The 54,149-nt window shown below is 72.4% G+C and carries 58 protein-coding genes and 1 other RNA gene (1 of these 59 cut by a window edge); 25 read left to right on the top strand and 34 right to left on the bottom strand.

The genetic code is table 11. The features are described from left to right. Positions 1–1,489: the 3' portion of a calcium-binding protein gene (locus tag LH62_RS07205; RefSeq protein WP_043360237.1), read on the top strand. Its footprint begins 581 nt before the window's first position; the window shows 1,489 of its 2,070 coding nt (coding positions 582–2,070); its start codon lies beyond the left edge, outside the window; its stop codon occupies positions 1,487–1,489. Positions 1,490–1,498: 9 nt separating this feature from the next. Here LH62_RS07205 and recR read toward each other — a convergent pair whose 3' ends face one another. The 4 genes from recR to ffs all read right to left on the bottom strand — a co-directional run bounded on the left by recR (position 1,499) and on the right by ffs (position 4,469). Continuing rightward, the gene (gene recR / locus LH62_RS07200) at positions 1,499–2,107 is read right to left on the bottom strand and encodes a recombination mediator RecR (RefSeq protein ID WP_043360236.1); all 609 of its coding nucleotides are present in this window, start codon (positions 2,105–2,107) and stop codon (positions 1,499–1,501) included. A 3-nt stretch (positions 2,108–2,110) separates the two neighbouring features. Further along, complete coding sequence (locus LH62_RS07195) at positions 2,111–2,446, bottom strand: YbaB/EbfC family nucleoid-associated protein (protein WP_043360235.1); 336 nt, start codon at positions 2,444–2,446, stop codon at positions 2,111–2,113. 9 nt (positions 2,447–2,455) lie between these two features. Further along, positions 2,456–4,327 carry a DNA polymerase III subunit gamma/tau gene (locus tag LH62_RS07190; RefSeq protein ID WP_052213847.1) on the bottom strand — a complete coding sequence of 624 codons (1,872 nt, stop codon included), beginning with the start codon at positions 4,325–4,327 and terminating at the stop codon, positions 2,456–2,458. Positions 4,328–4,376: 49 nt separating this feature from the next. After that, positions 4,377–4,469: signal recognition particle sRNA small type (gene ffs, locus LH62_RS29120), an RNA gene on the bottom strand. 100 nt (positions 4,470–4,569) lie between these two features. Here ffs and nudC point away from each other — a divergent pair. The 4 genes from nudC (at position 4,570) to LH62_RS07170 (ending at position 6,891) form a co-directional block, all read left to right on the top strand. Next, the gene (gene nudC, locus LH62_RS07185; protein ID WP_043360234.1) at positions 4,570–5,502 is read left to right on the top strand and encodes an NAD(+) diphosphatase; all 933 of its coding nucleotides are present in this window, start codon (positions 4,570–4,572) and stop codon (positions 5,500–5,502) included. Next, on the top strand, positions 5,499–5,804 hold the full coding sequence (locus LH62_RS07180; RefSeq protein ID WP_043360233.1) for a hypothetical protein: 306 nt from the start codon (positions 5,499–5,501) through the stop codon (positions 5,802–5,804). The genes nudC and LH62_RS07180 overlap by 4 nt, the downstream gene beginning before the upstream one ends. A 57-nt stretch (positions 5,805–5,861) precedes the next feature. Further along, on the top strand, positions 5,862–6,521 hold the full coding sequence (locus LH62_RS07175) for a hypothetical protein (RefSeq protein WP_052213845.1): 660 nt from the start codon (positions 5,862–5,864) through the stop codon (positions 6,519–6,521). 79 nt (positions 6,522–6,600) lie between these two features. Next, complete coding sequence (locus LH62_RS07170; RefSeq protein WP_236552498.1) at positions 6,601–6,891, top strand: hypothetical protein; 291 nt, start codon at positions 6,601–6,603, stop codon at positions 6,889–6,891. 186 nt (positions 6,892–7,077) lie between these two features. Here LH62_RS07170 and LH62_RS07165 read toward each other — a convergent pair whose 3' ends face one another. From LH62_RS07165 to LH62_RS07150, 4 genes are all read right to left on the bottom strand, one after another. Further along, the gene (locus tag LH62_RS07165) at positions 7,078–7,371 is read right to left on the bottom strand and encodes a hypothetical protein (RefSeq protein WP_144404411.1); all 294 of its coding nucleotides are present in this window, start codon (positions 7,369–7,371) and stop codon (positions 7,078–7,080) included. 395 nt (positions 7,372–7,766) lie between these two features. Beyond that, complete coding sequence (locus LH62_RS07160; protein WP_043360228.1) at positions 7,767–8,267, bottom strand: universal stress protein; 501 nt, start codon at positions 8,265–8,267, stop codon at positions 7,767–7,769. Further along, a complete protein-coding gene (locus LH62_RS07155) occupies positions 8,267–9,007 on the bottom strand; it encodes a TIGR02186 family protein (protein ID WP_052213843.1) in 741 nt (246 codons plus the stop codon). The genes LH62_RS07160 and LH62_RS07155 overlap by 1 nt, the downstream gene beginning before the upstream one ends. Next, positions 9,004–9,912, bottom strand: a complete 909-nt coding sequence (locus tag LH62_RS07150; protein ID WP_043360226.1) for a sulfite exporter TauE/SafE family protein — start codon at positions 9,910–9,912, stop codon at positions 9,004–9,006. Before LH62_RS07150 ends, LH62_RS07155 begins: the two co-directional genes overlap by 4 nt. 142 nt (positions 9,913–10,054) lie before the next feature. Between LH62_RS07150 and LH62_RS07145 the strand changes: the two genes are divergently transcribed. Continuing rightward, positions 10,055–10,987, top strand: coding sequence for a hypothetical protein (locus LH62_RS07145; protein WP_236552497.1), 933 nt, complete (start codon positions 10,055–10,057; stop codon positions 10,985–10,987). Between the two features lie 67 nt (positions 10,988–11,054). Here the strand turns inward: LH62_RS07145 and LH62_RS07140 are convergent, their stop codons facing one another. Continuing rightward, entirely contained in the window at positions 11,055–11,585 is a 531-nt protein-coding gene (locus LH62_RS07140) for a GNAT family N-acetyltransferase (RefSeq protein WP_043360224.1), read from the bottom strand. 103 nt (positions 11,586–11,688) lie between these two features. On the opposite strand from LH62_RS07140, the gene LH62_RS07135 reads away from it, so the two are divergent. Next, complete coding sequence (locus LH62_RS07135) at positions 11,689–12,852, top strand: MFS transporter (protein ID WP_043360223.1); 1,164 nt, start codon at positions 11,689–11,691, stop codon at positions 12,850–12,852. Here the strand turns inward: LH62_RS07135 and LH62_RS07130 are convergent. Further along, the gene (locus LH62_RS07130; protein WP_043360222.1) at positions 12,833–13,909 is read right to left on the bottom strand and encodes a trypsin-like peptidase domain-containing protein; all 1,077 of its coding nucleotides are present in this window, start codon (positions 13,907–13,909) and stop codon (positions 12,833–12,835) included. The two genes, LH62_RS07135 and LH62_RS07130, sit on opposite strands and share 20 nt — an antisense overlap. Positions 13,910–13,941: 32 nt before the next feature. Then, positions 13,942–14,661 carry a hypothetical protein gene (locus LH62_RS07125; RefSeq protein WP_043360221.1) on the bottom strand — a complete coding sequence of 240 codons (720 nt, stop codon included), beginning with the start codon at positions 14,659–14,661 and terminating at the stop codon, positions 13,942–13,944. On the opposite strand from LH62_RS07125, the gene LH62_RS07120 reads away from it, so the two are divergent. The 5 genes from LH62_RS07120 (at position 14,660) to LH62_RS07100 (ending at position 19,384) form a co-directional block, all read left to right on the top strand. After that, positions 14,660–17,095: a heavy metal translocating P-type ATPase gene (locus LH62_RS07120; protein WP_255359984.1), complete on the top strand. Its 2,436-nt coding sequence runs from the start codon at positions 14,660–14,662 to the stop codon at positions 17,093–17,095. The two genes, LH62_RS07125 and LH62_RS07120, sit on opposite strands and share 2 nt — an antisense overlap. Further along, complete coding sequence (locus LH62_RS07115) at positions 17,092–17,493, top strand: MerR family transcriptional regulator (protein WP_043360220.1); 402 nt, start codon at positions 17,092–17,094, stop codon at positions 17,491–17,493. Before LH62_RS07120 ends, LH62_RS07115 begins: the two co-directional genes overlap by 4 nt. Then, on the top strand, positions 17,487–17,687 hold the full coding sequence (locus LH62_RS07110; RefSeq protein WP_043360219.1) for a heavy-metal-associated domain-containing protein: 201 nt from the start codon (positions 17,487–17,489) through the stop codon (positions 17,685–17,687). Before LH62_RS07115 ends, LH62_RS07110 begins: the two co-directional genes overlap by 7 nt. 31 nt (positions 17,688–17,718) lie before the next feature. After that, positions 17,719–18,720 (top strand): tryptophan--tRNA ligase, encoded by a 1,002-nt coding sequence (trpS, locus tag LH62_RS07105; protein ID WP_043360218.1) that lies wholly within the window; start codon positions 17,719–17,721, stop codon positions 18,718–18,720. 76 nt (positions 18,721–18,796) lie between these two features. After that, on the top strand, positions 18,797–19,384 hold the full coding sequence (locus tag LH62_RS07100) for an ABC transporter substrate-binding protein (RefSeq protein ID WP_043360217.1): 588 nt from the start codon (positions 18,797–18,799) through the stop codon (positions 19,382–19,384). On the opposite strand, the gene LH62_RS07095 is transcribed toward LH62_RS07100, so the two are convergent. Genes LH62_RS07095 through LH62_RS07085 form a run of 3 tightly spaced genes read right to left on the bottom strand, consistent with a single transcriptional unit; the run spans position 19,385 to position 24,871 of the window. Continuing rightward, positions 19,385–20,575 carry a TolC family protein gene (locus LH62_RS07095; RefSeq protein ID WP_052213841.1) on the bottom strand — a complete coding sequence of 397 codons (1,191 nt, stop codon included), beginning with the start codon at positions 20,573–20,575 and terminating at the stop codon, positions 19,385–19,387. A gap of 8 nt (positions 20,576–20,583) precedes the next feature. Continuing rightward, positions 20,584–23,730 (bottom strand): efflux RND transporter permease subunit, encoded by a 3,147-nt coding sequence (locus LH62_RS07090; protein ID WP_043360216.1) that lies wholly within the window; start codon positions 23,728–23,730, stop codon positions 20,584–20,586. Between the two features lie 7 nt (positions 23,731–23,737). Continuing rightward, positions 23,738–24,871, bottom strand: a complete 1,134-nt coding sequence (locus tag LH62_RS07085; protein ID WP_144404410.1) for an efflux RND transporter periplasmic adaptor subunit — start codon at positions 24,869–24,871, stop codon at positions 23,738–23,740. A 227-nt stretch (positions 24,872–25,098) separates the two neighbouring features. Between LH62_RS07085 and LH62_RS07080 the strand changes: the two genes are divergently transcribed. Then, positions 25,099–25,845, top strand: a complete 747-nt coding sequence (locus LH62_RS07080) for an SDR family NAD(P)-dependent oxidoreductase (protein WP_043360215.1) — start codon at positions 25,099–25,101, stop codon at positions 25,843–25,845. Here LH62_RS07080 and LH62_RS07075 read toward each other — a convergent pair whose 3' ends face one another. From LH62_RS07075 to hpnI, 4 genes are read right to left on the bottom strand one after another with little or no spacing between them, the layout of a single operon-like run. Next, on the bottom strand, positions 25,846–26,811 hold the full coding sequence (locus LH62_RS07075; RefSeq protein ID WP_043360213.1) for a lysylphosphatidylglycerol synthase domain-containing protein: 966 nt from the start codon (positions 26,809–26,811) through the stop codon (positions 25,846–25,848). Next, positions 26,808–27,608: a hopanoid biosynthesis-associated protein HpnK gene (gene hpnK, locus LH62_RS07070; RefSeq protein ID WP_043360211.1), complete on the bottom strand. Its 801-nt coding sequence runs from the start codon at positions 27,606–27,608 to the stop codon at positions 26,808–26,810. The genes LH62_RS07075 and hpnK overlap by 4 nt, the downstream gene beginning before the upstream one ends. Before the next feature lie 38 nt (positions 27,609–27,646). Beyond that, a complete protein-coding gene (gene hpnJ / locus LH62_RS07065) occupies positions 27,647–29,089 on the bottom strand; it encodes a hopanoid biosynthesis associated radical SAM protein HpnJ (RefSeq protein ID WP_043360209.1) in 1,443 nt (480 codons plus the stop codon). A gap of 8 nt (positions 29,090–29,097) precedes the next feature. After that, positions 29,098–30,231 (bottom strand): bacteriohopanetetrol glucosamine biosynthesis glycosyltransferase HpnI, encoded by a 1,134-nt coding sequence (gene hpnI, locus LH62_RS07060; RefSeq protein WP_043360207.1) that lies wholly within the window; start codon positions 30,229–30,231, stop codon positions 29,098–29,100. Positions 30,232–30,308: 77 nt separating this feature from the next. Between hpnI and LH62_RS07055 the strand changes: the two genes are divergently transcribed. Further along, positions 30,309–31,097, top strand: a complete 789-nt coding sequence (locus tag LH62_RS07055) for a VacJ family lipoprotein (protein WP_052213838.1) — start codon at positions 30,309–30,311, stop codon at positions 31,095–31,097. On the opposite strand, the gene LH62_RS07050 is transcribed toward LH62_RS07055, so the two are convergent. Further along, complete coding sequence (locus LH62_RS07050; protein WP_043360205.1) at positions 31,094–32,713, bottom strand: GMC family oxidoreductase; 1,620 nt, start codon at positions 32,711–32,713, stop codon at positions 31,094–31,096. The genes LH62_RS07055 and LH62_RS07050 overlap by 4 nt on opposite strands. Then, positions 32,710–33,660 (bottom strand): LysR family transcriptional regulator, encoded by a 951-nt coding sequence (locus tag LH62_RS07045; RefSeq protein WP_052213835.1) that lies wholly within the window; start codon positions 33,658–33,660, stop codon positions 32,710–32,712. The genes LH62_RS07050 and LH62_RS07045 overlap by 4 nt, the downstream gene beginning before the upstream one ends. Positions 33,661–33,776: 116 nt before the next feature. On the opposite strand from LH62_RS07045, the gene LH62_RS07040 reads away from it, so the two are divergent. The 4 genes from LH62_RS07040 (at position 33,777) to LH62_RS07025 (ending at position 36,926) form a co-directional block, all read left to right on the top strand. After that, a complete protein-coding gene (locus tag LH62_RS07040; protein WP_043360203.1) occupies positions 33,777–34,205 on the top strand; it encodes a DoxX family protein in 429 nt (142 codons plus the stop codon). Positions 34,206–34,283: 78 nt separating this feature from the next. After that, positions 34,284–35,273, top strand: a complete 990-nt coding sequence (locus tag LH62_RS07035; protein ID WP_043360201.1) for a tripartite tricarboxylate transporter substrate binding protein — start codon at positions 34,284–34,286, stop codon at positions 35,271–35,273. A 4-nt stretch (positions 35,274–35,277) separates the two neighbouring features. After that, entirely contained in the window at positions 35,278–36,612 is a 1,335-nt protein-coding gene (locus LH62_RS07030) for an acyclic terpene utilization AtuA family protein (protein WP_043360199.1), read from the top strand. 2 nt (positions 36,613–36,614) lie between these two features. After that, complete coding sequence (locus tag LH62_RS07025; protein ID WP_043360197.1) at positions 36,615–36,926, top strand: hypothetical protein; 312 nt, start codon at positions 36,615–36,617, stop codon at positions 36,924–36,926. On the opposite strand, the gene LH62_RS07020 is transcribed toward LH62_RS07025, so the two are convergent. Then, positions 36,923–38,077, bottom strand: a complete 1,155-nt coding sequence (locus LH62_RS07020) for a homoserine O-acetyltransferase (RefSeq protein ID WP_043360195.1) — start codon at positions 38,075–38,077, stop codon at positions 36,923–36,925. The two genes, LH62_RS07025 and LH62_RS07020, sit on opposite strands and share 4 nt — an antisense overlap. 156 nt (positions 38,078–38,233) lie before the next feature. Between LH62_RS07020 and LH62_RS07015 the strand changes: the two genes are divergently transcribed. From LH62_RS07015 to LH62_RS07000, 4 genes are all read left to right on the top strand, one after another. Further along, a complete protein-coding gene (locus LH62_RS07015) occupies positions 38,234–39,082 on the top strand; it encodes a chorismate mutase (RefSeq protein WP_043360193.1) in 849 nt (282 codons plus the stop codon). Continuing rightward, positions 39,082–40,173, top strand: a complete 1,092-nt coding sequence (gene hisC, locus LH62_RS07010) for a histidinol-phosphate transaminase (protein ID WP_043360191.1) — start codon at positions 39,082–39,084, stop codon at positions 40,171–40,173. Before LH62_RS07015 ends, hisC begins: the two co-directional genes overlap by 1 nt. After that, positions 40,170–41,057, top strand: a complete 888-nt coding sequence (locus LH62_RS07005; RefSeq protein ID WP_043360188.1) for a prephenate/arogenate dehydrogenase family protein — start codon at positions 40,170–40,172, stop codon at positions 41,055–41,057. Before hisC ends, LH62_RS07005 begins: the two co-directional genes overlap by 4 nt. 125 nt (positions 41,058–41,182) lie before the next feature. Then, positions 41,183–41,695 (top strand): hypothetical protein, encoded by a 513-nt coding sequence (locus LH62_RS07000; protein WP_201445441.1) that lies wholly within the window; start codon positions 41,183–41,185, stop codon positions 41,693–41,695. Positions 41,696–41,710: 15 nt separating this feature from the next. Here LH62_RS07000 and LH62_RS29115 read toward each other — a convergent pair whose 3' ends face one another. The 5 genes from LH62_RS29115 to LH62_RS06980 form a co-directional block, all read right to left on the bottom strand. After that, positions 41,711–41,824, bottom strand: a complete 114-nt coding sequence (locus LH62_RS29115) for a DUF2474 family protein (protein ID WP_082012396.1) — start codon at positions 41,822–41,824, stop codon at positions 41,711–41,713. Then, complete coding sequence (gene cydB / locus LH62_RS06995; RefSeq protein ID WP_043360184.1) at positions 41,805–42,833, bottom strand: cytochrome d ubiquinol oxidase subunit II; 1,029 nt, start codon at positions 42,831–42,833, stop codon at positions 41,805–41,807. Before cydB ends, LH62_RS29115 begins: the two co-directional genes overlap by 20 nt. Before the next feature lie 22 nt (positions 42,834–42,855). Next, positions 42,856–44,286 (bottom strand): cytochrome ubiquinol oxidase subunit I, encoded by a 1,431-nt coding sequence (locus LH62_RS06990; RefSeq protein WP_043360182.1) that lies wholly within the window; start codon positions 44,284–44,286, stop codon positions 42,856–42,858. Between the two features lie 91 nt (positions 44,287–44,377). Then, on the bottom strand, positions 44,378–44,650 hold the full coding sequence (locus LH62_RS06985) for a hypothetical protein (protein ID WP_043360180.1): 273 nt from the start codon (positions 44,648–44,650) through the stop codon (positions 44,378–44,380). 174 nt (positions 44,651–44,824) lie between these two features. Beyond that, complete coding sequence (locus LH62_RS06980; RefSeq protein WP_043360178.1) at positions 44,825–45,838, bottom strand: DUF2125 domain-containing protein; 1,014 nt, start codon at positions 45,836–45,838, stop codon at positions 44,825–44,827. 59 nt (positions 45,839–45,897) lie between these two features. Here LH62_RS06980 and LH62_RS06975 point away from each other — a divergent pair, with 59 nt between their 5' ends. After that, positions 45,898–46,428 (top strand): gamma-glutamylcyclotransferase, encoded by a 531-nt coding sequence (locus LH62_RS06975; protein ID WP_043360177.1) that lies wholly within the window; start codon positions 45,898–45,900, stop codon positions 46,426–46,428. A 266-nt stretch (positions 46,429–46,694) separates the two neighbouring features. On the opposite strand, the gene LH62_RS06970 is transcribed toward LH62_RS06975, so the two are convergent. The 4 genes from LH62_RS06970 to LH62_RS06955 are packed head-to-tail and all read right to left on the bottom strand — an operon-like array spanning position 46,695 to position 49,618. Next, on the bottom strand, positions 46,695–47,453 hold the full coding sequence (locus tag LH62_RS06970; protein WP_043360176.1) for a 1-acyl-sn-glycerol-3-phosphate acyltransferase: 759 nt from the start codon (positions 47,451–47,453) through the stop codon (positions 46,695–46,697). Then, positions 47,450–48,067 (bottom strand): YdcF family protein, encoded by a 618-nt coding sequence (locus tag LH62_RS06965; RefSeq protein ID WP_236552496.1) that lies wholly within the window; start codon positions 48,065–48,067, stop codon positions 47,450–47,452. Before LH62_RS06965 ends, LH62_RS06970 begins: the two co-directional genes overlap by 4 nt. Beyond that, positions 48,064–48,942 carry an FtsX-like permease family protein gene (locus tag LH62_RS06960; protein ID WP_236552495.1) on the bottom strand — a complete coding sequence of 293 codons (879 nt, stop codon included), beginning with the start codon at positions 48,940–48,942 and terminating at the stop codon, positions 48,064–48,066. Before LH62_RS06960 ends, LH62_RS06965 begins: the two co-directional genes overlap by 4 nt. Before the next feature lie 10 nt (positions 48,943–48,952). Then, entirely contained in the window at positions 48,953–49,618 is a 666-nt protein-coding gene (locus tag LH62_RS06955) for a cell division ATP-binding protein FtsE (protein WP_043360172.1), read from the bottom strand. Positions 49,619–49,708: 90 nt separating this feature from the next. On the opposite strand from LH62_RS06955, the gene LH62_RS28130 reads away from it, so the two are divergent. Continuing rightward, positions 49,709–50,092, top strand: a complete 384-nt coding sequence (locus LH62_RS28130) for a zinc-ribbon domain-containing protein (RefSeq protein WP_052213832.1) — start codon at positions 49,709–49,711, stop codon at positions 50,090–50,092. 3 nt (positions 50,093–50,095) lie between these two features. Here the strand turns inward: LH62_RS28130 and LH62_RS06945 are convergent, their stop codons facing one another. The 4 genes from LH62_RS06945 to rlmB all read right to left on the bottom strand — a co-directional run bounded on the left by LH62_RS06945 (position 50,096) and on the right by rlmB (position 52,633). Next, positions 50,096–50,686 (bottom strand): LysE family translocator, encoded by a 591-nt coding sequence (locus tag LH62_RS06945; protein ID WP_052213830.1) that lies wholly within the window; start codon positions 50,684–50,686, stop codon positions 50,096–50,098. Between the two features lie 52 nt (positions 50,687–50,738). Then, positions 50,739–50,966: a hypothetical protein gene (locus LH62_RS06940; protein WP_043360169.1), complete on the bottom strand. Its 228-nt coding sequence runs from the start codon at positions 50,964–50,966 to the stop codon at positions 50,739–50,741. Positions 50,967–51,074: 108 nt separating this feature from the next. Then, a complete protein-coding gene (locus LH62_RS06935) occupies positions 51,075–51,839 on the bottom strand; it encodes a 2-keto-4-pentenoate hydratase (RefSeq protein ID WP_043360167.1) in 765 nt (254 codons plus the stop codon). A 14-nt stretch (positions 51,840–51,853) separates the two neighbouring features. After that, complete coding sequence (rlmB, locus tag LH62_RS06930; protein ID WP_236552494.1) at positions 51,854–52,633, bottom strand: 23S rRNA (guanosine(2251)-2'-O)-methyltransferase RlmB; 780 nt, start codon at positions 52,631–52,633, stop codon at positions 51,854–51,856. A gap of 193 nt (positions 52,634–52,826) precedes the next feature. On the opposite strand from rlmB, the gene LH62_RS06925 reads away from it, so the two are divergent. Then, on the top strand, positions 52,827–54,149 hold a 1,323-nt coding region (locus LH62_RS06925), incomplete at its 3' end, for a rhodanese-like domain-containing protein (protein WP_201445440.1).

The raw sequence follows: 54,149 nt of genomic DNA, 5'->3' as shown, positions 1-54,149 counted from the left end.
CCTTTCGGGCAATGACACGCTGGATGGCGGGGCGGCTGGGGCCGATAGCCTGGACGGCGGGACCGGTAGCGACTCGCTGTATGGCAGGTCAGGTGACGATACGCTGCTGGGCAACGACGGAGACGACGTTATCCTGGGCGGCACGGGCACCGACAGCATGGATGGCGGCTCCGGCAACGATATCATCTTCGCCAGCAGCAGCGGCACGGTCCGTGGCGGGATGGGCGATGATCAGATTGGCCAGACCTTCACCAGTCCGGGCGGTGTCATCCTTGTCCACGGCGATGACGGAAACGACGTCATCGAGTGTTTCCCCGGGCAGGGCGGCGACGCGACCCTCTCCGGCGGCGACGGGACGGATTTGATCATCGCGGCCGATGACGGCCACTACCTTCTCCAAGGCGATGCCGGCGCGGATACGCTGACTGGCGGCACCTCCGACGACACGTTGGATGGCGGCACGGGTGACGATGTCATGTCCGGCGGTGCCGGCAACGACACTTATGTGGTGGATGGCGCCGGCGACACGGTCACGGAGCTGCCGGGGGATGGCATCGACACCATCCGGTCGAGCATCAGCCTCAATCTGATGGCCGGCGTCGAGAACCTGATGCTGACCGCCGGCGCGACTGCGGGCTTTGGCGTCGGCAACGAGCTGGGAAACCAGATCACCGGTAACGACAGCGGCAATTCGCTCTATGGCCAGGGTGGCGACGATACGCTCACCGGGGGCGCCGGCGCCGACTACATTTATGGCGGCGTTGGCAATGATAGCGTGGCGGGCGGCGGCGGGATCGACCTCCTGATCGGCGAAGCCGGCAATGACACGCTCGACGGCGGCTCCAGTCCGGCCGGCTTCGGCAACGTCCTGCTCGGCGGTGCCGGCAGCGATACCTACATCGTCCACAGCGGCCTCGATCTGGTCGACGAGGGCAACATCCCAGCCTATGCCGCCTATGGCTTCGGCGGCTTCGACACCATCGTCTCCACCGCGAATTTCTACTGGGATGTCTACTCGGTCGCAGAGCGCGTCGTCATCGCCGAGGGTGCCGACGACCCGAACGGTACCGGCACCACCGCCGTCGGCTCGATCTTCGGCAACGAGATGATCGGCAACTCCGGCAACAACGTCCTCTTCGGCCGCGGCGGCTCCGACACCTACCGCGCCGGCGACGGCATCGATTTCATCTCGCTGTCGACCCTCGGCGTCACCGATATCGGCAACTACGTTGCCCGCGGCGACAACACCATCATCGTCGACCCGCGCCAGTCCGGTGCCGTCTCCTACGACATCGTCTTCGAGTTCAATCCCACGAAAGACAAGGTCGACGTCTCCGCCTACCGCTACGCCAACGCCGCCACCGTCATCGCCAAGGCCGTCGATGACGGCGCCGGCAGCACCTACATCTCCCTCGGCGATGGCCTCGACTACCTTTATCTCGTCGGCATCTCCAAGGCACAATTGCTCGAAAGCGATTTCATCGTCTGATAGGCGGCATCACAGCGAGCGCCGCGCCTTCAATGCCGCCGCCAGCGTTCCTTCGTCGAGCACGTCGAGCGCCCCGCCCATCGGCACGCCCTGCGCCAGGCGGGTGACGCGCGCGCCGGTGCCGGCCAGGCGGTCGGAGAGGTAGTGCGCCGTCGTCGCCCCATCCACCGTTGCGGGCAGGGCGAGGATCACCTCCTCCACCCTGGGCTCCGCGCCCTCGATCCGGGCGAGGAGGGGCTGCACGGCGAGGTCCTCCGGCCCGACGCCGCCGAGCGCCGAGAGCGTGCCGCCCAACACATGGTAGAGGCCGCGATGGGCATGCGCCCGCTCCAGCGCCCAGAGCTCCGAGACGCCCTCGACGACGCAGATGAGCCCGCGGTCCCGCTGTGGGTCGCGGCAGATGCGGCAGGGGTTGCGGGCATCGAGGTTGCCGCAGGTGCCGCAGGGCTGCACCGCCGCCGCCGCGGCCTGGAGCGCGGCGGCGAGCGGCAGCATCACCCGGTCCGGCTGCATCAGCATCTTGAGCGCCGCGCGCCGGGCGCTCCGCCGGCCAAGGCCGGGAAGGCGGGCGAGCAGCCCGACCAGCTGCTCGATCGGATCGGCGGGCCGGTCACTCATTCATCAGAAGGGCAGCTTGAAGCCGCCCGGCAGGCCGCCCGGCAGGTTCAGCCCGGCCGTCGCCTTCTGCATCTCCTCGGCCATCATGGCCTCGACCTTCTGCTTGGCATCGGCATGGGCGGCGACCAGCAGGTCCTCCAGCACCTCGCGCTCGTCGGCCGCCATCAGGCTCGGGTCGATGGCGACGCGCTTGAGGTCACCCTTGCCGGTCAGCGTCACCTGCACCATGCCGGCGCCGGCGGCGCCATCGACGGTGGTGGCGTCCAGCTTCGCCTGCATCTCCGCCATGCGGGACTGCATCTGCTGGGCCTGCTTCAGCATGTTGCCGAGATTCTTCATGGCGCTGCCCTATTCTCTCTCGTCGTCGTCGGGGGGTGGAACATCGTCGAAATCCGGTGGTTCGCCCTCGCCATCCGCCTCCGTGGCGACGGCGGTGAGGCCGTAGGCATCCGCCCCGGCATCGCGCACCGCCTCGATCACCGTGCCGGGGAAGGCGGCGAGCACCGCCTGCACCAGCGGGTGGCTCTGCGCCAGGCTGCGGCGCTCCGCATCGGCCTCGCGGCCCTGCTGGGCGAGGGTCGGCTCGCCCTCGGCATTGGAGAGGGCGATGGTCCAGCGCTGGCCGGTGCGCTCCAGCAGCAGAGCGCCGAGCTCGGTGGCCAGGTCGCGCGGCGTGTCCGGCTGCACCCGCATCTCGATCCGCCCCGGCTGCACTCGCACGGGATGGACGCTGTGGACGAGATGGGCATGTACCATCGGCTTGCGGCCGGAGGCGAGCGCCACCACCTCGCGCCAGCTCCGCGGCTGGGCGAGGTCGGGCGTGGCGACGGCATCGGCCAGCACCGGCGCGCCATTGGCCACCGCCCGCATCCCGCCGCCATTGCCGGTCGGCGCGGGGCGGGGGGCGTTGGCCGGCACCGTGCCGCCCTCGGTCAGGCGGCGCACCAGGTCGCCGGGCGTCGGCATCTCGGCGACATGGGCGAGGCGGATCAGCACCATCTCCGTCGCGGCGCGGCGGTCCGGCGCCTCGTTCACCTCGCCGAGCCCCTTCAGCAGCATCTGCCAGGCACGGCCGAGCACGGGGACGGAGAGGCGCTCGGCCAGCGCCGCGCCCCGCGTCCGCTCGCCCTCGGTCAGCGAGGGGTCGTCCTTCAGGCCGGGGACGCTGCGGAGGCGGGTGAGGGTATGGGTCAGCTCCAGCAGGTCCTGCAGCACCACGGCCGGGTCGGCGCCGCGCTCATGCGCGCGGTCGAGTAGGGTGAGGGCCTCCGCCGTGCGGCCGCCCATCAGCGCCTCCATCAGCTCCAGCACCATGGCGCGGTCCGCGAGGCCGAGCATGTCGCGCACCGCCTCGGTGGTGACCTGCCCCTCCGGCCCACCGAGGGCGATCGCCTGGTCGAGCAGCGAGAGCCCGTCGCGCACCGAGCCGTCCGCCGCGCGGGCCAGCATCGCCAGTGCCTCCGGCTCGACGGTCACCTGCTCCAGCCCGGCGATGCGCTCGAAATGCCCGCGCAGCTCCGCCTGGGGGACGCGCTTCAGGTGGAAGGTCTGGCAGCGGCTGAGGATGGTGGCCGGGACCTTGCGCAGCTCGGTCGTCGCCAGCATGAATTTCACCTGAGCCGGCGGCTCCTCCAGCGTCTTCAGCAGCGCGTTGAACGCCGCCGTCGACAGCATGTGGACCTCGTCCAGGATGATGACCTTGAACCGCCCCTGGGCCGGGCGGTAGCGCAGCCGCTCGCGCAGCTCCCGCACGTCGTCGATGCCGTTGTTGGAGGCGGCGTCGAGCTCCTGCACATCCGGGTGGCGGTCGGCGAGGATCGCCTTGCATTCCGGGCAGACGCCGCAGGGCTCCGGCGTCGGGCCGCCCTTGCCGTCCGGGCCGATGCAGTTGAGCGCGCGGGCGATGATCCGCGCCGTGGTGGTCTTGCCGACGCCGCGCACGCCGGTCAGCAGGTAGGCATGCGCCACGCGGTCCTGCGCGAAGGCGTTGCGAAGCGTGCGCACCAGCGCATCCTGGCCGATCAGCTGCTCGAAGGTGCTGGGGCGGTACTTGCGGGCAAGCACCCGATAGGGCGCATCCGCCTGGGCGGCGGGCGGCGTCGGGGCGGGCGGCGGCGGCAGGGGCGGGGCCTCGCCGAAGAGGCCGGGGCCCTCGGCCGGCGGCTCCGGGAGGGCGTCCTCGGGCGGCGGGTCTTCGGTGCCAAACAGGGATGAGGACATCGGCGCGGCGGCATCCCGTGCATCTGGCCCGCCGGGCCGGGGAGAGGGTGGAAGGCCGGCAAGCGACCCGGGCGAGAACCCGTTACGGCTGCTTCCTTCCGGACCTGACCGGGTTGGCGGGGAGCCCGTCCGCCGCCGACCTTCCGGGGGCACCATATCATGCCCTGGGGGGCTTCGTACAAGCCGGGCTCTTCGGTCCGCCCGTTGCCCCCGCGCCCCTCGCATGGCACCGTCCGTCCCGCATGCTCTCCATTCCCGCCAGCCGCCCCAACGCCTATTCCGGCAGCCCCCTCGACCGCGCGTCCAACCGCCGCGAGGATGCCGCCTTCATCAAGGCCGCCCTGGCCGATGCGGAGACGCTCTTCGTCCCGGTCTGGCGCAGCCGCAGCCTGATGAAGGGCGTGCCCGAAGGCGCGCCGGAAGCGGTGCTGCTGACCGGCGCCGCGGCCGAGGCGGTGCGCATGGCGGGCGGGCCCTGGGCCTTCCTTGGCTTCTGGGAGGGGCGGCCGGTTTTCGCCGTCGATTGCTCGGAGGCGGAGGACCCGCTGCCGCTGCTGCCGGAGGGAATGGGCGCCTTCACCGACCTCCGCGCCGTCGCCGGGCTGCTGCCGCCGGGCGAGGCGAGCGTCCTCGCCCATGCGCGCGGGCTGATGCACTGGCGCACCCGGCACCGCTTCTGTGGCGTCTGCGGCGCCGGCTGCGAGCCGCGCTCGGCCGGCAATGCCATGGCCTGCACCAACTGCGGCACGCAGCATTTCCCGCGGACCGACCCGGCCGTCATCATGCTGGTGGTGCGCGAGGGGCGCTGCCTGCTCGGCCATTCCACCCGCTTCCCCAACAGCGTGATGTACTCGACCCTCGCCGGCTTCGTGGAGCCGGGCGAGACGCTGGAGGAGGCGGTGCGGCGCGAGGTGAAGGAGGAGACGGGCATCGATGTCGGCGACGCCCACTACCATTCCTCGCAGCCCTGGCCCTTTCCCGCCTCCATCATGCTCGGCTTCCACGCCGAGGGGTTGAGCGACGAGATCACCATCGACCCGGAGGAGCTGCGCGACGCACGCTGGTTCACGGTCGAGGAGATGCGCAACCCGGAGGCGCATGGCTTCGCCCTGCCGCGCGGCGACAGCATCGCCCGCCGGCTGATCGAGGACTGGTTGGCCGAGGCCGGGCAGTGAGGCGCGCCGCCGCGGCGCTCGCCCTGCTGCTGCCGCTCGGCGGCTGCGGCCTCTACAACAGTGTCTTCGGCCCCGGCCCGCAACGGCCGCCCGAAACGCCGGATGAGCGGGAATGCCACGAGGAGGCCCGCCGCTCCCCCAGCGTGACGGCGTTGAACCGCCAGCGCATGCTGGGCAATTCGGTGAATGACGACCGGCTGAACCGCGAGGAACGGGTCCTGCTGGCCCGCGCCTTCCGCGACTGCCTGCGCGCCCGCGGCCTCGCCCTGCCGGGCGGCGTGGAGGTCGTCCAGCCGCGGTAAACCTTGCCGGCGTGGGGTGGGCAGCGCTGGCTTGCCTTGTCTATACTGCGCCGCAGCATGAGCGCCCCGTCCATCCTCGCCGTTGTCGGCATGCAGTCGGAGGCAGCCTTGTTGCCGAAGGGGCTGCGCGTCGTCGTCAGCGGCGGCGATCCGGCCCGCCTGCGCACCCTGTTGCAGCAACAGCCGGAGGACATCTCCGGCGTACTGAGCTTCGGCATCGCCGGCGGACTCGACCCCTCGCTCATCACCGGCGATCTGGTGGTCGCCACGCGGGTGCGCGGGCCAGGCGGGGCCTATGCGGCTGATCCGGTCTGGTCGGCACGGCTGGCCCGGCGCTGCGGCGCGCGGCTCGGCATGGTGGCCGGCGCGGCCGGGGTGGTCGGCGAGCCTTCCGGCAAGCGGCTGCTGCGGGCCGCGACCGGCGCCCTCATCGTCGACCTGGAAACCGAGGCGGCCGCCGCCTTCGCCACCGCCCGCCGCCTGCCCTTCGCCGCGCTGCGAGCCGTGGCCGACACGGCGGAGGAGGTGCTGCCGCGCGCCGCCGCCGTCGGGCTGACGGCGGATGGCCGGCCGGCGGCCGGGCGGGTGGCGCTCGCCCTGCTTCGCCAGCCCCGCGAACTGCCGGCCTTGCTGGTCGTCGCCCGCCGCAGTCGGGCGGCGCTGGAGGCGCTCGGCGCCGTCGTGCCGCGGGCCGACCTTACCGGCGACACCCGCTGACCCTGCGCCTGACCCGGGACCGCGATCCGGCAACGCGCGGGCTTGCCCGAAGCGTCCTGCTCTTGAGGGAAGCGCAGACGTGAACAGGCCGGAAGCGGCTTTTGGCCGACTGGTACGTTTCCCGTTCATCAAGCGGGAGGTGACCATGAAGCAGACATTCAAGGCAGTGCTATTGGCAGCGACCGTGTCGCTCAGCCTCGTGGCCTGCGGCCAGAGCCCGGGCGGGCGGGCGGTGTCGGGTGGCTTGCTCGGTGCCGGTGCCGGTGCTGGCGTCGGTGCGCTGACCGGCGGCAACGTCGGCACGGGCGCCCTGGTCGGCGGCGGTATCGGTGCGGCGGGTGGCGCGCTGACGGCACCACGGCGTTACTGATGGTCCACCGGCCAGCGCCAGCCTGGAGGCGGACTCCTGAAACAACTCCGGTCAGGCCAAGCGCCTGGCCGGAGCCTCCGCCCTGAAGCGAACTCCGATCAGGTGGAACCACCTGAGCGTACTAACTTGCTCGCTAATACAACAAGCTGAAGCGGGCTCCGTGAGCCGGTGCGAACGGAAACCGCCTTAGCGGCGCCGCTCCGCGTAGCCGCCACTCCTGTTGGATGCGACGCCGGCCATGGCGGGAGTGCCGAAGGCAAGCTCGGTGCGGTCGTCGAGGCCCATCGTGTCCCAGGCCGATGCAGGGTCACTCTCGGCCGTAGACTCGCCATTACCAGCACGGGACAGCTGACGCTCGACCTGCTGCTGCTGCGCCGTCGTCAACTGGGACCAGTTCAGGGCGAGCCAGGGGTGCGTCCGCACGGTGCTGCGGATCCATTGGTCGCGTCCCCCTTCCGGCACGGCAGAGGCTTGGCTCACCGAGTCGTCGGCAGGTTCGGGCGCTGCCGGCAGGGAAGGCTTCTGCTCCGGACTTGCAACAGGGGGTAGCTGCCGGGGCGGACTTGCCGCGCGCCCGGGGCCGGCGGGAGGAGACGGCCGAGGCTGGTGCCGGGCCGCATAAGCCCCTGGATCGAAGAATTGATCCAGGTAGTCCATGCGGTTCAGGGTCTCGCAGCCGGGCAGGAGCAGCAACATGAAAAGCATCGCCGCCCGGCGCCAGCGCCTCGGCCAAGGCAGCCTGCCCATGCAGGCGCACCAAGCTCGATGACCATATCCCATGCATGCCGTAACGGCCGGCATTGGCCCGGGATGCCCCGGTGTCGCGAGCTTGATCCCGGCTATCGCGTCCCATGGGCCCGGCGTCGCGGTCGAGGCTAGGTCACGCGCTCCATCTCGGCATCGTCGAGGTTGCCCGGGACGATCGTCATCGGCACCCGCACATGCGTGGCGTAGCGCCCGGTCAGCGCGTTGATCAGCGGCCCCGGCCCGCTGCCGTCGCCGGAGGAGGCCAGCACCAGGATGGAGATGCGCGGGTCCTCCTTGAGCAGTGCCAGCAGCTCATCGCGGGGATTGCCCTCGCGGATGAGGAGGATCGGTAGCCCGCCGGTGATCTCGTTCACCTGCGCGGCGAGGCCGCTGAGGATGCGCTCCGCCTCCTCCCGCCGCTCCTCGGCCATCATGGCGCCGACGCCGGCCCATTCGGTGATGCCCTCGGGCTCGGTCACCCGCAGCAGCGCCACCCGCCCGCCGCCGTTGCGCGCGCGCAGGCAGGCATAGCGGAGCGCGACGGCCCGCTCCGGGCTGTCGTCCACCACCACGAGAAACACCCGGTCGCGCTTGCTCGCGGCCTCCTGCTGCTCCCGCGTCTCGCCCATCAACCCCTCCGGAACAGGACGCTGCCGAGCCAGCCGGCCAGCGCCGCGAACAGAATGCAGGACAGACCGTAGAGGAAAGGCTGGTCCGCGGCGACGGTGGCGATGCGGTCCGCCGTGCCGACCCGGTCCACCCGGAAGGCGAGCGCCTGCCGCGCCACGATCCGGCGGGAGCGCACCAGCAGCACCTCCACCTGGTAGTCGCCGGTCGGCACCGCGGCGGGCAGCGGCAGCCGGGCATGGAAGAGCCGGCTGCCGGCGATCTCGACGGGCGACGTGTTCTCGAGCCAGAGGCCGCTATGGCTCTCGAGGTCGAGCAGCGCGGCGCGGAAGGCGGGTGAGCGCGCGCCGGTGCTGGTCAGCGGCAGGCTGTCGAGGCCGAGGCTGTTCCGCTGCCGCTCGTCCTCCGGCAGCACCTGCCAGGCCGGGCGGGTGCCAGCGAGGAAGTAGAAGCCCGGCACCCCGGCGAAGCGGGCGGAGGGCCCGTTCACCCAGATCATCCCGAGCACCGGGACCTTCCGCCGCACCACCACCGGCCGGGTCGGGCCGCGGGCCACCACCAGCACCTCGTCCCCGCCCGGCCCGATCGGCCCCTCGGTGCTGCCGAAGACCATGAGCGAGGTGCCGGTGAAGCCCGTCGTCACCTCGACCGCGCTCTGCGAAAGGGCGGCGACCAGCGGCACCTCCTGCGCCCGGCCGGGATTGGCCCAGGCGAGCAGCAGCAGCAGGGCGAGGCGGATCACAGCGCGGGGCCGCTGCTGAAGAGGTTCGGCGGCCTCCGCAGCAGGCCCCAGAGCAGGCTCATCGCCACCGAGAGCACCAGCAGGCCGAGCAGCGCCCGCGTCTCCTCCCCGCGCAGCCGCGTCCCCATGGAGGCGCCGAATTGCGCGCCGGCGACGCCGCCGAGCAGCAGCAGCATGGTCAGCAGGATGTCGACCGTGCCGAGCTGCACCGCCTGCAGCATCGTCACGTTCGCGGCGACAAAGACCACCTGGAAGAGCGACGTGCCGATCACCACCGAGGTCGGCATGCCGAGGAAGTAGATCATCGCAGGCACCAGCATGAAGCCGCCGCCCACCCCCATCACCGCCGAGAGCACGCCGATGCCGAAGCCGACCGCAAACGGCGGGATGATGGAGATGTAGAGCCGCGAGCGGCGGAACCGCATCTTCAGCGGCAGGCCGTGCATCCAGAAATGCTCGTGCAGCTTGCGCTTCGTGGCGGTGCGGCGGCGGAGGATGGCGCGCACGCTCTCCATCACCATCAGCCCGCCGACCGTGCCCAGCACGACCACGTAGAAGACCGAGACGGCGAGGTCGACCTGCCCCACCCGCCGCAGCAGCGCGAAGAGCTGCACGCCCGCCAGCGAGCCGAGCACGCCGCCGACCAGCAGCACGCCACCCATCTTGGCGTCCACATTGCCGCGCCGCCATTGCGCGATGAGGCCGGAGACCGAGGCGCCGAGCGTCTGGTTCGCTCCCGAGGCGACGGCGACGGGAGAGGGGATGCCGATCAGGATCAGCAGCGGCGTCAGCAGGAAGCCGCCGCCCACGCCGAACAGGCCGGAAAGCCAGCCCACGCCGAACCCGATGCCGACCAGCAGGAAGGCGTCCACCGACATCTCGGCGATCGGCAGGTAGACCTGCATCGGCAATTCCGGACCAGAGAAGCAATGGCCGGGGGTTTGGACCGGGCCTGTGGCGGGAGCAAGGCAGAAACCGCAACCCGAAGCCGTGAACCGCCGCGAGGGGCGGGCGTTCTGCCGCCACAACCAGTCACGGATACAACAAATGGCCACGCAAACCATAGGCGCGACCACTACGCCCGGCACCATGACCGGCTCGCTGGAAACCGCTGCGCCCCTGCCGCGCCGCGTCTCCTGGGGCGCCATCCTCGCCGGCGGCATCGTCGCCGTCGCGGTGGGCGCCATGCTCTCCATCCTCGGTGTCGCCGTCGGGGCCAGCTCGGTCGACGCCACCAACGCCCAGTCGCCGAGCGGCTCCACCGTCGGCATCGCCGCCGGCGCCTGGCTGCTGATCTCGAACCTGATCGGCCTCGCGGTCGGCGGTTATGTCGCGGCGCGCCTCTCGGGCAGCGCGGACGGCACGGACAGCACGCTGCATGGCCTCTCGGTCTGGGCCATCGGCTACCTGCTTTCGGCGGTGCTGCTCGGCAACATCATTGCCGGCACCGCCTCGACCGCGACCCAGGGCCTCTCCTCCATCGTCGGCGGCGTGTCCCAAGCCGCCGGTCAGGCAGCCTCCGCCGCCTCCGGCCCGGCCAGCCGCCTCGCCAGCCAGATCGATCCGCAGCAGCTCGTCGACCGCGCGCAGAACGCCCTCAGCGGCACCGGCGGCGGCGACCCGGCGGCGATGAACAGCGACCAGCGCAAGGCGGAGATCGGCCAGATCCTCACCCGCCGCGTCACCGACGGCAACCTGCCGCAGGGGGACCGCGACCGGCTGGGCCGGCTGGTGGCAGCCGAGTACAACATCCCGGCCGATGAGGCGAACCGCCGCATCCAGCAGGTCGAGCAGCAGGCGACCGAGACGGCGCAGACCGCAGAGCGCCAGGCCCGCGAAGCGGCCGATGCGGCGGCGACGGCCGGCGCTGTGGCAGCCTACTGGGCTTTCGCTGCGATGCTGCTCGGCGCCGTGGCCGCAGTGCTCGGTGCGCGGATGGGTACGCGGAACGCCGCCATGGCGGCGCGCCGCTACGCGTAAAGCGGGTGACGGGGGTCCTGCCCCCGTGCCTCCACCCGGGGGGAAAGCTTCCCCCCGGACCCCGCCATCAGTCAGGGGCCGTTGAGGCCCCTTCGCCAAGCGCGCAGGTCATCAGGACGCAGTCTAGCCAGCGGCCATGCTTCCAGCCGATGGCGGGCAGCAGGCCGGCATGGGCGAAGCCGCAGGACTTGTGCACCCCGATCGAGCCGGCATTCCCGGAATCGCCGATCACCGCCACCATCAGCCGGTAGCCGAGCGCCTCGCACTGCGCCATCAGCGCCTGCAGCAGCAGCCGGCCGATGCCGCGCCGCCCGGCCTCAGGCGACACATAGATCGAATTCTCCACCGTGAACCGATAGGCCGGCCGCGTCCGGTAGGCGCTGGCATAGGCATAGCCAAGCACCGTCCCTGCCGCATCGACGGCCACCAGATAGGGATAGCCCCCAACGAGGATTGCTTCCCGCCGCCGCGCCATCTCCGCCTCGTCCGGTGGCTCGGTCTCGAAGCTCCCGGAGCCATGGCGGACCCAGTGGGCATAGATGCGGGCGATTGCCGGGATGTCGGCTGCGGTGCTGTCGCGGAGCGAAAGGTCGGTCATGGCAACGAATCTTGCCCCCTGCGGGTCGTCTTGTCCATTGGGCGGGCCCTTCACCCGCCCTGCCGCCTGCCGCACTCTGCCCGGCCGCCGCCGGAGTCGCCCGTTGCCCTATCCTGCCCATGCCGTGCCCGTGGTCGGCCTCGCCATCGGCGCCGTTGGGCTGGCGACAACCATCCCCCTGCCGCTCTATGGCGAGATGGCGGCCCGCGGCGGCTACGGCGCCGGCGCCCTGGCCCTCGCCTTCGCCTGCTATGCGGCGACGGTGATCGTGACGGCGCCGCTGCTCGGGCCGCTGCCGGACCGCATCGGCCGCAAGCCCTGCGTGCTGCTCGGCGTGGCGCTCGCCGCGCTGTCCAGCCTGGCGCTGAGCCTCTGGCCGAGCATCCCGGCGCTGGCCCTGGCGCGGGTGGCGCAGGGCCTCGGCATGGGCTGCGTCGCCGGCGCAGCGGCAGCCTGGGGGGCGGAACTCGGCGGCGGCGGGCCTGAGGGCGGGCGCCGCGCCGCCGGGGTGATCGCCCTCGCCACCATCGGCAGCTTCGGCGCCGGCGGCATCCTGACGCTGGCCGCCATCCTTGCCTGGCCGGCGCTACGGCCGCCGCCGACCTTCGCCCTGCACCTCGTCATCTGCCTCGTGCTGCTTGCCCTTGTTGCCCGCCTGCCGGAAACGCTGGCGGCACCCCAGGAGGGCTGGCTCCGACGCCCCCGCTTCCCGCGCGGCACGCTGGCGACGACCTGCGCCATCCTCCCCGGCTGGGGCGTGACTGGGACGGTGCTGACGGCGGTGCAATCGACCCTTGCCGCCGGCGGCCGGCCGCTCGCCGGGCCTTTCGCCGCCTGCGCCATGATGCTGATCGGCGTCATCGCCCAGCGCGGCTTCCGCCAGGTGGCGCCGCGGCGGGCGGTGCGCCTGGGCCTCGGCATCCTGCTGCTCGGCGCCGGGCTGACCTTCCTCGGCGCCGCGGGCCTCGGCGCCGCGCGCTGGGAGATGGCCTCGCTGTTGCTGGGCGGCGCCGTGGTCGGCATCGGCACCTACGGCTTCGTTTATCCCGGCGGCCTCGCGGCGGTGGCCGAGGCGGCCTCGGGCGAGGAGCGGGCGCGCGCCGTCGCCGGCTACTTCGTCCTCGCCCACCTTGGCTTCGGCGCGGTGCCGCTGCTGGTCGGCCTCGCCATCGACGCCTTCGGCGCCGGCCCCGCTTTGGCGGGGAGCTGGCTCGCGCTGCTGCTGGCCGCGCTCGTTCTTTGGCCCGCTACCGCTCGCAGCGGATGAAGAGCGTGCTGCGGTTGGCGATCTCGCCGACATCCGCCGCGCCGCGCTCCGGCCCGCTACTCTCCGCCACCTGCGGGTTGAGCCCGGCGCGGCGAAGGAAGACCTGCGCCGCCTCTCCCTTCACCGCGAAATTGATGTTCTGCGCGATGTCCCCGGTGACCTTGGCGATGCGCTGGGCGTTCAGCTTGGAGACGACGACGCCGAGGATGTTGCCATGCATGTCGAGCAGCGGCCCGCCGGAATTGCCTGGCTGGACCTCGGCGCTGATCTGGTACTGGTTGCGGTTGTCGGCGAGGCCGGCGAGCCCGTTCACCTCCCCCCGCGTCAGCTTGGCATCCGAGGAGAGCAGCCCCGCCAGCGGGAAGCCATAGGCGACGACGCCATCGCCCCGCCGCACCGCCGGCCCGCCGCGGAAGGGCAGCGCCGGCCCCGGCAGGCCGGGCACTGCGAGCAGGGCAAGGTCGAGATCATTGTCCACCCGCGCTGGCGGCACCGCGGCGAGCCAGCGCCCATCGGGCGCGCGCATGACGATGCGGTCGCATCCATTGACCACATGCTGGTTGGTCAGCACCCGGTCCGCCGCGACGAGGAAGCCGCTGCCGGTCGAGACGTTGCGGGCATTCTGGTTCGGCCGCTGCTGCGGCACGTTGGAAGGCGGCGGCACCACCGCGGCGGTGGCGGGCGCCGGTTTGCCGGAGGGCAGCGGGCGGCTCGCGGCCTCCAGCGCCAGCTCCCGGTTGGCGCAGATATCCTGGTCCTGCAGCATCGCCTCCCGCCCGTCCGTCAGCACCAGGCGGAGGTCGAAGCGGCAGCCAGCGGATTCGGCCGGGTTGACGCGGAAGCCGCCGCCCGGCGCCAGCGGCCGCTCGGGCGAAAGCAGGTTGCGCCCCCAATCGCTGGCCGCCCCGCGCGGGGTGCGGACGGCGTTCAGCTCCTTCGCCGGCACGCCGGTGCGGTTCACGACATGGAAGGGCTGGCCCGGCTGAGGTGAGCCCTGGGCCAGGGCGGCGCCCGGCAGGAGCAGGAGGAGCAGCGCGAGGCGGAACGGGTGCGGCATGGCCGGGGATGTCGGGCACGGGCGGGACGGAGTCAATCGCCCGGTGCATGGCGCCGCAGCGCCTCGGCCAGCGCCGCGACCATCGCCGCGGCTGCGGCCGCCCCGCGCGCGCCCATCGGCTGCGGCACCGCCTGCCAGCGGCCGGGAAAGGTGGCATCCAGCTCCGCCCGCAGCACCTTGGCGACGCCGAGGCCGATCACCACCACGCCCGCCGGGTCGAGGGCCGGCAGCACCACGCCATGATGCAGCCGCCAGCTCTCGCGCAGCGCCGCCGCATAGGCGGCCGGCGACACCCGTGCCCCGCCCGGCCCGGCGACCGCCACCAGCGATGCATCGGTCAGCCAGACCCCACGCCGTCGCAGCCGCTGCAGCAGGCCGAGCTTGGCGGCGAGCCGCGCCTCCACCGCCGGAAAGGCTGCGCGGGTCGGTGCCGTGCTGCCCTCCGCCGCGGAGAGCAGGCCCCAGTATTGCGGCGTCCCGGCGTTGCGGGCCACCTCGGGCGCCAGCGAAGGCTCGCCATAGGCCGGACAATAGAGATGCCGCACGAAGCCGGCCGGCATCGGCCAGCCCGGCGCCGGCAGGAGCGGTGCCGCCAGCTCCGCCGCCGAGCCCGCCATATGGCTCTCGGCGAGGAGCAGCAGGCGAAGACGCTCCGGCCGCCAGGCCTGGCGCCAGGCCTCGACGGCGATGGCAACCTCTGGCGGTTCCAGCCCTTGACCCTCCCATTGTGGGAAGCTCCATATCTCCGCCATGCCCGAAGCGCCCCTCCCTGCCGACCCCAAGATCCGTCCCGACACGACACCGGCGATGAACCGGCGGGGGATTGCTCGCCCCAGCGAGGAAGACGCCGCAGGGACGGAAAAGACCCGCCCGGTTGCGCCGCAAGCCCTCGGCCTGCCCGTTGCCGGCATGACCTGCGCCACCTGCGCCGGGCGCGTGGAGCGAGCCCTCGGCCGCGTGCCGGGCGTCACCTCGGCCCGGGTCAACCTGACGACGGAGCGGGTTGCCGTCGAGGGCACGGCGCCGCTTCCGGCGCTGATCGAGGCGGTGGAGAAGGCGGGCTACGCCGTGCCCGAGGCGCGCTTCGACCTCGGCATTGCCGGCATGACCTGCGCGACCTGCGCCGGGCGGGTGGAACGCGCCCTTCGCCGCCTCCCTGGCGTGCTGGAGGCGCAGGTGAACCTCGCCTCCGAGCGCGCCATGGTCCGCGCCGTGGCCGGGGTCGAGGAAGCGGCGCTGGCGGCGGCCATCCAGCGGGCGGGCTACACCCTGCGCGAAAGCACGCCGGAGGTCCGGGCGGCCGAAGGCGGGCGGGAGCGCCGGGACCTGCTGCTGGCCGCGCTGCTCAGCCTGCCTTTCTTCCTGGGCATGATCGGCATGGCCTTCGGCCGGGACTGGATGCCGGGTGGCTGGGTGCAGCTCGCCCTCGCCGCGCCGGTGCAGTTCTGGCTCGGCGCCCGCTTCTACCGGGCGGGATGGGCGGCGCTGCGGGCCGGCACGGGCAACATGGACCTGCTGGTGGCGCTCGGCACCAGCGCGGCCTTCGGGCTCTCGCTCTGGGGGCTGCTGCGCGGCTGGCACCACCTCTATTTCGAGGCGAGCGCGGTCGTCATCCTCTTCATCCTGCTCGGCAAGTACCTGGAGGCCCGCGCCCGCCGCGCGACCGGCGCGGCGATCGAGGCGCTGCTGGCGCTCCGCCCGCGCGATGCCCGGCGGCTCTCGGGTGGCGCCGAGGAGGAGGTGCCGGCGGCGGCGCTCGTCCTCGGCGACCGCGTGGTGGTGCGGCCGGGCGAGCGCATCCCGGCCGATGGGCGCATCGAGGCGGGCGAGGCCGGCATCGACGAGAGCGCGCTCACCGGCGAGAGCCGGTCCGTGGCACGTGGCCCGGGCGATGCGGTCTCGACCGGCACCATCGCCCTCGACGGACGGCTGGTGGTGGAGGTCCGCGCGGTCGGCGCCGAAACCGTGCTCGCCCGCACCGCCGCCCTGGTCGCCGCCGCCCAGGCCAGCCGCGCCCCGGTGCAGCGGCTGGTGGACCGGGTGAGCGCCGCCTTCGTCCCCGCCGTCATCGGCATCGCCACCCTGACGCTGGTCGGCTGGCTGCTGGCGGGCGCCGGGGCCGAGGCCGCCGTGCTGCGCGCCACCGCCGTGCTGGTCATCGCCTGCCCCTGCGCCCTCGGCCTCGCCACGCCTGCGGCCATCATGGCGGGAACGGGCGCGGCGGCGCGGGCCGGCATCCTCATCCGCGATGCGGAGGCGATCGAGCGGGCAGGGACCATCACCCTCGTCGCCTTCGACAAGACCGGCACGCTGACCGAGGGCCGCCCGCGCCTCGCCGCCATCGCCACCGCACCGGGCGTAACGGAGGCCGAGACGCTGCGCCTTGCCGGCGCGCTCCAGGCCGGCAGCGAGCACCCGCTGGCCCGCGCCGTGCTCGACCGCGCCGGGCCCAACTTGCCCCAGGTCGCCGACTTCCGCGCGCTCCCCGGCCGCGGCGTCGCCGGCACCGTCGAGGACCGTGCCCTGCTGCTCGGCAGCCCGCGCCTGCTGGCCGAGAGCGGCGCCGACCCCTCCGGCCTCGCCGCGCCCGCAAGGATGACGCCGGCCTGGCTGATCGAGGGCCAGCGCGCCCTCGCCCTGCTCGCCTTCGAGGACACCGAGCGTTCGGGCGCCGCCGGGGCCGTCGCCGGCCTCGCCCGCATGGGCGCGAAGACCGCCATGCTGAGCGGCGACAGCCCCGATGTCGCCGCCGCCGTCGCCGCCCGCCTCGGCATCACGGAGGCCGCCGCCGGCCTGCTCCCCGCCGACAAGGCCGGCCGCATCGCCGCCTGGCGCACGGCGGGCGAGCGCGTCGCCATGGTCGGCGACGGGGTGAACGACGCCCCGGCGCTCGCCGCCGCCGATCTCGGCATCGCCATGGGCTCCGGCACCGACATCGCCATCCAGGCCGCCGGCATCACCCTGCTGCGGCCCGACCCGGCCCTGGTGCCGGCGGCGCTGGCAGTGACGCGGCGGACGCTCCGCACCATCCGGCAGAATCTCGGCTGGGCCTTCGGCTACAACCTGATCGGCCTGCCGCTGGCCGCGGCCGGCCTGCTCTCCCCCATGCTGGCCGGGGCGGCGATGGCCTTCTCCTCCGTCTCGGTGCTGGCCAACGCCCTGCTCCTGGCGAGGTGGCGCCCATGACCGCCAGCATCGGCGAGGCCGCCCGCGCCTCCGGCGTCTCGGAGAAGATGATCCGCCACTACGAGGCGATCGGCCTGCTCCGCCCCGCCCGCGAGGCGAACGGCTACCGCCGCTACGCCGAGGCCGACATCGCCGTGCTGCGCTTCATCCGCCATGCCCGCGACCTCGCCTTCCCGCTGGAGGAGGTGCGCCGCCTCCTCGCCCTCTGGCAGGACCGGGGCCGGGCCAGCGCCGAGGTTCGCGCCATCGCCCTCACCCATGTCGCCGCGCTGGAGGAGAAGGCCGACAGCCTCCGCCGCATGGCCGAGAGCCTCCGTCACCTGGCCGCGCATTGCCACGGCGATGCCCGGCCCGATTGCCCCATCCTCGATGGGCTGGAAGGAAAGCACCCATGTTGACCCTGCATGTCGAAGGCATGAGCTGCGGCCATTGCGTCCGCGCCGTGACCGAGGCCATCCGCACGCTGGACCCGAAGGCGGAGGTCGCCATCGACCTCGCCACCGGCACCGTCCGGGCCGAGACCGGGGCGGCGCCCGCCGCCGTCACCGCCGCCGTGGAGGAAGAGGGCTACAAGGTCACAGCCGCCGCTTGACCTGCGGGGCCGGCGGGTGGATCAACCGGCCATGCAGCGCGTCTTCTCCGGCATCCAGCCCTCCGGCATCCCGACCCTCGGCAATTACCTGGGCGCCATCCGCAATTGGGTGCCGCTGCAGGACACGCATGACGCGATCTATTGCGTCGTCGACCTGCACGCCATCACCGTCTGGCAGGACCCCAAGGAGCTGGCGGCCCAGACGCGGGAGATGGCCGCGGCGCTGATCGCCTGCGGGCTCGATCCCAAGCGCTGCATCCTCTTCATCCAGAGCCATGTTCACGCCCATGCCCGGCTGGCCTGGATCTTCAACTGCGTTGCCCGGCTCGGCTGGCTGAACCGGATGACCCAGTTCAAGGACAAGGCCGGCAAGGACCGCGAGGCCGCCTCCTCCGGCCTTTATGTCTATCCGAACCTGATGGCCGCCGACATCCTGGCCTACAAGGCGACGCTGGTGCCGGTCGGCGACGACCAGAAGCAGCACCTGGAGCTCGCCAACGACATCGCCGAGAAGTTCAACCACGACTTCTCCGCCGAGGGCTTCTTCCCGCGCATCGAGCCGCTGATCCAGGGCGTCGCCGCCCGCGTCATGTCGCTCCGCGACGGCACGAAGAAGATGTCGAAGTCCGACCCCTCCGACCAATCGCGCATCAACCTGACCGACGACGCCGACGCCATCGCCCTCAAGGTCCGCCGCGCCCGCACCGACCCGGAGCCGCTGCCCGATTCAGTGGCCGGGCTCGAGGGCCGCGCCGAGGCGCGCAATCTGGTCGGCATCCTCGCCGCCATCACCGGCACCACGCCCGACGGCGTGCTGCGCGAGCATGGCGGGAAGGGCTTCGGCGCTTTCAAGGAAGTGCTGGCCGAGGCGCTGGTCGCCCATCTCTCGCCGATCCAGGCCGAGATGCGCCGCCTGTTGGACGACCCGGCCTCGCTCGACGCGGCCCTTCGCCTGGGCGCCGACCGCGCCGCCGCCATCGCCGACCCCATCGTCACCGAGGCGGAGCGGATCGTCGGCTTCCTGCCGCGGTAAGGCTCCCTCGATAACGGCCGATGTGATCCCGGCCCCGGATCGCGGGCCGGGGCCGGCCCATGCTAGAGGGCGGCGCATGAACAGCATCGCCCGCCGCACCCTGCTCGCCGCGCTTGCGGCCCTTTCCATTGCCCCCGCCGCCCGGGCGCAGACGGCGCCGATCGAACGGCTGAACGCCGCCCTGCTCGACGTGATGAGGAACGCCCGCAGCCTCGGCGTCCGCGGGCGGGAGCAGCGCCTCCGGCCGGTGATGGAGCAGGTCTTCAACCTGCCGGCCATGGCCCGCATCGCCGTCGGCCCGCCCTGGACCACCTTCTCCCCGGCCGACCAGCAGGCGCTGGTGGCGGCCTTCAGCGACTGGTCCATCGCCACCTATGCCAACCGCTTCGACGGCTATGGCGGCGAGAGCTTCGAGATCGAGGGCAGCACGCCGCGCCCCAACGGCGACGTGCTGGTCAACACGCGGATCGTCCGCCCGAACGACTCGCCGGTGCAGATCAACTACCTGCTGCGCGAAAGCCGCATCGTCGATGTCTACCTGACCGGCACGATCAGCGAGCTGGCCAGCCGCCGCTCCGAATTCGCGGGGTTGCTCCGCGACGGTGGGGCGCAGCGGCTGGTGGCCGAGCTGCGGCAGCGCACGGCCACCGCCCTGCGGGGTTGATCACAGCCCCGGCGCATACCCCACCGCCTGGTTGAGCCGCGACCGCGCCCGGCCGAGCTGCACCGAGGCCCGCGCCTCCGCTCCGGCCGCTTCCAGCTGAAGCTGCCGCACCCGGTAGAGGTCGAAGATGCCCGTCTCGCCGGCGCGAAAGGCCCGGCGCGCGGTATCGAGCTGCTGGTCGGCAATGGAGAGGCGCTGGCGGGCGATGCGGAAGGCTTCCTCCGCCGCGCGCAGCGCCTGCTCGGCCGCGAGCACCCCCGCCCGCACCAGCCGCTGCTGCTGGGTGAGCACCGCCGTGGCACGGGTGATCTCCGCCTCGGCCGCGGCACGGCGTGGGGCGTTGCGCGCCTCGGTCGCCAGCGGCAGGCGGAGGCGGAGGCCGAGCGAGACGCCCTGCTCCGTCACGTTGCCGTTCTGGCTCTGGCCGAATACGCCCAGTTCCGGGTTGTCGCGCGGCGTCGCCGCCACCAGCCGGGCCTCCGCCTCGGCGCGGGCGAGGCTCGCCTCGGCGGCGGCCAGCAACGGGTGGCGCGCCGTACGCGGCGCCGGCGACTCCGTCGGCAGGTCGGGCTCGGCGCCGCCGGTCAACGTGGCGTAGACAGCGCGGGCGGCGACCAGCGCGGCATCGGCATCGGCCAGCGCCAGTTCCGCCGCCAGCGTCTCGTTCTGCGCCAGCAGGCTGTCGGAGGGCGGGATGTCGCCGAGCTGGGCGCGGCGGGCCACGTCGCGGGCGATGTCGCGCGCCGTGGCCAGCCGGTCGCGGGCGAGGCGCTGGTCGCGTGCCGCCAGCACCGCGTTCCACCAGTATTCGCGCAGCAGCGTGGCCAGTTCCAGCCGGCGCTGCGCGATCTGCCGTTCCACCTCGGTGACGCCTGTCGCCACGGCATTGCCGAGGGCGCTGCGCTGGCCGGGCAGCCAGATCGGGGCGCCCACTTCCAGGTCGAATTGCAGCGCCTCGCGCGGCCCGCGCGTATCGGTGCGCCAGGCGCCGCTGACGGCGGGCGAGCCGGCGATGGGCGAGCGCACCGTGGCACTCCGCGCCGCCACCGCCCCGCGCTGGGCGGCAAGGCCGCGGCTGGCGGCATCGAGCGAGACCGCCTGGTCAAGATGCCGGGCAAGGAGCGAGTCGCCCTGCGCCTCGGCCGCAATCGGCGCGAGCAGGAGGGCGAGCAGAAGCAGGATCGGACGCATTGGCGGCATCACTCGGCAGGCACTGGCTTGGCGCCGGCCGGGGGCGCTGTTCTGGCGGCTGGTGCCGCTTCGGCCTCGGCCTTCGGCAGGGCGAAGCGGGCGTAGAGGATCGGCAGCAGCACCAGCGTCAGCACCGTCGCCGTGACCAGGCCCCCGATGACGACCACGGCCAGCGGCTGCTGGATCTCCGCCCCCGGCCCGGTGGCGAAGAGAAAGGGGACAAGGCCGAAGGCGGCGATGGTGGCGGTAAGGATCACCGGTGTCATCCGCCGCTTCGCTCCCTCGCGCACCGCATCGGCCAGCGCCAGCCCCTCCTCGGCGATCAGCCGGTTGATGTAGGAGACCAGCACCACGCCGTTCAGCACGGCGATGCCGATCAGCGCGATGAAGCCGACCGAGGCGGGCACCGAGAGGAACTCGCCCGAGAGCCAGAGCGCCACCACGCCGCCGATCGCGGCGAAGGGCACGTTGCAGAAGACCAGCGCCGCCTGCCGCGCCGAGCCGAAGGTGAAGTAGAGCAGCAGGAAGATCATGCCGAGCGCGATGGGCACGACGATGGCGAGGCGGGCCGAGGCGCGCTGCTGGTTCTCGAACTGCCCGCCCCACTCCATCCGGTAGCCGGGCGGCAGCTCCACCCGCTGCGCGACCGCGGCCTGCGCCTCGGCGACGAAGCCGACCAGGTCCCGCCCTCGGACATTGGCAAGGATGGTGGCGTAGCGCTGGGTGCCCTCGCGAATCACCTGGATCGGCCCTTCCTCCTCGGTGATGCGCGCCACCTGGGAGAGCGCCACGGTGCGCCCGCCCGGCAGGGCAAGCACCAGCCGCTGCAGGTCGGTGGCCGAGCGGCGGAGGCTGCCCTCGCCGCGCAGCATCAGCGGGATGCGCCGCTCCTGCTCCAGCACCAGCCCCATGTCGCGCCCGTCCACCCAGACGCGCAGCGCCTGCTGCACGTCCCGCACGTTGAGGCCGAGGCGGCCGGCGGCGAAGCGGTCGATCTCGACGCGGAGATACTTCATCCCCTCGTTGCGCAGCGCAAAGACCTCCGAGGAGCCGGCGATGCCGCGCACCGTCTCCTCCACCTGGCGGGCGATCGTGTTCAGCTCGCCGATCGAGTAGCCGAAGACCTTCACCACCACGTCGCCGCGGGCGCCGATGATCATCTCCTGCACCCGCATGTCGATCGGCTGGTTGATGGCATAGGAGATGCCGGGGAAGGCATCGAGCACCTTGCGCACCTCATCGATGACGAAGTCGCGGTTCTTCTTGTCGCGCCACTCCTCGCGCGGGGCGATGTTGAGGAAGAGGTCGCTGTCGTTCAGCCCGACCGGGTCGATGCCCAGCTCGTCGGCACCGGCACGGCCCATGATGCCGCGCACCTCGGGCACGCGCTGCATGATCTCGCGCTGGAGCAGCAGGTCGGACTCGGCGGCCTGATCGACATTGACAGTCGGGTGCTTGCGCAGCGTGACGACCGGCGTGCCCTCGTCCATCACGGGCATGAAGGTGGAGCCGATGCGGCCGAACAGGAACACCGCGAGGCCCAGCCCGGCCAGCGCCGCGCCGCCCACCTTCAGCGGGTTCTTCATCGCCCAGGCGAGGAAGGGGTCGTAGACTGCGTGCAGCCGGCGGACGAGCCAGGGCTCCTTCGCGTGCCCTCCCGCCTTCAGCACCGAGGCGGCGAGCGCCGGAACGACGGTGAGCGAGAGCAGCAGCGCGGCGCAGAGGGCGAAGATGATGGTCAGCGCCACCGGGCCGAAGAGCCGCCCCTCCAGCCCCTGCAGCGAGAGCAGGGGGACGAAGACGGTGACGATGACGACCACGCCCGAGACCAGCGGTACCGCCACCTCCCGCACCGCCTCCAGCGTCGCCTGGCTGCGCGCCTTGAGGCCCGGCTTGCCCTCCATCCCGGCCAGGCGATGCGCCACGTTCTCGACCACCACCACGGCGCAGTCAACCAGCAGGCCGATGGCGATGGCGAGGCCGCCGAGCGACATGATGTTGGCCGAGAGGCCGTAGAGCGACATCACCCCGAAGGTCGAGAGCACCGAGAGCGGCAGGGCGAGCGAGACAACCAGCGCCGCGCGGAGGTTGCCGAGGAATAGGATCAGCAGCACGGTAACGAGGGCGATCGCCTCCAGCAGCACTTTCTGGACCGTCCAGACCGCCTTCTCGATCAGGTCGTTGCGGTCGTAGAAGATATCGATCTTCACGCCCTCGGGCAGCGTCTTCTGGATGTCGGCCAGCTTGGCGGTGACGCCGTTGACGACGGTGCGCGCATTGGCGCCGCGCAGGCCGAGCACGATGCCCCACACCGCCTCGCCTTCGCCGTTGCGGGTGACGACGCCGTTGCGCGCCAGCGCGCCGAAGCGGACATCGGCGATGTCGCCGACGCGCACCACGCCGGTCGGATGCGAGACGACGACGATGGCGCGGATATCCTCCAGCGTGCGGATGCGGCCCTCGGCGCGCACCAGCAGCGCCTCCTCGCCGTCCTGCACGCGGCCGGCGCCGTCGTTGCGGTTGTTCTGGCCCAGCACCTCGGCCAGCATGGCGGTGGTGATGCCGCGCGCCGCCATCGCCGCCGGATCGGGCGCCACCTCATAGGTGCGGACATGGCCGCCGAGGGTGTTGACGTCGGCGACGCCCGGCAGGCCGCGGAGCTGCGGCCGGATCACCCAGTCGAGCAGCGTGCGCCGCTGCATGGGCGAGAGCGTGCCGCCCTCCAGCGTGAACATCAGCATCTCGCCGAGCGGCGTGACGACCGGGGCAAGGCCGCCCGAGACGCCGTCGGGGAATTGCGATTCGAGGTCGTCGAGCCGCTGGTCCACCTGCGTACGCGCCCAGTAGATGTCGGTGCCGGGGGCGAATTCGAAAGTCATCAGCGCCGTCGCATAGCGCGTGATGGAGCGGATGTTGACGAGGCCGGGAATGCCCTTCATCGCCAGCTCGACCGGATTGGTCACCTGCGTCTCGAGCTCCTCCGGCGGCAGGCCGGGCGCCTGCATGGCGACCAGCACCTGGGTCGGGGAGACATCGGGGAAGGCGTCGATCGGCAGCTTGCGATAGGCGTTCACCCCCCAGGCGATCAGCCCGAGCGTGGCAAGCGCGACGATCAGCCGCTGGCTCAGGGCCAGCGCCACAAGGCGCATCAGCATGGTGCGGTCAGCCCCCGTAGATCTCGGTGAGTTCGGCCAGCAGCGAAAGGATGCCGCGTGTCGCCACTTGGTCCTCCGTGGTGAGGCTGGCACGGATGGAGACGGTGCTGGCGGTCTCCGCGATCACGACCACCGGCCGGGCGCGGAAGCCATGCGCGCTGCGGACGAAAACCCAGGACTGGCCGGCATGGCGCACCACGGCGCCGGAGGGCAGGCGCCATTGCGGCGTGCCGTTGGGGCGGAGCGCGACGCTCGCCGTCACCACCTGGCCGGGCCGCAGCGCCTCCGCCCCGTCCGAGACCTCGACCACGGCGGCGAGGGACTGGGTGGCGGAATCCACGGCGCGGCCGAGGCGGATGACCTCGCCCTGCGCCGGCGTCCCCGGCACGCCGACGCGGGTGCCGGGGGTGATCGCATTCGCCTGGGAGAGCGGCATCTGCAAGGTGATCCAGAGCGGGTCGAGCTGGGCGATGCTGAACAGCGGCGCGGCCGGGGCGATGCGCTCGCCGGCCGTGGCGCGGACCTCGAGCACCACGCCATCGGCCGGCGCGCTGACGGTGAGGGCCGGGACCATGCGGCGCTGGTCGCGGACGGCACGGATATCCGCCTCCGCCATGCCGAGCAGCGCCAGCATCTGCTCGCGCTCCTGCAAGGTGGTGCGGGCATAGTCGTGATCGGCGCGCGTCGTCAGCAGGCGGCGCTCGGCGATGATGCGCTCGCGGTGCATCTGCTCGTCGCGCCGCAGCTTCTCGGCGGCCAGCTTCTCGGCCGAGAGGGCCTGGAGATAGGTGCGCTGCGCCTCGAGCAGGTCCGTGCTGCGCAACCGGGCGATGGGCTGGCCTTCCTTCACCGGCTCGTTCGGCGCGACCAGGACGGCCTCCACCAGCCCCGCCGCCGGGGCGGCGACGACGCGCAACTGCTGCGGCGGCACGCTCACCGTGCCGGGCAGCATGGTCTGGGTGGTGCCTCCCTCGGCCTCGACGCGCACGACCTCGATGCCGGCGGCGCGGTATTGCCGCTCGTCGATCGGGATCTGCACCTCGTTCGGCGCAGGCTCCGCCCCATGCACTGGCAGCGGGGCCAGCAGCAACAGGGAGGAGAAGGCGCACGCGAGAAAAGGTGCGCCGAGGAGAATCCGCACGGTCTAAGGCCTCCGATGGGTCAGGAGGCGCATGGCTCAGCGCCCTTATTCGCACCAGCCGCCCAAGGCGATGGCACATCGGCTCAACAGGTGCCCATATGCATGGGAACATGCCACCTTGACGGTAGTCTACAGCGCCGGCCGACCCGGCGGAAGATGGACAAACCGTAAGACTTTTCAATCCCTGGCCGCATTGGCTGGCATCACGCCCCCGCGAAGGAGAAGGCATGATCGTTTTTGTCACCGGAGCCACGGCCGGATTCGGCCTCGCCATCGCACGCCGCTTCGCCGCCGACGGCGCCCGCATCATCGCCGCCGGCCGCCGGCAGGAACGGCTGGACGCGCTGGCCGCCGAGCTGCCCGGCCAGGTCCTGCCGCTCGCCCTCGACGTCGCCGACCGGGCGGCGGTGGAGGCGGCCATTGCCGGCCTCCCCGCCGAATGGGCCGCCATCGACCTGCTGGTGAACAATGCCGGCCTCGCGCGCGGCATCGCGCCGGCGCAGGAGGCCTCGCTCGACGACTGGGAGGCGATGCTCGACACCAACGTGAAGGGGGTGATGTACCTCACCCATGCCGTGCTGCCGGGCATGGTGAAGCGCAATGCCGGCCATGTCCTCAACATCGGCTCGACGGCGGCGGAATGGCCCTATCCCGGCGGCAACGTCTACGGCGCCACCAAGGCCTTCGTCCGCCAGTTCAGCTACAACCTCCGCGCCGACCTGCATGGGACCAAGGTGCGGGTGACGGATATCGAGCCGGGCCTCGTCGGCGGGACGGAGTTCTCCACCGTGCGCTTCGGCGGCGATGCCGAGAAGGCGGCCGGCGTCTATGCCGGGACCGACCCGCTGACGCCGGAGGATATCGCCGACATCGTGCATTGGGTGGCGACTCGCCCGGCGCGGGTGAACGTCAACCTGTTGCAGGTGATGCCGGTGGTGCAGAGCTTCGGCCCGCTCCGCGTCCACAAGGAGTAGTCAGGATGGCTGCGGCACCATCCGCCGCTCCATCCAGACCCAGGCCAGCAGCCCCGGCAGGAAGATGATGAGGTCCCTCAGGCGGCGGGCGATGGCGAGCGCCGCCGCAGCCTCCGCCGGCAGGCCGAGCAGGAGGCCGAGGCCGAGGAACCCGGCCTCCTGCAAGCCGAGCGCCCCAGGGACGAGGAAGGCGGCCGAGGAGAGCGCCTGGATCATCGCCTCGATCGCCACCGCCTCGGCGATGGAGACGGGGTAGCCGAGGGCGGTGAGGGCGATCCAGATCTCGAGCGACCCTGCCAGCCAGCCGGCGAGCTGCCAGAGGAAGCAGCCGGCGATCGCCCCGCGCACCCGCCAGATGCGCCGCGTCATCCGGTCGATCCGCGCCGAATGCGCCGCGATGCCGGGGAAGCGCCCGGCCGCCACCCCGTTCAGCAGCCGCGCGAGGCGGGAAAGGATGTCGGCCCGCTGTGCCAGGATGAAGCCGCCCGCCAGCGCCAGCCCGGCCAGCAGCCCGAGCCCGATGGCGCCCCAGCCGATGCCCGCCCCCGCCCAGGCCAGCAGCGCCAGGCCGAGCAGGGAGAAGGCAAGCTGGCTGAGGATGGAGAGCGCCATGTCCACCATCAGGCTCGCCGCCGCCGGTGCCACCGCGACGCCTTCGCCCCGCAGCAGCCGGTAGGAGGCGATCTCGCCCCCGATCCGCGCCACCGGCAGCAGCCCATTCACGGACTCGCGAATCCAGACATTGGCCGTCATCGCCCCGAGCCCTGGCCGGTGCGCCCGCGGCAGCAGCAGTCGCCAGGCATGGCCGTTGAGCGCCATCGACGGCACATGCGCCAGCGCCGCCAGCACCAGCCCGAACCCGGCCGTTGCCAGCAACCCGCCCACCTCGCTGAGGTCCTGCTGTCCGATCAGCAGCAGCGCCCCGGCCAGCCCGGCGACCGCGAGCAGGAGCCCGAGCCGGTTCACGCCAGCATCGCCGCATAGCCGCCGGTCACGAGCTCGGCGCAGGTGGCGCGAATCCGTGGATCGACCAATGCGGCAAGCTCCTCCGCATAGCGATAGCCGGGCGCCGCGCCGGGGAAGCCGCCCTCCGTCGCCGGATGGAAATACAGCTCCGTCACCCCCGGCGGCAGCCCGGCCAGCGCCCCCGCCAACCGCTCCGCGGTAAAGGCCCCCGTCCAGCCAAGCCCGACGACACGATCCGGCGCCCGCAGCCCATGCCGCGCGGCCAGCCGCCGCAGCCAGAGGATCAGCGCCGCCAGCGCCCGGCCCGCCCCCGGCTCATAGGGGATACGCACCGCCCGGACGCCCATGCGCGCCGCCTCGGCAAAGGCCACCGCCGCAATGACCGGATGCAGATGATAATGCTTATGCGCATTGAGATGGTCGCATTCGAGCCCCGTCGCCCGGAAGGCCGCGCATTGCGCCGCGATCTCCGCCCGCAACTGCGCCCGCGCGGCGCCGGAGACGGCGAGCGTCAGCCCAAGCCCCGCCATATCGTCGCGGAAGCGCCCATTCGCCTGAACAAGCGCCGGAATCCGCTCCGGCGGCAAGGTCGGCGTCCCGTCGGTCAGCGTCAGATGCAGCCCGACCGCCAGCCGCGGATTGCGCCGCGCCACCTCGATGCCCTCTTCGGCCGCCGGCTCCCCCACCATGAGGCTGGCCGCCGTCAGCACGCCCTCGCGGTGCGCCTGCTCGACCGCGGCATTCACCGGCCCGGCGAGGCCGAGATCGTCGGCGTTGAGGATGATGCGGGGACTCATGGCAGCCCCCCGGGCCCGAGGGCCCGGGGCGGTCCAGTTCAGGCGGCCTGCTGCTCCCCCGCCGTCTTCCGCTCGCGCAGGAAGTGGAAGAACTCCACGCCTTCGCGCAGGCGGCGCACCAGCATCTGCCGGTCGCGGATCATCTCGCCGCAGATCGAGGCGATCTTCGGCGCGCGGAAATAGAACTTCCGGTAGAAGTCCTCGACGCCGTTGAAGATCTCGGTATGGCTGAGATGCGGGTAGGCCAGCGGCGCGATCTGCACGCCATGCGCATCCACGTATTCCGTGTGCGCGGTGTCCAGCCACCCCTCCTTCTGCGCCTGGTCGAACAGGAAGGTCCCCGGATAGGGCGCCGCGAGCGAGACCTGCAGGGTATGCGGGTTGGTCTCGATGGCGAATTGGATGGTCTCGCGGATGGTTTCCGTCGTCTCGCCTGGCAGGCCGAGGATGAAGGTGCCGTGGATCATGATGCCGAGCTCGTGGCAGTCCTTGGTGAACCGCTTGGCGACGTCGATCCGCATGCCCTTCTTGATGTTGTGCAGGATCTGCTGGTTGCCGCTCTCGTAGCCGACGAGGAGCAGGCGCAGCCCGCCATCCTTCAGCACCTTCAATGTTTCACGGGGAACATTCGCCTTGGCGTTGCAGGACCAGGTGACGCCGAGCTTGCCCATCTCGCGCGCGATCGCCTCGGCGCGCGGCAGGTCGTCGGTGAAGGTGTCGTCGTCGAAGAAGATTTCCTTCAGCCCCGGGAAATTGTCCCGGATGTAGCGGATCTCCTCGATGACGTTGCCGACGCTCCGCGTGCGGTAGCGGTGCCCGCCCACCGTTTGCGGCCAGAGGCAGAAGGTGCAGCGGCTCTTGCAGCCCCGGCCCGTGTAGATCGAGACATAGGGGTGCTTCAGGTAGCCGATGAAGTACTTCTTGTAGTCGAGGTCGCGCTTGTAGATCGGCGAGACGAAGGGGAGGCTGTCCATGTCCTCCAGCACCGGCCGGTCGGCGTTGTGGACCAGCACGCCCTGGCTGTTGCGCCAGGACAGGCCCTTGATCGAGGCCCAGTCGCGCCCCTCGGCCACGTCCTTCACGGTGAAGTCGAACTCGTTGCGCGCGACGAAGTCCACCACCGGCGCGTCGCGCAAGGATTCCTCGGCCTGAACGGCGACCTTGGCGCCGATCAGCCCGACCTTGAGGTTTGGGTTCTCGGCCTTCAGCCGCTCCGCCACCTTCACGTCGGAGCTGAAGGAGGGCGTCGAGGTATGCAGCACGACCATGTCATGGTCGCGCGCCATCGGCGCCACATCCGCCAGGCTCTGCCGGTGCGGCGGCGCATCGACCAGCTTCGAGCCCTCGACCAGCGCGGCCGGCTGGGCGAGCCAGGTCGGGAACCAGAAGCTCTTGATCTCGCGCCGGGCCTGGTAGCGCGAGCCGGCGCCGCCGTCGAAACCGTCGAACGAGGGAGCCTGGAGGAACAGGGTACGCATCATCGCCGGAATCAATCCCCAACCCGCGCCTCGGCCATGCGGCCTTCGCGGTCCATCCGATATCGCTGGCCCTGCCACGTCACCGTGCCGCGGGCAAGCCCAACACCCCATATAGCGAAGGAGATCACGTCGCGCAGTGGCAGAAGTGCCAATCGTCCCATGCGCCAGGGTCGCCCCAGAACCCCGTCGGCCGTGAGGGCGAGGCCGAGCCGCGCCGCCAGCGCCACCCCCAGCACCACCAGCCCCCGCGGCGCCAGCAGCGCCGCCAGCAGCCCCGGCACCAGCGGATAGGTCAGCCCCATCCCCCAATAGCCGCGCGGGTCGAGCAGCCGCAGCGTCCGCGCCCAGCGCAGCTCATGGCCGAAGAGGGCAGGGAGGCTCGCCTCCGCCTGGACATGCAGCGGCAGCACCGGCGCCACCACCACCCGGAGCCCGAGCCGCCGCACGGCCGCGCCGAGAGCATGATCATCCGCCAGCAGCCCGGCCAGCGCCCGGAAGCCGCCGATCCGCTCCAGCGTCTCCGCCCTGAGCGCCATGGTCGCCCCATAGCAGCCATCGGCCCGCCCCATCGCCTCGCCGAGCGCCGCATTCGGCAGGAATTGCCAATCGATTCCGAGCGCGCCCAGCCGCGACCACAGCCCCGGCTCCGCCGGCTCGCCCTGGTAGAGGCAGGTGACGAGCCCGACCGTGGGGTCCGCCAGCGGCGCCGTCACCGCGGTCAGCCAGTGCGGCGGCACCCGCATATCGGCATCCGCCACGACCAGCACCGGGTGCTCGGCCCGCTCGGCCAAGTTGACGAGCTGCGACACCTTGCGGTTCGGCCCATGGATGCGCGGATCGACCACCAGCCGCGCCGGAACATCCGGCCGATCCGCCATGGCCGCCTCCGCCACCGGCCCGGCGCCATCGGCATCGCCGGGGATGGCGAAGAGCACCTCGAAGGGCGCCGCATGCGACTGGTCGAGCGTCGAGAGCAGGTTCTCCCGCAGCCCCGGCTCCGCCCCATGCAGCGGCTTCAGGATGCTTGCGGGCAGGGCAGGGCCGGCGGACGGCGCGGTCCGGCCGAGGCGACGCAGCGCGCGTGCCCCCATCACCGCCGTCACCGCGCCGGCCAGCGCCGGGATGGCAAGCAGCAGATCAAGCACGCGCGGGGTGCCGCGATGCGGGGTGCCGCGCGCTCCCGCTTTGCGTTAGCGTCGCCTTCCCCCTGCCGGTTGGTCCCATGCGCCGTATAGCCCCCTTCCTCGTCCTGCTTTTCGCCGCCTGCGCCCAGCAGGGCGACGGGCGGCAGGTCGTCGCCTCCAGCGGCCGCACCGCCACCGATGCCACCGGCACGGCCCCGCCGGTGACGGTGACGGCGCCGACCGACCCGACCGACCCCTACGAGGCGACCAACCGCCGGGTCCTCGACTTCAACTTCGCCGTGGATGACGCGGCGATCCGCCCGGCCGCGGTCTTCTACCGCAACTCGGTCGGCAACTGGACCCGCACGCGCATCCGCAACGTGCTGAACAACCTGAACGAACCGGCCGTCGCCGCCAACAGCCTGCTGCAGGGCCGGCCCCTGGAATCGGCGCAGACCGTGCTGCGCTTCGTCTTCAACAGCACGGCCGGGCTCGGCGGTATGTTCGACCTCGCCCAGATCGGCGGGCCGCCGCGGCTGGAGCGAGATTTCGGCCAGACGCTCCATACCTGGGGCCTGCCGGACGGGCCCTACCTGATGGTGCCGGTCCTCGGCCCTTCCAACCCGCGCGAACTGACCGGCTCGGTCGTCAACGGCTTCATGAACCCGCTCAGCTACGTCATCCCGTTCGGGGCCAATATCGGCCGCGGCGCGGTGGGGGGGCTCGACACGCGGGAGCAGAATATCGAGACGCTGGACGAGATCCGCAACGGCTCGCTCGACAGCTATGCGCGGCTGCGCAGCCTCTGGCAGCAGCACCGCAATGCCGAGCTCGGCCGCACCTCGGCCAGTTCGATCGAGGTGCTGGACGACCCGGGCGCGAACTAAGCGCCCCGGATCAGGTCTGCCGCCTTCTCGGCGACGCTCAGCACCGTCGCGTTGATGTTGCAGACCGGGATGTCCGGGAAGACCGAGGCATCGACGACACGCAGCCCCTCGACCCCTCGCAGCCGGAGCTGCGGATCGAGCGGCGCCTCCGGGTCCACCCCCATCCGCACCGTCCCGCAGGGGTGATAGACCGTGCCGCCGGTGGCGCGGGCGAAGTCGAGCAGGTCCGCATCGCCCTCCGCAACCGGCCCCGGCCGCGCCTCGCCGGCGACGATGCCCGCCAGCGGCGCCGCCGCCATCCACCGCCGCGCCAGGCGCAGCCCGCGCAGCACGCAGGCCCGGTCCCCCTCCGTCGCCAGGTAGCGCGGGGCGATGCGCGGCGCCACGGCCGGATCGGGCGAGGCGAGGCTGACGCTGCCCCGGCTCTCCGGCCGGCACTGCCAGACGCCGATGGTCATCCCCGGGGCCGCCTCGGGCGTGCCAATGGCAAGCCCCGGCCAGCGCCCCTTGCCGGGTACTTCGGCCCAGGACAACGGCCCCCCGTTGATCTGGATGTCCGGTGCCTCCAGCCCCGCCGCCGTGCGGGCGAAGAGCGAGAACATCCCCGGCGACCAGGTCAGCACCCCCGTCCCGCGGACCGCCCAGCGCATCGCCTCGATCGGCAGCCGCCAGCCATGGATGCGCCGGTTGGCCGACCAGCGATGCGAGGCCAGCCGGTATCCGAGCCGGATGATGTAGTGGTCCTGGAGATTGACCCCCACCCCCGGCATGTCCCGCAGCACCGGGATGCCGAGGCCCTGCAACGCCTCCCCCGGCCCGATCCCCGAGAGCATCAGCAACTGCGGCGAGCCGATCGCCCCCGCCGAGAGCACGACCTCCCGCCGCGCCTCCACCACCTGCTCTACCCCGCCGCGGCGGATGGCAACCCCCGTCGCCCGCCCCTCGGCGACGACGACCCGCAGCGCCATCGTCTCGTCGATCACCGTGAGGTTCGGCCGCCGGAGCGCCGGATGCAGGTAGGCCCGCGCCGCGGAGATGCGCCGCCGCCCCCGCCTGGTCTGCTGGAACTCGGAGAAGCCCTCCCGCACCGGCCCGTTCATATCCGGCTGCACCGGCAGGCCGATCGCCCGCGCCGCCTCCGCCAGATGGTCGAGCAGGGGAGGGCGGTCGGCCAGCGCCTCTACCCTCTGCGGCCCCTCTGTCCCACGCCCCTCGCCCCCGCCCGCATAAGCCTCGTGCCGCTGGAAGTAGGGCAGCAGATCCTCCCACCCCCAGCCGGTGCAGCCCTTCTGCGCCCAGAGGTCGTAGTCGGACGGGTGCCCCCGCACATGCCCCAGCCCGTTGATCGAGGAGGAGCCGCCCCAGACCCGCCCGCGCGGATAGTCGAGCGCCCGGCTGGCCGTCCCCGGATCAGGCTCCGTCCGATACCCCCAGGTCAGCCGCGGATGCCCAAGGATGCGCGCATAGCCCGCCGGGATGTGGATATAGGGATGCCGGTCCCGCCCCCCGGCCTCGACCAGCGCGACGGTCGCCCGCCCGTCCTCGGAGAGCCGCGCCGCCAGCACGCAGCCGGCGCTGCCGCCACCGACGATGACGTAGTCGAAGGGTCCCGTCATTCCATCAGCTCCGGCCCGGTCTGCAACCCGGAGGGCGGCTCCACCCCCCGCGCCACCGCCAGCACCAGCCGCCGCATCCAGGCATGCCCCGCATCCGCCTCGAAGCGTCGGTGGAAGAGCAGCGAGAGGCGGGTATGCCGCGGCGCCACCGGAGGGTCGCGCAGCGCCAGCCCATGCGTCTCCGCCAAGCGGACGGCGAGGCGGGAGGACAAGGTCATGATCATCTCCGTCCGCAGCAGGATGTCCGGCACCGCCGCGAGATGCGCGACCACCGCGCCGAGCCGCCGCGTATGGCCGATCTCCGCCAGCATCTCGTCGATCGCCCCGCTGCGCGAGCCGTTCGGCGAGTGCAGCAGGTGGGGCACGCTGGTGAAGCGCTCCACCGTCAACTCGCCCTCGGCCAGCGGATGGTCTGCCCGCATCAGCGTGCAGAACCCCTCCGGCAACAGCCGCAGCCGCGTATAGAGGGCCGGCGGCTCCGGCAGCACGCCGACCGCCATGACGGCGCCGTCGCCCTCCAGCAGCGCCTCCCAGTTCGTCCGGTCGGCATGGCTGATGGCGAGCAGCGCATGCGGCGCCTCCTCCGCCATGCGGGCGAGCAGCGGCGGCGCCAGCACGGCTTCGGCATATTCGCTGAGGGCCAGCGGAAAGACGCGGTCGGTGGCCGCCGGGTTGAAGGGCGCCTGCGCCGAGATCGCCGCGCCGATCCGGTCGAGCGCATCCGCCACCGGCCCGGCCAGGCTGAGGGCGAGCGCTGTCGGCTCCACCCCGCCCGGGCGGCGGAGGAACAACTCGTCCCCCAGCGCATGCCGCAGCCGCGCCAGCGCATTGGAAACCGCCGGCTGAGAGAGGTTCAGCCGCTCCGCCGCGCGGGTGACGTGACGCTCGCGCGCGACGGCGTCGAAGACGCGTAGCAGGTTGAGGTCCAGGCTGCCGAGTCCGGCCATTCACGCCCCGTATCATTCACCGGCGTGATGATGGACGTTCCGTCCCCGCGTTGGAAGCGGGGGTGGGGGCGCGGCACCTTCCCGGCATCGCAGAACCCCTCCGTGGAGACAGACCGATGTCCGAAACCGCCGCCACCACGCCTTATGCCGCCGCCCTGCTGCGCATCGCGCAGGGCGTCATGTTCCTCGCCCATGGCGCCGTGCTGAAGCTCGGCACCTTCGGCCTCGCGGGGACGATGGGCTACTTCGCCAGCATCGGCTACCCGGCCGCGCTCGGCGCCGTCGTCATCGCCGCCGAGATCCTGGGCGGCCTCGCCCTCATCGCCGGCCTCGCCACCCGCTGGGTGAGCCTCGCCCTGGTGCCGCTGATGCTCGGCGCGATGCTGCAGCACACCGGCAATGGCTGGGTGTTCAGCGCGCCGGGCGGCGGCTGGGAATTCCCCGCCTTCTGGACGGTGGCGCTGCTGGTCCAGGCTGGGCTCGGCGCCGGCGCCTGGGCGCTGGACGGCGCCCGCCTCGCCGGGCGGCGCCCCGCCATCGCCTGAGGCCCAGCCTGAGCCCCTGGGCATTGCCCCGCGCGGCAGGACGCGGTTACTTCTCCCGATTGAAGACGGAGAAGCCGCTTGCCCTTCCTGCCGCGCCGCCGCCTGATCCTCTCCGGCGCCGGGCTGCTCGCCGCCCCCGCCCTCATCCGGCCCGCCGCCGCCCAGGCGGCTTGGCCGGACCGGCCGATCCGCGTCGTCGTCCCCTTCGCGCCCGGCACCAGCACCGACATCATGACCCGGCTGGTTACGCCGCGCATGGGCCAGGAGCTCGGTCAGAGCCTCGTCGTCGAGAACCGGGCGAGCGCCGGCGGCATCGTCGGCTCCGACGCCGTCGCCAAGTCGGCGCCGGATGGCTACAGCCTCTGCATGGGCAGCATCGCCTCGCATTCGGTGAACGCCTCGCTGATGCCGCGCCTGCCCTATGACGTGCTGCGCGACTTCACCCCGATCTCGCTGGTGACCACCGCGCCGAACTTGCTCGTCGTCGGCAACCACGTCCCGGCCAGCAACCTCCAGGAATTCCTCGCCTGGACGAAGACGCAGCGCGGCGGCGCCTCCTACGCCTCGGCCGGCAACGGCACCTCCTCCCATCTCGCCGGCGAGCTGCTGAAGCTCAAGACCGGCGCGGCGCTGGAGCACGTCCCCTACCGCAACGCCCCGCAGGCGCTGAGCGACATCATGGCCGGGCAGGTGGCGATGACCATCTACCAGGTGACGGCGGTGCTGCCGCTGGTGCGCGACGGCCGGCTGAAGGCGCTCGCCACCACCTCCAACCGCCGCCTGCCCTGGACGCCCGAAGTGCCGACGGTCGAGGAGCAGGGCGTCGCCCCCTTCGACGTCGCCGCCTGGCACGGCCTCTTCGCCCCCGCCCGCCTGCCGGCGCCGGTGACGGAGCGCATCCATGCCGCCCTCGCCACGGCGCTCGCCGACCCCGAACTGCGCCCGCGCCTGATCGAGCAGGGGCTGGAGCCGGTCGGCATGCCGCCCGCCGAATTCCGCCCCTGGCTCGAGGCCGACATCGCCAAGTGGCGCGAGGTCGTCCAAACCGCCCAAATCAAGCCGGATTGAAGCCATGGCGCGCAGCATCCGCATCGGCGCCGGGGCCGGCTTCTCCGGCGACCGCATCGACCCGGCTGTGGAGCTCGCCGAGCATGGCGGCCTCCACTACCTGGTCTTCGAATGCCTGGCGGAGCGCACCATCGCCCTCGCCCAGCTCGCCCGACAGCGCGACCCGGATGCGGGCTACGACAAGCTCCTCGCCGCCCGCATCCAGGCCGTGCTGCCCGCCTGCCGCCGCCAGGGCATCCGCATCGTCACCAACATGGGCGCCGCCAACCCCCTCGCCGCCGCCCGCAAGGTGGCCGAGGTGGCGCGCGGCCTCGGCCTCGGCGGCCTCAAGGTCGCGGCGCTCACCGGCGACGACGTGGCCGATGCCCTCCGCGGCACGCAGACGCCGCTCGATGAGGGCGGCACCGTCGCCGGCCTCGGCAACCGGCTGGTTTCGGCCAATGCCTATCTCGGCGCCGCCCCGATCGCCGAGGCGCTGGCCGGCGGCGCCGAGGTCGTCGTCACCGGCCGCGTCGCCGACCCGGCCATGTTCCTCGCCCCGATGATCCGCGAATTCGGCTGGTCGATGGAGGACTGGCCCCGCCTCGGCCGCGGCACGGTGGTCGGCCACCTGCTGGAATGCGCCGGCCAGGTGACCGGCGGCTACTTCGCCGACCCCGGCCTGAAGGACGTGCCCGACCTCGCCCGCCTCGGCTTCCCGCTGGCGGAGGTGACGGAAGACGGCGACGCGCTCCTCACTAAGGTGCCCGGCAGCGGCGGACGGGTGACGCCCGCCACCTGCAAGGAGCAGCTGCTCTACGAGGTCCACGACCCCGCCCGCTACCTGCAACCCGACGTGGCCGCCGACTTCACCGGCGTTCGTCTGGACCCGGCTGGCGAGGACGCCGTCCGCATCACCGGCGGCGCCGGCACCGCGCGCACCGGCATGCTGAAAGTCTCCGTCGGTTGCCATGAGGGCTGGTTCGGCGAGGGCCAGATCTCCTATGCCGGGCCCGGCGCCCTGGCCCGCGGCGAGCTGGCCCGGGCGGTGGTGCGCGAGCGCCTCCGCCTGATCGGCCTGGAGGCCGAGGACCTCCGCCTCAACCTCATCGGCCTGGACGCCATCATAGGCCCCGGCGCGGCGCCTGCGGAGCCGCGCGAGGTCCGCCTCCGCGTCATCGGCCGCTGCGCCAGCGCCGCGGCGGCCGAGCGCATCGGCCATGAGGTGGACAGCCTCTACCTCAACGGCCCGGCCAGCGGCGGCGGCGTGACGACATCGGTGCGCGAGGTGATCGGCATGCGCTCCTGCCTCGTCCCCGCCGCGATGGCCCGCCCCGCGCTGCACTGGCTGGAGGCCTGACGATGCTGCTCCGCGACCTCGCCCATGCCCGCGCCGGCGACAAGGGCGACACCTCTTCCATCGGCGTCATCGCCTACCGCGCCGAGGACTACCCCCGCCTGGAACGCCTGCTGACTCCTGAGCGCGTCCGCGCCCATTTCGCCGGCATCGTCCACGGCGAGGTGCGGCGCTATGCGCTGCCGGGCATCGGCGCGCTGAACTTCGTGATGGAGGGCGCGCTCGGCGGCGGCGTCACCCGGTCCCTCGCACTCGATGCCCATGGCAAGTGCCTGGCCTCGGCGATGCTGGAGATCGAGCTGCCGGACGAGGTCTAAACGCCGAGCCGGTCCGCGCAGCCCGCGAGGAACCCGCCGAGGGCCCGGTGGAAGTCCGGCTCCTCCAGCAGGAAGGCGTCGTGCCCCTTGTCGGAGGCGATCTCGACGAAGCTGACATTCGCCGCCGCCGCATTCAGCGCCCGGACGATGGCGCGGCTCTCCGTCGTCGGGAACAGCCAGTCCGAGGAGAAGGACGCGACGAAGAACCGCGTCCGCGTCCCCCGGAAGGCCGCCGGCAGATCCCCGCCATGCTCCGCCGCCATGTCGAAATAGTCCATCGCCCGGGTGATGGTCAGGTAGCTATTGGCATCGAACCGGCGCACGAAGGTGCTGCCCTGGTGCCTGAGGTAGCTCTCCACCTCGAAGACATCCTCGAGGAAGGTCAGCGCGCTCGCCCCCCGCAGCCGGCGCCCGAATTTCCGCGTCAGCGCCTGCTCCGACAGATAGGTGATGTGCGCCACCATCCGCGCGACGGAGAGGCCCTTGGCCGGCACCAGCCCCTCCTCCCAGTAGCGCCCGCCGCGCCAGTCCGGGTCGGCATGGATCGAGGTGCGCCCGACCTCATGGAAGGCGATGTTCTGCGCGCTGTGATAGGCCGCCGTGGCTACCGGCGCCGCCGCATAGACGGCATCGGGGAAGGTCGCCGCCCATTCCAGCACCTGCATCCCGCCCATCGAGCCGCCAACCACCGCCAGCAGCCGCTCGATCCCGAGGTGTTCCGTCAGCTTCTTCTGCGCCCGCACCATGTCGCGGATGGTGACATTGGGAAAATCCGTCCCCCAGGGCCGCCCCATTGGCCGCCCCTCGGCATCCGTCATCTCCTCGCGCGGCCCGGTGGAGCCCATGCAGCCGCCGAGCACATTGGCGCAGATGATGAAGTAGCGGTCGGTATCGAGCGGCCGCCCCGGCCCGACGATGGTCTGCCACCAGCCCGGCTTGCCGGTCAGCGGCTGCGGCTCGGCCAGGTACTGGTCGCCGGTCAGCGCGTGGCAGACGAGGATGGCATTGCTCCGCGCCGCGTTCAGCCGGCCATAGGTCCGGTAGGCGACGGCCAGCGGCGCGATGGCCATGCCGCAATCCAGCGCCAGCCCCTCGGGGAAGAGGGCGCGCTGGTGGTCCACCTGCGGGAAGGGGGCGACGTGTGTTGACATGGCTTGGGGAGGAATAGGCCCCCCGGCCCGGGTCTTCAACGGTCGGCCTTGGCGGGGCGCCCGCACACGTCCCATGCCGAGCGAGCAAATTACCCCTCCCGGGTTTCCACCCGTCCGGGGTTTGCTCTAAAGCTGCCGGGAACGATTGCCCGGACCATGACCCCCGACACCGCCCTCGACCCCGCCGCGCCCGACCCGCTCGCTGCCGCCCGCGCGGAGATCGATGCGCTGGACGACGCGCTGCACGATCTGGTGATGCGCCGGGCCGATGTCGTCGCCCGCCTCGCCGCCAGCCGCGCCAAGGCCGGCAGCCCGAGCCCACTGCGCCCGGGGCGGGAGGCGATGATCCTCCGCCGCCTGCTCGCCCGCCACCACGGCGCCCTGCCGCCCGAGGCGCTGGTGCGGCTCTGGCGGGAGATTCTCGCCTCCTCCTCCGCCCAGCAGGGTGGCTTCACCGTCGCCGTCTATGCCCGCACCGCGGAATTCGGCCGCGTCGCGCGCGAGCATTTCGGCGGGCTGACGCCGCTCCGCACCCTGCCGACCGCCTCCCGCGCTCTCGCCGCCGTCGCCGCCGGCGAGGCGCAGGTCGCGGTCCTCCCCTTGCCGGAGGAGGCTGAGGCGCCGGAAGAGGCCTGGTGGATGAGCCTCGACAGCCCGCGCCTCCAGGTCATCGCCCGGCTGCCCTTCTACGCCAGCGGCCCTGACCGGCGGCCCGAGGCGCTGGCCATCGCCCCCGGCGCACCGGACCCGAGCGGCGCCGACTGCTCCCTGCTGCGCATCGAGGCGATGGAGGAGCGCAGCCGCGCCCAACTCGCCGGCGCACTCACCGCCGCCGGCCTCGCCCCCCGCATGATGCAGCTCCGCCGCGACGGCGGCGTGCTGCGCGCCCTGGTCGAGGTCGATGGCGTGCTCGAGGCGGGCGACCCTCGCCTCGCCGCCCTGCCCGTCGACCGTGCCCTGCCGCTGGGCTTCTACGCGGTGCCCGAGAGAGGAGACATCGGCTGATGCCCACCCTGCTGCCCCGCCCCTCGATCCTCTCGATCGAGCCCTATGTCGGTGGCGAGTCGAAGATTCCGGGCGTCAACCGGATCATCAAGCTCTCCTCCAACGAGGGCGCCTTCGGCGTGCCGCCCGGCGCCCAGGCCGCCTATGCCAAGCTGGCCGGGGAGCTGCACCGCTACCCCGATGGCGGCAGCACCGCCCTCCGCCAGGCCATCGCCACCCGCTACGGCCTGGACGCCGATAAGGTCGTCTGCGGCAACGGCTCCGACGAGCTGATCGGCCACATCATCATGGCCTATGGCGGCGAGGGCACGGAGCTGGTGATGAGCGCCCATGGCTTCGTCATGTACGACATCGCCGGCCGCTATGCCGGCTGCCGCATCATCAAGGTGCCGGAGCGCAACCTGACCGCCGATGTCGACGCGCTGCTCGCCGCCGTCGGCCCCCGCACCCGGCTGATGTTCCTGGCCAACCCGAACAACCCGACCGGCTCCATCCTGCCGCAGTCGGAGATCGAGCGCCTGCACGCTGGCCTCCGCGAGGACGTGCTGCTGGTGCTCGACAGCGCCTATGCCGAATACGTCACCCGCCCCGACTACGACCCGGGCGTGGCGCTGGTCGAGGCCGGCACCAACACCATCATGACGCGCACCTTCAGCAAGGTCTTCGGCCTCGGCGGCGTGCGGCTCGGCTGGACCTATGCGCCGCCGCACATCACCGACGTGCTGAACCGCGTCCGCGGCCCCTTCAACGTCAACGCCCCCGCCATGGCCGCCGGCATCGCAGCCCTCGCCGAGCACGGCTGGGTGGAGAAGTCCGTCGCTCACAACAGCGAGTGGCGGGCGAAGCTCTCCGACGGGCTGCGTGCCGCGGGCATCACCGTCCACCCGAGCGAGGGCAATTTCATCCTCGCCGATTTCGGCACCGCCGAGCGCGCCAAGGGGGCGGATGCCGCGCTGAAGTCGCGCGGCCTCATCGTCCGCGCCATGGCGAGCTACAGCCTGCCGCAATGCCTTCGCATCACCATCGGCACGGCGGAGGAATGCGGGATGGTGCTCGACGCGCTGACGGGCTTCATGCACGGCACCAAATGAGCGAACCCCTGTTCCGGCGCCTCTGCCTCATCGGCGCCGGCCTCATCGGCAGCTCCATCGCCCGTCTGGCGCGGGAGCGGGACGACATCGCGGAGACGATCGTCGCCCATACCCGCAAGCCGGAGACGCTTGAGCGCATCCGCGAGCTCGGCTTCGCCGATGTGGTGGAGGCGGATGCCGCCCGCGCCGTCGAGGGGGCGGACTGCGTCATCCTCTGCGTCCCCGTCGGCGCCTATGCGGGCGTGATGGCGCAGATCGCGCCGCATCTCGCGCCCGGCTGCATCCTCACCGATGTCGGCAGCACCAAGGGCAGCGTCATCCGCGACCTCGCGCCCCTCCTGCCGCCGGGCATCCACCTCGTCCCCGCCCATCCCATGGCCGGCACCGAGCATTCCGGCCCCGATGCCGGCTTCGCCGCGCTCTTCGAGGGCCGCTACACCATCCTCACCCCGCTCCCCGACGGCGACCGCGCCGCGACGGAGACGGTGGCCGAGCTCTGGCGCCGCGCCGGCTCCACGGTCGAGAGCATGGATGCCGCGACGCATGACAAGGTCGTCGCCATCGTCTCCCACCTGCCGCACCTGATCGCCTTCACCATCTGCGGCACCGCCGACGACCTGGCGGAGGAGACGCGCGAGGCGGTGCTGAAATTCGCGGCCAGCGGCTTCCGCGACTTCACCCGCATCGCGGCGAGCGACATCGACATGTGGCGCGACATCTTCCTCAACAACCGCGATGCCTTGCTGGAGATGCTCGCCCGCTTCACCGAGGACAGCCACGCCCTGGCCCGCGCCGTTCGCTGGGGCGAGGCGGATTTCATCGAGGACCGCATCCGGCGTGGGCGCCGCATCCGGCGGGGGCTGATCGAGCGGAAGCAGGCGTGAGGGTGGAGGAGGCCGGGCCGCGAGCGGCGTCGGGCCTCGCAACCCTTGCACACGAGTTCGCTGCGGAGCTTGGCGCGGCCATCCAGGCGATGGAGGCTGCGCGCCCATGCTTTGCACGAGATGACGTGACTGACTGGCTGTGCAGCCATGGGACTGGAATGGTCGCGCACTCTCTGTCCCGTGCCGCCACCGTCGCCGCAAACATGGCATTGATGCGGATCTGGTGCCCATCTGGAGACGCATTCAGCGTCGAGAAGCTCAGCAGAGCTATCAAAGCCGAGCCGAATCTCTCTCAGGAGCAGTTGCACAGGCTCCGCGAGGCTACGAAGCGCGACAAGGCAACTCGGGACTCAATCTCGGTTCTTACTCAATGGCGATCCAAGCGGATTGCTCACAGAGTATCTGACTATATCGCAGAGCAAGAACCCATCGCCGGCAGGGCGGCGCAGGCGGATTTCGACAGGGTGGTCGATCACTCGCTGAAGATACTCGGCGTGCTACGCGAGACGCTGCCGGCGGCACAACTGCCGGACCTAGAACGTATGAAGCAGGATTGGAGCAGGCAGGCTCAAGAATTCTGGCGCATGCTCCAGCCGCCGATTCCGCCATCCTTCGTAAAAGAGGTACTGGGCCGCTAGCCCTGCTGGCCCGCCTCACAGCGCCTTCATCATCGCCCTGAGCAGCATGGCGACGGCTCCCACCGTCACCACCCCCGCTGCCCAGAGCCCGAGGAACCACAGCCAGCGGCTAATGGTAGCCCTCGCCATGCTTCACCTTCCCCCGGAACAGCCAATAAACGTAGCCCGTATAGGCCAGGATGATCGGGATCAGCACCGCCGCCCCCACCAGCAGGAAGAGCTGTGAGTCCCGTGGCGCCGCCGCATCCCAGATCGTCAGCTCCGGCGGCACGATCATTGGCCACATGGAGATGCCGAGTCCCGTATAGGCGAGGAAGAACAGCCCGAGCGCACAGAGGAAGGGCAGCCCGTCCCGCCAGGGGTGCCCATCCGTCTCCCTCAGCGCCTTGAACATCCGCCATCCGAGGAAGACCACCAGCACCGGCACCGGCAGCGCCGCCAGGATCGCCGGGAAGGCGAACCACCGCTCCCGGAATTCCGGCTGGAGGAAGGGCATGATCGCGCTCACCAGCGCGATGAGCAGGAGCGTCAGCACGCCGAGCCGCCGCGCCAGCCCGCGCGCCTGGTCCTGCAACTCGCCCTCGGTCTTCCACACCAGCCAGCAGGCGCCGAGCAGCCCGTAGCCCACCACCAGCGCCGCGGCGGTGAGGCAGGAGAAGGGCGTCAGCCAGTCCCACCAGCCGCCGGCATAGGCGCGCTCCTCCACCTCGATCCCCTGCACGAAGGCGCCGAGCGCCAGCCCCTGGCAAAGCGTCGCCGCATAGCTCCCCCAGGAAAAGGCGCGGTCCCAGGCGAGGCGCTGCCCCTCCGTCTCCGCGCGGAAGCGCATTTCGAAGGAGACGCCGCGGAAGATCAGCGCCAGCAGCATCAGGATGATCGGCATGTAGAGCGCCGGCATGATGGTGGCATAGGCCAGCGGGAAGACGGCGAAGAGCCCCGCGCCCCCCATCACCAGCCAGGTCTCGTTCCCGTCCCAGACCGGCGCGATGGTGTTGACCGAGACGTCACGGTCCTCCTGCCCCCGGATCCAGGGGAAGAGGATGCCGACGCCGAGGTCGAAGCCGTCCATGCAGACATAGAGGAAGACGGCGGTGGCGATCAGGAAGGCCCAGATCGTCGCAATGGTCTCGGCACTCATGGGCTTGCCTCCGGCAAGACGCTCATTCCGCAGGCTCCGGATGCCGCGCCGGCGGCCGCTGCGCCGAGGGCGCGGGCGTGATGCCGGCGGTGCGGATCGGCTGGTCGTCCCGCGGCCCCTCCTCATGCGGCAGCGGCGGCTTGCCCAGCAGGCGGAACAGGTACCACATGCCCGCGCCGAAGACGCAGAAGTAGACGACGACGAAGGCCGCCAGCGAGGCCGCGACGGCCGGCGCCGCGATCGGGCTCACGCTCTCCGCCGTCCGCATCAGCCCATAGACGGTGAAAGGCTGCCGCCCCGCCTCCGTCGTGATCCAGCCGAAGGTGACGGCGACGAGGCCGGACGGCGCCATCGCCACCGCCCATCGCTGGAACCAGGGCGTATCGTAGAGCCGCCCCCTGAACCGCAGCCAGAGCGAAACCGCCCCCAGCGCGATCATCAGGCAGCCGATGCCGACCATGATGCGGAAGGACCAGAACACCAGCGGCACGTTGGTCGGCCGCTGGTCGGGCGGGAAGTCCTTGAGGCCCCTGATCTCGCCATCCAGGCTGTGCCGCAGGATCAGGCTGCCGAGATAGGGAATCTCGACCCGCATCCGCGTCTCCTCCCGCTCCATGTCCGGCAGGCCGAACAGGATCAGCGGCGCGCCGCGCTGCGTCTCCCAGTGCCCCTCCATGGCAGCCACCTTTTGCGGCTGGTAGTGCAGCGCCCAGAGCCCCTGCATGTCGCCGAAGACGGCCTGCGCCGGCGCCACCGTCGCCGCCATCCACATCGCCATGGAGAACATGATCCGCGCCCGCTCGTTGGCCCGGTCGCGCAGGATGTGGAAGGCGCCCACGGCGCCGACGATCATCGCCGTCGTCAGGTAGGCGCCGGTGATGGTGTGCAGGTAGCGGAAGGGGAAGGAAGGGTTGAAGACGATCTCCCACCAATCCGCCGGCAGGAAGCGCCCGTCCGGCCCGATGGTGAAGCCCGCCGGCGTCTGCATCCAAGAATTCGCCGAGAGGATCCAGAAGCCCGAGATCAGCGTGCCGATGGCCACCAGGCTCGTCGCCGCGAAATGCAGCCCCTTGCCCACGCGCCCCAGCCCGAACAGCATCACCCCGAGGAAGCCTGCCTCGAGGAAGAAGGCCGTCAGCACCTCATAGCCCATCAGCGGCCCGAGCACCGGCCCGGTACGGTCGGCGAAGACCGACCAGTTGGTCCCGAACTGGTAGGACAGCACGATGCCGGAGACGACGCCCATGGCGAAGTTCACGGCGAAGACCTTCAGCCAGTAGCGGAACAGGTCGAGATAGGCCGCCCGCCCGGTCCAGAGCCACAGCCCCTCCAGCACCGCGAGATAGCTGGCGAGGCCGATGGTGAAGGCCGGGAAAAGGAAGTGGAAGGTGACGGTGAAAGCGAATTGGATGCGAGCCAGCAGCAACGCATCCGGCAGGGCATCCCACAGCATCGGCCTGGTCCTTATCCCGCCCTCGGCCAGGGGAGCCCCAGCCGAGGGAACGGCCGCAGCGCCATGCTGCGCTGCACCGCAACCTCGGAAATCAGGCTGCCATTTTCAAGGCGGAACCGGCATCGACCCGCACGTCCATCACCCCGAGCACCTGCCCGAGATTGCCGGCGACGAGATGCACCATCTCCTCTGGCATCGCATCGAGCACCAGCTCCACTTGCATGTCGTCGCCCTCGCGCCGCGCCGTCATGGCATCGGCGGTCAGGTCACGCTTGGCGAGCGGCTGCAGCAGGCGCGGCAAGAGGCCGGGGCTGCTCTCGGCGAGGACGGAGAATCGGACGGTGACGAGGGTGGAGGTGCACATGGGATCGGCTTCCGGACTGGCGTGTGGGTGGGCGGGATAACCCGGCGGCGCGGACGCGCCGTACCCACGGCGCGGCTCAGGCTGCCGGGCCGGTAATTCGCGCAGTACGAAAGAAGCGATTGTGCATCGGGGCGAAGCCTAGCCCATCGCCCGCCCCCTGACCACCCCCTTATGTCACGGCCACTCCCAGGCCTCGATCCGCCCCACCGCCATGCCGGCAATGCCGAGCCGCTGTCGCTCCAGCGTCACCGGCACCTCGATCCGCGGCGGCCCGCCCTCCGGCGGCACGCGGGCCAGCATGCCGAGCATCACCCGCGCCATTCCCACGCCGCGCGGCGCCACCACCCCGGCGCCGGCCAGCGCATCCAATGCCGCCTCCGCTCCGGTGAGCCGCAGCGTGCCCGCTCCCATGGGCTGCAAGGCCTGATCGAGCGAGAGGGTCGCGGCCAGCACCGCCGTCGCCGGCCCCCAGGCGAGATCGAGCCTTTGCAGCGCCAGCGTTCCCCCACCATCCCGCCAGGCAGTCGCCCGCGCCCGCGGTCCGCCCGGCGGCGGCACCGGCCCGGTCAGCACCGCCTCCAGCCCGGCCCTTTCCAGCCGCCGGCCGAGCCCGGCCACCTCGACCGGCAGATCGACCCCGTCGGTCCTGCCCCGCAGCACCAGCGCCGCCTCGCCCTCGGCGGCTGCTTCCCGGGTTTCCAGATCGAGTCGCAGTCCCGCCAGGCCGAGCATCCCGGCCCGCAGCCCGCCCCCCTCGATCACCGCCTCGCTCGGCAACGCCCGGCGCTCGACCGGCAGGCTGGCGGTCAGCCGCTCCGCCGTCACCGGCCATTCCCGGGCGCCGAGGCGCAGCCGATGCTCACCCGACAGTCCGACCTCCAGCCGCCTCGGCCGAAGCAGGGCGATGGCGAGGTCGAGCGATGGCGCCCGCCACTCCATCCCCTCGGAGACCAGGCGGAAATCCGGCACGCGCAGCCGCACGGCGAGCGGCCAGCCACCGCGCACCGGTGCGCCATGCTGCACCACCCACCCCTCGGCCCGCCGCGCCGTCGCCCAGCCGGCGAGCCCGGCCTCCATCTGCCCCGCCATCCAGCGCCACAGCACCACCTGCCCCAGTCCGAGCAGAAGCAGCAGCGCCAGCCCCCCGAGGAGGAGGCGGCGCGGGAAGGAGTTCGACTTGGCTGGCATGATGCCCGGCGCTATACCGCGCCCTCACGCGGCACGCGAATGCCGAGCGCCGGACCCGCATGCCCGACCCCATCCACGTCTTCGCCTATGGCTCGCTGATCTGGCGCCCCGGCTTCACCTACGAGGCCCGGCATCCGGCGCTGCTGCGCGGCTTCCATCGCCGCTTCTGCCTCACCAGCCGCTACTACCGCGGCACGGCGGAGCAGCCCGGCCTGGTGCTCGGCCTCGACCGCGGCGGCGCCTGCCGCGGCGTCGCCTTCACCGTGGCGGCGGAGGCGGCGGAGGCGACGCTTGCCTATCTCGACGCGCGGGAGAACGTCGCCGGCGAGATCGTCTATACCCGCCGCCCGCTGCCCATCCGCCTGCTCGACAGCGGCCGCGTTGTCCAGGCCGTCACCTATGTCGCGGACCGTCGCCACGCCGCCTATTGCCGCCCGGCACCGGAGGCCGCCGCCGCCGCCATTGCCCGCGGCATCGGCCAGGCGGGGGCGAATCGGGACTACCTCATCAACACGGTGTCCCATCTCCGCGACCTCGGCATCCGCGACGCCGCGCTCGACCGCATCGCCGCCCTGTTGCCCCCGGACTAGGACATGATCGCAGGAGGCGTGGCTCATGCGCCCGGGCAGCAAGCCCAGGAACAAAGCATCCACACATCTCCCAAACCCTTCAATTTGCGCCCGAATCATTGCCGGGCCTCGGGAGGCGGCCAGGGGACGCCTTGTGGCTATCTCGCGGAATATCCACCTATATCAATGACTTAACCTGTGCAATGTGCGGTGGATGAGTGGCGCTGCACAGCCCCCATCCGTGGAAAAACCCCGCCCGGGCAGCAGCTTGCGGCTCCTGGCTGGCCTCACGGCGCAGCGGTCGGCACCAACTCATCCACGGCTTTATCCACAGGCCCGGCGGCCATCAGCCGCTCCGTCTCCCGCTCGATGCCGGCCTCCAGCTCGCGCATCAGCACCGGCCGTGGCAGCCCCGCCGGCAACGGCGGCAGCACGGAGATCGAGATCACCCCCGGCCGCTTGCGGAAGGCCCGCCGCCCCCAGAGCCGCCCGCTGTCGGTCGCTACCGGGATCACCGGCAGCCCCGTCGCCGAGGCCAGGGCCGCGATCCCCGGCTGGTAGGGGCTGTGCTGCCCCGGCGCCACCCGCGTCCCCTCCGGGAAGATGACGAGCTGCCGCCCCGCCGCCATCGCCGCCTTGCCGTCCTTCAGCAGCTGCCGCATCGCCGCCCCGCCGCCCTCGCGGTCCACCGGGATCATCCCTGCCTTGGCGACGAGGAAGCCGTAGAACGGGATGCGCAGCAGCTCCTGCTTCAGAACGTAGCAGCAGCGCGGCACCAGCAGCAGCCAGACAATGGTGTCGAGCGCCGACTGGTGCTTGGCCGCGATCAGCGCCGGCCCCTGCTGCGGCAGGTACTCCTGCCCGGTCACATGCAGGCGGATGCCGCAGATCAGCCGCAGCTCCTGCACCACCAGCCAGGCCCAGAAGCGGATCACCGGCATGGTCCAGCGGCCCGGCGCCAGCAAGACAGGCGTGGCCAGCACGGCGACCATCGCCGTGCTGGTGAAGAAGGCAAGGTTGAACAGGACGGAACGAAGCCAGGTCATCGCGGCGGATCCAGGGGAAGGCCGAGCCAGTAGGGCAGACCGGCCCAGGCGGCGAGCAATTTCAGATACTCGCCCACCAGCAACGACCAGGTTCGCGCCCGCCCGCCCGCCGCCGGGTCGCGCAGCCGGGCCGGCACCACCGGATGGGCGACCAGCTCCACCTCCGGCAGGCGCCGCCGCAGCTCCAGCAGCGCCCGCGGCATGTGATACCCCGCCGTCACCACCCGCAGGGAGCGGATGCCCGTGGCCCGTGCCCAATCGGCGATCTCGGCGGCATTGCCGCGGGTCGTCGTCGCCCGCGGTCCGAGGCTGACGCGCTCGCCCAGCGCCTCCGGCTCCAGCGCCGCCAGCCGCGCCAGATCGGCCAGCGTCACCTGCGGATGCACACCGGACACGAGCAGATGCTCTGCCCGCCCCTCGCGCAGCAGATGCAGGCCGGTCTCCACCCGCTCCGCCCCGCCGGTCAGCACGGCGATGCCATCGGTGTGCCGCTCCGGCTCGCCCGGCCCATGCGAGACCATGACCAGGAACCCGCCGAAGCCGAGCGCCAGCAGGGCGAAGCCCAGCACCGGCGCCAGCACCAGCCAGCGCCGCCGGCGCCGCCCGCCGCTCACGGCAGCCGCCGCAGCCAGCGCCGCACCGTCGCCTGCGCCGTCAGCCAGCCGAGCGCCGCGCCGAGCAGCGGCAGCAGGGCGAGCGCCCCCCAGGGTACGCTCTCCCAGGGCAGCCCCGCCAGCGACCCGGCCGGCACCCGCCCGAGCAGCGGCGCGGCCAGGTCGGCGAAGCCCGCCAGCACCGGCGCCGCCAGCAGCGTCCCGAGCAGCGCCCCGGTGCCCACCAGCAGCCCGGCCCGCCCGGCGAAGCGCCCGGCGATGTCGGCATCCGTCGCGCCCATGTCGTGCAGCAGGGCGATCGCCGCCCGCCGCGCCGCGATCCCCGCCCGCACCGCTACCGCGACCACCGCCGCCGCGATCCCCGCCACCAGCACCAGCGCCGCGAGCGCCACTGCCTGCAGGCTCCGCGCCAGCGCCACCAGCCGCGCCACCCAGACGCCATGCGACTCGACGACGCCGCCCGGCACCGCCGCCGCGATCTGCTCCGCCAGCGCCTCGGGCGAGGCCGGCAACTCGGCCAGCCGCAGCTCGATGACCAGCGGCAGCGCGACGGCTGGCGCCTCGCCGAGCCAGGGCCGCAGCAGCGCCTGCATCCGCGCCTCGCTCATCAGCCGCGCCCCGGCCACCTCCGGCAGCGCCTCGAGTGCCGCCAGCGCCCGCTCCAGCCGTCCGCCCGAGGCCGCGCCCGGCGGCAGCTGCACCGTGACCGCCGCTGCGGCGCCTGTCTCCCACCGCGCCGTCAGCTCCGCCGCGCCCTGCGCCCCGGCCAGGGCGAGCGCGGCCAGCAGCGCCATCGCCGCGACCAGTGCCGGCAGCAACCGGTCCGACAGCGCCCGCCGCAGCCCGAGCGGATCCCGCCCCCGGCTGCGCCTCACCCTTGGCGGTCTAGCCATGCGCCACCAGCCGCCCCTCGCTCATGCGCAGCGCCGGCGCCGGGTGTTCGGCGACCAGCCCCTCCGCATGCGTCGCCACCACCACCGTGGTGCCGAGCCGATGCATCTCGCGCAGCAGCGCCAGCACCCGCCGCGCCTGCGCGCCGTCGAGATTGCCCGTCGGCTCGTCGGCGACGAGCAGGGCAGGGCGCGTCACCACCGCGCGGGCCAGCGCCACCCGCTGCTGCTCGCCGCCCGAGAGCGTCGCCGGCAGCGCCCCCGCCTTCCCGTCGAGTCCCGTCCAGCGCAGCATCTCGGCCACGTCGGCCCGCAGCTGCGCCTCCGCCCGCCCGGCGATGCGCATCGGCAGCGCCACGTTGTCGAAGACGGTGAGGTGCGGCAGCAGGCGGAAATCCTGGTAGACCACGCCGATCCGGCGCCTGAGCCCCGGCAGCGCCCCGCGCCGCAGCCGGGTGAGGGGCTGGCCGAGCACCTCCACCTCGCCCCGGCTCGGCCGCAGGGCGAGATGCATCAGCCCGAGGATCGAGGACTTGCCCGCGCCCGACGGCCCGAGCAGCCAGTGGAAGCTGCCCTGCGGCAGGGCGAAGCTGACATCGCGCAGCACCTCCGGCGCTGGCCCGGACCCGTATCGCAGCCCGACATCATCGAAGCGCACCATGGGGCCGGACAATGCCGCCGGCGAGGCGGCGCGCCAAGGCCCGTACGGGCGCTTGCGGCGCGGGCAGGGGGGCCGCACATTACGGCCCCGATGCGCATCCTCTGCCCCCAGTGCCAGGCCGCCTACGATGTCCCCGAGAGGTTGATCGCCGGCGGCCGCCTGCTGCGCTGCGTGAAATGCCGGCACGAATGGCGCGAGGAGGCCGAAGCGCCGCCGCCACCCGCGCCCGAGCCGGCACCGGAACCCGAGCCCCCGCGTCCCGTGCCGCCGCCGATTCCGGCCCAGCACCGCGCTCACCAGCCGATCGACCCGCCCCGCCCGTCGCGCCGTCCTGGCCTCGCCCTTGCCGCCGCCTGGGCCGCCTCCGCCCTGGCGCTGGCCGGCCTCGCCACCGCGCTCCTGGCCTATCAGGCGCCGATCACCGCCGCCTGGCCCCCGGCCGCGCGCCTCTACGTGCTGCTCGGCAAGGCCTGACCCCTACCGCAGCAGCGGCCCGACCAGCAGCAGCATGCCGAACCCCGCCACCGCCGTCGCCCCGACCCGCGGCACCACCCCGGCGATGCCCCGCCGCGCCGCCGCCTGCCCCAGCACCGCGCCGAGCCCGATCCACGCCACCGCCACCGAGGCCAGCAACGCGACGAAGCCGAGCATGTAGGGCAGCACCGGCACCTTGCCGAAGGGCAGGATGCCGAGCGCGAAGACGATCGCCTTCGGATTGAGCAGGGTGGTGACGAACAACTGCCCCGGCCGCACCAGCCCTGCCCCGGCCACCGTGCCGACCATCCCCTTGGCGCCCTGCCGCCACAGGCGCCAGGCCAGCACCAGCAGATAGGCGCCGACCGCGGCCCGCAGCGCCGCCGCCAGCAGCGGCTGCCCGGCCATCACCGGCCCCAGCACCAGCCCGAGCGTCAGGATGGCGATGCAGTACCCCGCCGCCTCCGCCGGCACGAGCGCCAGGGAGCGGCGCAGGCCCACCATCGCCCCCGAGGTCGCCAGCAGCGTATTGGTCGGCCCGGGCGTCGCCAGCACGGCGAGCACGGCAAGGGCGAAGAGCAGCGGGTCAACCATGGGTCCTCGGGCAGCAATGGCCCCAGCCGCTTAGTCCGGCCCGCGCTCCGGCTCAAGCATGGCCGATGGGCCCGAAGGCATCCTGGCTGGTCGCCGTCACGACTGCGGCGAAGAGGCGCAGCGCCTCCGGCCCGCCACGATCGGTCAGCGTGCCGTGTTCCATCTCCAGGGCGAGGAGCCTGGCGTGTTCGGCCAGGGTTTCGGTGGCACGACGCAGCGCCTCGCGCGAGAGGGCGAGTTGCAGGTCGTCGGTCAGCAGATTCCAGTCGGCGGGCGGCATGGGGTTTCCCGATCCCTGTCGCCGTCCTGGCGGAAGCCACTACTACGCCGCCACATGGCGGCACCGTCATCATGCCCCACCCTGGTTAACCGCCCCTTGCCACCGGCATCACGTCAGGCGGAGCCGCGCCTCGCCCAGCCCCTCGAAATCGGCGACGACCTCGCAGGGACCCTCCAGCCAGACCGGCAGCGTCACCGAGCCGAGCCAGACCACCTGCCCCGCCCGCAACCCGCCGAAGGCCCGGGCCGCGCCGGAGCCCGCCAGCCAGGCCAGCGCCTCCAGCGGATGGCCGAGCAGCTCCCGCCCATGCCCCTCCGCCACCACCTGCCCGCCGACATGGAAGCGGCCGCGCACCGCCGCGAGGTCGATCCCCCGCCAGCCCGCAATTGGCGCCCCGATCACGCCCGAGGCATGGAAGACCCGGTCGGCGATCAGCGTCGGCGTCCCCAGCTCCACGAGGTCGCCATAGCGCCGCTCGACGATTTCGATGGCCGGGAACAGCTCCGCCACCGCCTCCGCCGCCTGCGCCCGGGTGCAGGGCCCGGCCGGCAGGTCGCGCCCGAGCCGCACCCCGATCTCGCATTCGACGCCGGGAGCGACGAAATCCGCGAATCGGAACTCCGTCCCGCTCGGATTGACGCTCGCCGCCGTGACGAAGCCCGCGGCCGGCCCGCCGAGGCCGAGATACTCCTGCATCTTCCGCGTCGTCGCGCCGATCTTGAAGCCGGCCGGGGGCAGGGCGCCCAAGGCCTCCGCCACCTCGCGCTGCACCGCATAGCCCTCGGCCTCGGTGCCGGGTGCCGCGGCGCCGAGCGGCGCCAGCACCCGCCGCGCCCGTCCCGCCTCGAGAATCGCCTCCGCCGCCGCGCCCATCGCCTTCCTCCGTTTTATTTCCGGCCCAATTCGTAGAGCGCCACCGCCGCCGCGGCGGAAACGTTGAGGCTCTCCATCTCCGGCGCGATGGGCAGGCGGCAAAGCTCGTCGCAGCCTTCCCGTGTCAGCCGCCGCATCCCGTCGCCCTCGGCACCGAGCACCAGCGCCACCCGCCGCCCGCCAAGGCCCGACTGCGCCAGCGTCACCGGCGCCTCGCCCGCCAGCCCGACGACCCAGAGCCCCGCCTTCTTCAGCTCGTCGAGCGCTCGGGCGAGGTTCACGACGCGCACCACCGGCACAATCTCGAGCGCGCCGGAGGCGGCCCGCGCCAGCGCCCCCGTCTCCGGCGGCGCGTGCCGGTCCTGCATCACCAGTGCCGAGGCGCCGAAGGCCGCGGCCGAGCGCAGGATCGCGCCGATGTTCCTGGGGTCCGTCACCTGGTCGAGCACCAGCACCGGCCCGGTGCCATGCTCCACCGCCCGGTCGAGGGTCAGGTTCGGCAGCGGCTCCACCAGCAGCGCCGCACCCTGGTGCACCGCATCCTCCGGCAGGAAGGTGGCGAAGCGCCCGCGTTCCACCCGCTCCGGCGCCACCCGCCAGCGCCCGTCGAGCCGCGCTGCCAGCGCCGCCTCCGCATCCTCCGTCACCAGAAGGCGCTTGAGCCGCCGCGCCGGGTTGGCGAGCGCCGCCGCCACAGCGTGCAGCCCGTGGAGCCAGAGGCCGCCGGCTCCCCCACGTGCCTCCGGCTGGGGCGGACGGCGGGGGGCAGGCGGGGTCTGGCTCGATCGACGCATGGGCTCATTTGGCCCGCGCCCGTGTTGCTGTCCACTCCTCCGCGCCATACCCTTCGCCGCGGGAAACGCTTCGGCCGAGGCCCGCTCTCCGACCGGCCACCCATGACCGTCCTGCCCGAGGGGGCGGCCGGGTGGGGGAGCAGGCCGGTGCCGCCATGGAGGCGAAGCCTCCATCACATATGGGACTCCGCGCATGAGGACGATCACCCCCGCCACCCTCAAATCCTGGATCGGCGACGGGCAGGAGCTTGCCATCCTCGATGCGCGGGAGGATGGCGAGTTCGGCCGCTCCCACCTGTTCTGGGCCAATCCCTGCGGCCTTTCCCGCGCCGAGCTGCGGGCGCGCGCCATCCTCCCCCGCCTCGCCACCCGCATCGCCTGCGTCGATGGGGGCGAGGGTGGCCTCGCCGAGCGCCTCGCCGCCTACCTGGAGGGCATCGGCTGCACCGACGTCTCGGTCATGGAGGGCGGCACCCCGGCCTGGGAGGCCGCCGGCTACGTCCTCTTCTCCGGCGTCAACGTGCCCTCCAAGGCCTTCGGCGAATGGGTGGAGCACCACTACCACACCCCCTCCATCGACCCGGCCGAGCTGCAGGCGATGCGCGAGGGCGGCGAGCGCATGGTCATCCTCGACAGCCGCCCCATGGAGGAGTTCCGCCGCATGTCCATCCCCGGCGCCATCGACGTGCCGGGCGGCGAACTGGTCTACCGCATCGGCGACATCGCCCCCGACCCGCAGACGACGATCGTGGTGAATTGCGCCGGCCGCACCCGCAGCATCATGGGCGCCGAGAGCCTCCGCAGCGCCGGCCTGCCGAACAAGGTCGTCGCGCTGCGCAACGGCACCATGGGCTGGGAGCTGGCCGGCTTCGCCTGCGAAACCGGCCGCACCGACAGCTACCGCCCCGGCACGCCTGAGAGCCTGCCGACCGCGCTCGCCCGCGCCACCGCCTTCGCCGAGCGGGCCGGGGTGAGGACGCTCCGCAGCACTGGCCTCCCCGCGCTGCTCGCCGACCCGGCACGGACCACCTACCTCCTCGATGTCCGCGACCCGGCGGAGTACGCCGCCGGCCACCTCGCCGGCAGCCGCAGCGCCCCCGGCGGCCAGCTCGTCCAGGCGACCGACCAATGGGTCGCCGTCCGCGGCGCCCGCATCATCCTCGTCGACGACACCGGCGTCCGCGCCCGCATGGCCGGCGGCTGGCTTCGCCAGCTCGGCCAGTGGGAAGTCTACGTGCTGGAGGACGGCCTCACCGGCCCGCTCGAGACCGGCCCCTGGCGCCCGGCCTGCCCCGAGGCCGATTCCATCCGAGCGGAGGCCGTCACCCCCGCCGAGCTCTCGGCCCTGCTCGCCGAGGGCGGCGCCCAGGTCGTCCAGCTTTCCCGCTCCATCGACTTCCGCGAGGCGCATATCCCGGGCGCGCTATGGGGCGTCCGTACCCGCCTCAGCACGCTTGCCCCGCGCCTCGCGGCCGACCGCCCGATGGTGGTGGCGGCGCCGGAGGAGGCGGTCGCC

The organism is Belnapia sp. F-4-1 (assembly GCF_000802185.1).
Taxonomy (GTDB): domain Bacteria; phylum Pseudomonadota; class Alphaproteobacteria; order Acetobacterales; family Acetobacteraceae; genus Belnapia.
This window is presented reverse-complemented; position numbering and strand designations above follow the sequence as displayed.

Excerpts from the sequence above, each read along its gene's own strand:
- recR (WP_043360236.1), bottom strand. The coding sequence starts at position 2,107 with ATGAGTGACCGGCCCGCCGATCCGATCGAGCAGCTGGTCGGGCTGCTC.
- LH62_RS07090 (WP_043360216.1), bottom strand. The coding sequence starts at position 23,730 with ATGCTGATGCGCCTTGTGGCGCTGGCCCTGAGCCAGCGGCTGATCGTC.
- cydB (WP_043360184.1), bottom strand. The coding sequence starts at position 42,833 with ATGAGTGCCGAGACCATTGCGACGATCTGGGCCTTCCTGATCGCCACC.
- LH62_RS06975 (WP_043360177.1), top strand. The coding sequence starts at position 45,898 with ATGCCCGACCCCATCCACGTCTTCGCCTATGGCTCGCTGATCTGGCGC.
- hisC (WP_043360191.1), top strand. The coding sequence starts at position 39,082 with ATGCCCACCCTGCTGCCCCGCCCCTCGATCCTCTCGATCGAGCCCTAT.
- LH62_RS07190 (WP_052213847.1), bottom strand. The coding sequence starts at position 4,327 with ATGTCCTCATCCCTGTTTGGCACCGAAGACCCGCCGCCCGAGGACGCC.
- LH62_RS07110 (WP_043360219.1), top strand. The coding sequence starts at position 17,487 with ATGTTGACCCTGCATGTCGAAGGCATGAGCTGCGGCCATTGCGTCCGC.
- LH62_RS07030 (WP_043360199.1), top strand. The coding sequence starts at position 35,278 with ATGGCGCGCAGCATCCGCATCGGCGCCGGGGCCGGCTTCTCCGGCGAC.
- LH62_RS07015 (WP_043360193.1), top strand. The coding sequence starts at position 38,234 with ATGACCCCCGACACCGCCCTCGACCCCGCCGCGCCCGACCCGCTCGCT.
- trpS (WP_043360218.1), top strand. The coding sequence starts at position 17,719 with ATGCAGCGCGTCTTCTCCGGCATCCAGCCCTCCGGCATCCCGACCCTC.
- LH62_RS07055 (WP_052213838.1), top strand. The coding sequence starts at position 30,309 with ATGCGCCGTATAGCCCCCTTCCTCGTCCTGCTTTTCGCCGCCTGCGCC.
- LH62_RS07020 (WP_043360195.1), bottom strand. The coding sequence starts at position 38,077 with ATGTCAACACACGTCGCCCCCTTCCCGCAGGTGGACCACCAGCGCGCC.
- LH62_RS07175 (WP_052213845.1), top strand. The coding sequence starts at position 5,862 with ATGAGCGCCCCGTCCATCCTCGCCGTTGTCGGCATGCAGTCGGAGGCA.
- LH62_RS06940 (WP_043360169.1), bottom strand. The coding sequence starts at position 50,966 with ATGCCGCCCGCCGACTGGAATCTGCTGACCGACGACCTGCAACTCGCC.
- LH62_RS07195 (WP_043360235.1), bottom strand. The coding sequence starts at position 2,446 with ATGAAGAATCTCGGCAACATGCTGAAGCAGGCCCAGCAGATGCAGTCC.
- LH62_RS07160 (WP_043360228.1), bottom strand. The coding sequence starts at position 8,267 with ATGGGCGAGACGCGGGAGCAGCAGGAGGCCGCGAGCAAGCGCGACCGG.
- LH62_RS06985 (WP_043360180.1), bottom strand. The coding sequence starts at position 44,650 with ATGTGCACCTCCACCCTCGTCACCGTCCGATTCTCCGTCCTCGCCGAG.
- nudC (WP_043360234.1), top strand. The coding sequence starts at position 4,570 with ATGCTCTCCATTCCCGCCAGCCGCCCCAACGCCTATTCCGGCAGCCCC.
- LH62_RS28130 (WP_052213832.1), top strand. The coding sequence starts at position 49,709 with ATGCGCATCCTCTGCCCCCAGTGCCAGGCCGCCTACGATGTCCCCGAG.
- LH62_RS06990 (WP_043360182.1), bottom strand. The coding sequence starts at position 44,286 with ATGCTGTGGGATGCCCTGCCGGATGCGTTGCTGCTGGCTCGCATCCAA.
- hpnJ (WP_043360209.1), bottom strand. The coding sequence starts at position 29,089 with ATGATGCGTACCCTGTTCCTCCAGGCTCCCTCGTTCGACGGTTTCGAC.
- LH62_RS07040 (WP_043360203.1), top strand. The coding sequence starts at position 33,777 with ATGTCCGAAACCGCCGCCACCACGCCTTATGCCGCCGCCCTGCTGCGC.
- LH62_RS07150 (WP_043360226.1), bottom strand. The coding sequence starts at position 9,912 with ATGCAGGTCTACCTGCCGATCGCCGAGATGTCGGTGGACGCCTTCCTG.
- LH62_RS07025 (WP_043360197.1), top strand. The coding sequence starts at position 36,615 with ATGCTGCTCCGCGACCTCGCCCATGCCCGCGCCGGCGACAAGGGCGAC.
- LH62_RS07045 (WP_052213835.1), bottom strand. The coding sequence starts at position 33,660 with ATGGCCGGACTCGGCAGCCTGGACCTCAACCTGCTACGCGTCTTCGAC.
- hpnK (WP_043360211.1), bottom strand. The coding sequence starts at position 27,608 with ATGAGTCCCCGCATCATCCTCAACGCCGACGATCTCGGCCTCGCCGGG.
- LH62_RS06955 (WP_043360172.1), bottom strand. The coding sequence starts at position 49,618 with ATGGTGCGCTTCGATGATGTCGGGCTGCGATACGGGTCCGGGCCAGCG.
- LH62_RS07125 (WP_043360221.1), bottom strand. The coding sequence starts at position 14,661 with ATGGCGGAGATATGGAGCTTCCCACAATGGGAGGGTCAAGGGCTGGAA.
- LH62_RS07100 (WP_043360217.1), top strand. The coding sequence starts at position 18,797 with ATGAACAGCATCGCCCGCCGCACCCTGCTCGCCGCGCTTGCGGCCCTT.
- LH62_RS06945 (WP_052213830.1), bottom strand. The coding sequence starts at position 50,686 with ATGGTTGACCCGCTGCTCTTCGCCCTTGCCGTGCTCGCCGTGCTGGCG.
- LH62_RS07005 (WP_043360188.1), top strand. The coding sequence starts at position 40,170 with ATGAGCGAACCCCTGTTCCGGCGCCTCTGCCTCATCGGCGCCGGCCTC.
- LH62_RS07130 (WP_043360222.1), bottom strand. The coding sequence starts at position 13,909 with ATGCCGCACCCGTTCCGCCTCGCGCTGCTCCTCCTGCTCCTGCCGGGC.
- LH62_RS07145 (WP_236552497.1), top strand. The coding sequence starts at position 10,055 with ATGGCCACGCAAACCATAGGCGCGACCACTACGCCCGGCACCATGACC.
- LH62_RS07095 (WP_052213841.1), bottom strand. The coding sequence starts at position 20,575 with ATGCGTCCGATCCTGCTTCTGCTCGCCCTCCTGCTCGCGCCGATTGCG.
- LH62_RS07050 (WP_043360205.1), bottom strand. The coding sequence starts at position 32,713 with ATGACGGGACCCTTCGACTACGTCATCGTCGGTGGCGGCAGCGCCGGC.
- LH62_RS07115 (WP_043360220.1), top strand. The coding sequence starts at position 17,092 with ATGACCGCCAGCATCGGCGAGGCCGCCCGCGCCTCCGGCGTCTCGGAG.
- LH62_RS07080 (WP_043360215.1), top strand. The coding sequence starts at position 25,099 with ATGATCGTTTTTGTCACCGGAGCCACGGCCGGATTCGGCCTCGCCATC.
- LH62_RS06970 (WP_043360176.1), bottom strand. The coding sequence starts at position 47,453 with ATGACCTGGCTTCGTTCCGTCCTGTTCAACCTTGCCTTCTTCACCAGC.
- rlmB (WP_236552494.1), bottom strand. The coding sequence starts at position 52,633 with ATGCGTCGATCGAGCCAGACCCCGCCTGCCCCCCGCCGTCCGCCCCAG.
- LH62_RS07140 (WP_043360224.1), bottom strand. The coding sequence starts at position 11,585 with ATGACCGACCTTTCGCTCCGCGACAGCACCGCAGCCGACATCCCGGCA.
- LH62_RS07120 (WP_255359984.1), top strand. The coding sequence starts at position 14,660 with ATGCCCGAAGCGCCCCTCCCTGCCGACCCCAAGATCCGTCCCGACACG.
- LH62_RS06980 (WP_043360178.1), bottom strand. The coding sequence starts at position 45,838 with ATGCCAGCCAAGTCGAACTCCTTCCCGCGCCGCCTCCTCCTCGGGGGG.
- LH62_RS29115 (WP_082012396.1), bottom strand. The coding sequence starts at position 41,824 with ATGGCGAGGGCTACCATTAGCCGCTGGCTGTGGTTCCTCGGGCTCTGG.
- LH62_RS06935 (WP_043360167.1), bottom strand. The coding sequence starts at position 51,839 with ATGGGCGCGGCGGCGGAGGCGATTCTCGAGGCGGGACGGGCGCGGCGG.